The organism is Paenibacillus mesophilus (genome assembly GCF_005938385.1).
In the GTDB taxonomy this organism is placed as follows: domain Bacteria; phylum Bacillota; class Bacilli; order Paenibacillales; family NBRC-103111; genus Paenibacillus_AB; species Paenibacillus_AB mesophilus.
Genome location: NZ_VCRA01000012.1, coordinates 115,343 through 173,013, shown reverse-complemented (window position 1 = coordinate 173,013; position 57,671 = coordinate 115,343). Strand labels below are relative to the sequence as shown.

General features: G+C 56.2%; 44 protein-coding genes (2 of these 44 running past the window's edge). 13 read left to right on the top strand and 31 right to left on the bottom strand.

The genetic code is table 11. The features are described from left to right. The 8 genes from FE783_RS38370 to FE783_RS21620 form a co-directional block, all read right to left on the bottom strand. Window positions 1-2,212 carry the 5' portion of a fibronectin type III domain-containing protein gene (locus FE783_RS38370; RefSeq protein ID WP_238403187.1) on the bottom strand. 3,338 nt of this gene lie to the left of the window's left edge, so 2,212 of the gene's 5,550 nt are visible here — the first part of the coding sequence; the start codon lies at window positions 2,210-2,212; its stop codon lies beyond the left edge, outside the window. Window positions 2,213-2,534: 322 nt separating this feature from the next. Next, the gene (locus FE783_RS21650) at window positions 2,535-3,638 is read right to left on the bottom strand and encodes a response regulator (RefSeq protein ID WP_138881484.1); all 1,104 of its coding nucleotides are present in this window, start codon (window positions 3,636-3,638) and stop codon (window positions 2,535-2,537) included. 2 nt (window positions 3,639-3,640) lie between these two features. Further along, window positions 3,641-6,760 carry an ATP-binding protein gene (locus FE783_RS21645; RefSeq protein WP_158301961.1) on the bottom strand — a complete coding sequence of 1,040 codons (3,120 nt, stop codon included), beginning with the start codon at window positions 6,758-6,760 and terminating at the stop codon, window positions 3,641-3,643. 333 nt (window positions 6,761-7,093) lie between these two features. After that, window positions 7,094-8,488 carry an extracellular solute-binding protein gene (locus FE783_RS21640; protein ID WP_158301960.1) on the bottom strand — a complete coding sequence of 465 codons (1,395 nt, stop codon included), beginning with the start codon at window positions 8,486-8,488 and terminating at the stop codon, window positions 7,094-7,096. Between the two features lie 87 nt (window positions 8,489-8,575). After that, window positions 8,576-9,907 carry an ABC transporter substrate-binding protein gene (locus tag FE783_RS21635; protein WP_138881481.1) on the bottom strand — a complete coding sequence of 444 codons (1,332 nt, stop codon included), beginning with the start codon at window positions 9,905-9,907 and terminating at the stop codon, window positions 8,576-8,578. Window positions 9,908-9,947: 40 nt separating this feature from the next. Next, a complete protein-coding gene (locus FE783_RS21630; protein WP_138881480.1) occupies window positions 9,948-10,943 on the bottom strand; it encodes a hydroxyacid dehydrogenase in 996 nt (331 codons plus the stop codon). A 40-nt stretch (window positions 10,944-10,983) separates the two neighbouring features. Continuing rightward, complete coding sequence (locus FE783_RS21625; RefSeq protein WP_138881479.1) at window positions 10,984-12,996, bottom strand: right-handed parallel beta-helix repeat-containing protein; 2,013 nt, start codon at window positions 12,994-12,996, stop codon at window positions 10,984-10,986. Between the two features lie 344 nt (window positions 12,997-13,340). After that, window positions 13,341-14,009, bottom strand: a complete 669-nt coding sequence (locus FE783_RS21620) for an ABC transporter ATP-binding protein (protein WP_138881478.1) — start codon at window positions 14,007-14,009, stop codon at window positions 13,341-13,343. Window positions 14,010-14,297: 288 nt separating this feature from the next. Between FE783_RS21620 and FE783_RS21615 the strand changes: the two genes are divergently transcribed. The 3 genes from FE783_RS21615 to FE783_RS21605 all read left to right on the top strand — a co-directional run bounded on the left by FE783_RS21615 (window position 14,298) and on the right by FE783_RS21605 (window position 16,386). Beyond that, entirely contained in the window at window positions 14,298-14,849 is a 552-nt protein-coding gene (locus tag FE783_RS21615) for a GNAT family N-acetyltransferase (protein ID WP_138881477.1), read from the top strand. A gap of 171 nt (window positions 14,850-15,020) precedes the next feature. Next, window positions 15,021-15,791, top strand: a complete 771-nt coding sequence (locus tag FE783_RS21610; RefSeq protein WP_138881476.1) for a DeoR/GlpR family DNA-binding transcription regulator — start codon at window positions 15,021-15,023, stop codon at window positions 15,789-15,791. Window positions 15,792-15,825: 34 nt separating this feature from the next. Beyond that, the gene (locus tag FE783_RS21605) at window positions 15,826-16,386 is read left to right on the top strand and encodes a YdcF family protein (RefSeq protein ID WP_138881475.1); all 561 of its coding nucleotides are present in this window, start codon (window positions 15,826-15,828) and stop codon (window positions 16,384-16,386) included. 77 nt (window positions 16,387-16,463) lie between these two features. Here the strand turns inward: FE783_RS21605 and FE783_RS21600 are convergent, their stop codons facing one another. Continuing rightward, window positions 16,464-16,967 (bottom strand): Ldh family oxidoreductase, encoded by a 504-nt coding sequence (locus FE783_RS21600; protein WP_238403197.1) that lies wholly within the window; start codon window positions 16,965-16,967, stop codon window positions 16,464-16,466. 150 nt (window positions 16,968-17,117) lie between these two features. Between FE783_RS21600 and FE783_RS21595 the strand changes: the two genes are divergently transcribed. The 4 genes from FE783_RS21595 to FE783_RS21580 all read left to right on the top strand — a co-directional run bounded on the left by FE783_RS21595 (window position 17,118) and on the right by FE783_RS21580 (window position 23,065). Then, window positions 17,118-18,461 (top strand): ABC transporter substrate-binding protein, encoded by a 1,344-nt coding sequence (locus FE783_RS21595; RefSeq protein WP_138881473.1) that lies wholly within the window; start codon window positions 17,118-17,120, stop codon window positions 18,459-18,461. 87 nt (window positions 18,462-18,548) lie between these two features. After that, a complete protein-coding gene (locus FE783_RS21590) occupies window positions 18,549-19,898 on the top strand; it encodes a GH39 family glycosyl hydrolase (RefSeq protein WP_138881472.1) in 1,350 nt (449 codons plus the stop codon). After that, the gene (locus tag FE783_RS21585; RefSeq protein WP_138881471.1) at window positions 19,895-22,129 is read left to right on the top strand and encodes an extracellular solute-binding protein; all 2,235 of its coding nucleotides are present in this window, start codon (window positions 19,895-19,897) and stop codon (window positions 22,127-22,129) included. Before FE783_RS21590 ends, FE783_RS21585 begins: the two co-directional genes overlap by 4 nt. A gap of 111 nt (window positions 22,130-22,240) precedes the next feature. Continuing rightward, window positions 22,241-23,065 carry a protein-glutamine gamma-glutamyltransferase gene (locus tag FE783_RS21580; RefSeq protein ID WP_138881470.1) on the top strand — a complete coding sequence of 275 codons (825 nt, stop codon included), beginning with the start codon at window positions 22,241-22,243 and terminating at the stop codon, window positions 23,063-23,065. Window positions 23,066-23,112: 47 nt separating this feature from the next. Here the strand turns inward: FE783_RS21580 and FE783_RS21575 are convergent, their stop codons facing one another. From FE783_RS21575 to FE783_RS21565, 3 genes are all read right to left on the bottom strand, one after another. Next, window positions 23,113-23,625, bottom strand: a complete 513-nt coding sequence (locus FE783_RS21575; RefSeq protein WP_138881469.1) for a DUF6886 family protein — start codon at window positions 23,623-23,625, stop codon at window positions 23,113-23,115. A gap of 20 nt (window positions 23,626-23,645) precedes the next feature. Beyond that, a complete protein-coding gene (locus FE783_RS21570; RefSeq protein WP_138881468.1) occupies window positions 23,646-24,407 on the bottom strand; it encodes a class I SAM-dependent methyltransferase in 762 nt (253 codons plus the stop codon). A 99-nt stretch (window positions 24,408-24,506) separates the two neighbouring features. Continuing rightward, a complete protein-coding gene (locus tag FE783_RS21565; RefSeq protein WP_138881467.1) occupies window positions 24,507-25,400 on the bottom strand; it encodes a sugar phosphate isomerase/epimerase family protein in 894 nt (297 codons plus the stop codon). Between the two features lie 139 nt (window positions 25,401-25,539). Between FE783_RS21565 and FE783_RS21560 the strand changes: the two genes are divergently transcribed. From FE783_RS21560 to FE783_RS21550, 3 genes are all read left to right on the top strand, one after another. Then, complete coding sequence (locus FE783_RS21560) at window positions 25,540-26,124, top strand: TetR/AcrR family transcriptional regulator (RefSeq protein WP_138881466.1); 585 nt, start codon at window positions 25,540-25,542, stop codon at window positions 26,122-26,124. 43 nt (window positions 26,125-26,167) lie between these two features. After that, window positions 26,168-26,491, top strand: a complete 324-nt coding sequence (gene sugE / locus FE783_RS21555) for a quaternary ammonium compound efflux SMR transporter SugE (RefSeq protein WP_138881465.1) — start codon at window positions 26,168-26,170, stop codon at window positions 26,489-26,491. Between the two features lie 97 nt (window positions 26,492-26,588). Then, on the top strand, window positions 26,589-27,194 hold the full coding sequence (locus FE783_RS21550; protein WP_138881464.1) for a hypothetical protein: 606 nt from the start codon (window positions 26,589-26,591) through the stop codon (window positions 27,192-27,194). A 211-nt stretch (window positions 27,195-27,405) separates the two neighbouring features. Here the strand turns inward: FE783_RS21550 and FE783_RS21545 are convergent, their stop codons facing one another. Continuing rightward, entirely contained in the window at window positions 27,406-28,428 is a 1,023-nt protein-coding gene (locus tag FE783_RS21545) for a sialidase family protein (protein WP_420799759.1), read from the bottom strand. Window positions 28,429-28,627: 199 nt separating this feature from the next. Here FE783_RS21545 and FE783_RS21540 point away from each other — a divergent pair, with 199 nt between their 5' ends. Then, on the top strand, window positions 28,628-29,641 hold the full coding sequence (locus FE783_RS21540; RefSeq protein ID WP_138881462.1) for a LacI family DNA-binding transcriptional regulator: 1,014 nt from the start codon (window positions 28,628-28,630) through the stop codon (window positions 29,639-29,641). A gap of 216 nt (window positions 29,642-29,857) precedes the next feature. Here the strand turns inward: FE783_RS21540 and FE783_RS21535 are convergent, their stop codons facing one another. From FE783_RS21535 to FE783_RS21495, 9 genes are all read right to left on the bottom strand, one after another. After that, window positions 29,858-30,994 carry an SGNH/GDSL hydrolase family protein gene (locus FE783_RS21535; protein WP_138881461.1) on the bottom strand — a complete coding sequence of 379 codons (1,137 nt, stop codon included), beginning with the start codon at window positions 30,992-30,994 and terminating at the stop codon, window positions 29,858-29,860. Window positions 30,995-31,015: 21 nt separating this feature from the next. After that, window positions 31,016-32,140 (bottom strand): SGNH/GDSL hydrolase family protein, encoded by a 1,125-nt coding sequence (locus FE783_RS21530; protein ID WP_138881460.1) that lies wholly within the window; start codon window positions 32,138-32,140, stop codon window positions 31,016-31,018. A gap of 424 nt (window positions 32,141-32,564) precedes the next feature. Beyond that, window positions 32,565-35,864, bottom strand: a complete 3,300-nt coding sequence (locus FE783_RS21525) for a carbohydrate binding domain-containing protein (protein WP_138881459.1) — start codon at window positions 35,862-35,864, stop codon at window positions 32,565-32,567. Window positions 35,865-35,903: 39 nt separating this feature from the next. Next, on the bottom strand, window positions 35,904-37,274 hold the full coding sequence (locus tag FE783_RS21520) for an ABC transporter substrate-binding protein (RefSeq protein ID WP_138881458.1): 1,371 nt from the start codon (window positions 37,272-37,274) through the stop codon (window positions 35,904-35,906). A gap of 188 nt (window positions 37,275-37,462) precedes the next feature. Next, entirely contained in the window at window positions 37,463-38,440 is a 978-nt protein-coding gene (locus FE783_RS21515) for a LacI family DNA-binding transcriptional regulator (protein WP_138881457.1), read from the bottom strand. A 237-nt stretch (window positions 38,441-38,677) separates the two neighbouring features. Then, complete coding sequence (locus tag FE783_RS21510; protein WP_138881456.1) at window positions 38,678-40,636, bottom strand: glycosyl hydrolase family 28-related protein; 1,959 nt, start codon at window positions 40,634-40,636, stop codon at window positions 38,678-38,680. Next, window positions 40,626-41,666 carry an alpha/beta hydrolase family protein gene (locus FE783_RS21505; protein WP_138881455.1) on the bottom strand — a complete coding sequence of 347 codons (1,041 nt, stop codon included), beginning with the start codon at window positions 41,664-41,666 and terminating at the stop codon, window positions 40,626-40,628. Before FE783_RS21505 ends, FE783_RS21510 begins: the two co-directional genes overlap by 11 nt. A gap of 27 nt (window positions 41,667-41,693) precedes the next feature. Beyond that, complete coding sequence (locus FE783_RS21500; protein WP_138881454.1) at window positions 41,694-43,046, bottom strand: ABC transporter substrate-binding protein; 1,353 nt, start codon at window positions 43,044-43,046, stop codon at window positions 41,694-41,696. 12 nt (window positions 43,047-43,058) lie between these two features. Next, window positions 43,059-45,035 (bottom strand): FAD-dependent oxidoreductase, encoded by a 1,977-nt coding sequence (locus FE783_RS21495; RefSeq protein WP_158301959.1) that lies wholly within the window; start codon window positions 45,033-45,035, stop codon window positions 43,059-43,061. Between the two features lie 115 nt (window positions 45,036-45,150). On the opposite strand from FE783_RS21495, the gene FE783_RS21490 reads away from it, so the two are divergent. Further along, window positions 45,151-46,203 (top strand): LacI family DNA-binding transcriptional regulator, encoded by a 1,053-nt coding sequence (locus FE783_RS21490; protein WP_138881452.1) that lies wholly within the window; start codon window positions 45,151-45,153, stop codon window positions 46,201-46,203. Window positions 46,204-46,279: 76 nt separating this feature from the next. Here FE783_RS21490 and FE783_RS21485 read toward each other — a convergent pair whose 3' ends face one another. The 5 genes from FE783_RS21485 to FE783_RS21465 are packed head-to-tail and all read right to left on the bottom strand — an operon-like array spanning window position 46,280 to window position 52,701. Continuing rightward, window positions 46,280-47,851: a DUF4127 family protein gene (locus FE783_RS21485; protein WP_158301958.1), complete on the bottom strand. Its 1,572-nt coding sequence runs from the start codon at window positions 47,849-47,851 to the stop codon at window positions 46,280-46,282. A 19-nt stretch (window positions 47,852-47,870) separates the two neighbouring features. Further along, window positions 47,871-49,169: an ABC transporter substrate-binding protein gene (locus tag FE783_RS21480; protein WP_138881450.1), complete on the bottom strand. Its 1,299-nt coding sequence runs from the start codon at window positions 49,167-49,169 to the stop codon at window positions 47,871-47,873. A 17-nt stretch (window positions 49,170-49,186) separates the two neighbouring features. Next, window positions 49,187-50,026, bottom strand: a complete 840-nt coding sequence (locus FE783_RS21475; protein ID WP_138881449.1) for a sugar phosphate isomerase/epimerase family protein — start codon at window positions 50,024-50,026, stop codon at window positions 49,187-49,189. A gap of 13 nt (window positions 50,027-50,039) precedes the next feature. Continuing rightward, window positions 50,040-51,104 carry a Gfo/Idh/MocA family protein gene (locus tag FE783_RS21470; RefSeq protein WP_138881448.1) on the bottom strand — a complete coding sequence of 355 codons (1,065 nt, stop codon included), beginning with the start codon at window positions 51,102-51,104 and terminating at the stop codon, window positions 50,040-50,042. 22 nt (window positions 51,105-51,126) lie between these two features. Next, entirely contained in the window at window positions 51,127-52,701 is a 1,575-nt protein-coding gene (locus tag FE783_RS21465; protein ID WP_138881447.1) for an FAD-dependent oxidoreductase, read from the bottom strand. 223 nt (window positions 52,702-52,924) lie between these two features. On the opposite strand from FE783_RS21465, the gene FE783_RS21460 reads away from it, so the two are divergent. Next, window positions 52,925-53,809 carry an AraC family transcriptional regulator gene (locus tag FE783_RS21460; RefSeq protein WP_138881446.1) on the top strand — a complete coding sequence of 295 codons (885 nt, stop codon included), beginning with the start codon at window positions 52,925-52,927 and terminating at the stop codon, window positions 53,807-53,809. A 68-nt stretch (window positions 53,810-53,877) separates the two neighbouring features. On the opposite strand, the gene FE783_RS21455 is transcribed toward FE783_RS21460, so the two are convergent. From FE783_RS21455 to nagZ, 4 genes are all read right to left on the bottom strand, one after another. After that, window positions 53,878-54,084, bottom strand: coding sequence for a hypothetical protein (locus tag FE783_RS21455; RefSeq protein ID WP_138881445.1), 207 nt, complete (start codon window positions 54,082-54,084; stop codon window positions 53,878-53,880). Window positions 54,085-54,172: 88 nt separating this feature from the next. Continuing rightward, the gene (locus FE783_RS21450) at window positions 54,173-55,288 is read right to left on the bottom strand and encodes a serine hydrolase domain-containing protein (protein WP_138881444.1); all 1,116 of its coding nucleotides are present in this window, start codon (window positions 55,286-55,288) and stop codon (window positions 54,173-54,175) included. A gap of 108 nt (window positions 55,289-55,396) precedes the next feature. Next, window positions 55,397-56,587 carry an anhydro-N-acetylmuramic acid kinase gene (locus FE783_RS21445; RefSeq protein WP_138881443.1) on the bottom strand — a complete coding sequence of 397 codons (1,191 nt, stop codon included), beginning with the start codon at window positions 56,585-56,587 and terminating at the stop codon, window positions 55,397-55,399. Further along, window positions 56,584-57,671, bottom strand: the 3' portion of a protein-coding gene (nagZ, locus tag FE783_RS21440; RefSeq protein WP_338015886.1) for a beta-N-acetylhexosaminidase. 589 nt of this gene lie beyond the right edge of the window; 1,088 of the gene's 1,677 nt are visible here — the last part of the coding sequence; its start codon lies off the right edge, out of view — the gene reads right to left on this strand; it ends in the stop codon at window positions 56,584-56,586. The genes FE783_RS21445 and nagZ overlap by 4 nt, the downstream gene beginning before the upstream one ends.

Below are 57,671 nucleotides of genomic sequence, written 5' to 3'. Positions count from 1 at the left end.
TCCGGTTCTTCGCGACAGCCGTGAACGTATAGGACGTGCCGTACGTTAAGCCGGTGACCGTGATCGGACTGCCGCTTCCCGTTGCCGTCAAGCCTCCCGGGTTGGACGTTACCGTGTAACCCGTTATCGCGCTTCCTCCGTCGTCCGCCGGCGGCGTAAAGCTGATCGTCGCTTGGCGGCCGCTCGTCGTTGCCGTTACGCCAGTCGGAGCACCTGGTTCGGCGGCCGGCGTTACACTCGCGGATGGCCCGGAAGGCGTCGAGTCCCCTTGCGCATTCGTCGCGACAACCGTGAACGTATATGCCGTCAAATTCGTCAACCCTGTGACCGTGATCGGACCTGCCGTTCCGGTTCCCGTCAGCCCGTCGGGGCTGGACGTTACCGTGTAGCCCGTAATCGGGCTTCCTCCGTCGTCCGCCGGCGGCGTAAAGCTGACCGTCGCCTTGCCGTTTCCGGCTGTAGCCGTTACCCCGGTCGGAGCGTCCGGCGCGGTAACCGTTATAACCAGCTTCTGAATACGTTGGTTATTTTTATCGGCTACATAAATAATACCGTTGCTGTCTACCGCTATTCCGGTTGGATTATTGAACCGGCCCAGATCGGTTCCTTCCTGTGTAGTGTTGCTCCATACTTTCCACGAATTTGTAGCCAATGTCAGCTTCTGGATCCGATTATTGGCGAGGTCGGCCACATAAACGTTCCCGCTGCCGTCTACCGCCACTCCGTTTGGGTTTCTAAACTCTCCCGGCCCGCTGCCCGGGCCGCCGCCGCTCTTTTTCCACTCGCTCCATACACCCGTGGATACCGTCAGCTTCTGGATGCGATTGTTCTCATAGTCGGCTACGTATACGTTCCCTTCGCCGTCAACTGCCACCCCCTTCGGACTATTAAATTCGCCGAGGGCGCTTCCCGAAGCGTTGCCGCTCTTGCCCCATGAACTCCATGTGCTGCTGCCCGCAGGCAACTTCTGAATCCGATGGTTGTCCGTATCGGCCACATACAGATTTAAGTTCTTGTCTACCGCCACGCCGTTCGGATTCTTAAACTGGCCCAAAGCTGTTCCCGCAGTAGTTCCATTGCCCCATGCGGCTAAGAAACCGACCGTCGGTGACAGCTTCTGAATCCGATGATTGCTCATATCCGCTACATACATATTCCCGTTCTTGTCCACCGCCACTGCGGCTGCATTTTTAAACTGGCCGTCGCCCGTTCCGAAGGTGCCGGCGCCATAGGAGCTCCATGTGCTGCCACCTGCCGGCAGCTTCTGAACACGGAAGTTGTTCCCGTCGGCCACATACAAATTGCCGCTGCTGTCTACCGCTACTCCGCTAGGTGTCTTGAACTCGCCCAAGGCGCTGCCCGAAACAGGGCCTTCATCCCCACCGAACACGACCGGCGCCGCACTGGTCAGCTTCAGAACGCGATGTTTTGCCATATCGGACACATATACGGTTCCGCTGCTGTCAACCGCCACCCCCGACGGACTATTGAATTCGCCCAAGCCGGTTCCCGCGACAGCCCCGTTTTGGCCCACAGCGCTCCAGGTATCCGCACTCACGCTCAGCTTCTGAACCCGATCGTTGCCGGTATCGGCCACGTATACATTACCGTCGCTGCCTACCGTCACTTTGCTTGGACTCTTAAACTCGCCCAAGGCTGTTCCGGATGCATCGCCGCTTTTGCCCCAGGTTTTCAATACAGCACCGGCGGGCGACAGCTTGAGGAGCCGATGTTTGCCGGTATCGAGCACATACACGTTCCCGGCTCCGTCTGCCGCTACACTGCTTGGGTAGCTCAACGACAGTCCGCTCATCACGACCCATGTATCGCTGCCCGCCGGAAGCTTCTGAATACGGTTGTTATCTCTATCAGCTACATACACATTGCCGCTGGCGTCCACAGCTATCCCGATGGGAATATTGAACTTGCCCACGCTGCTGCCGGATGACCCGCCCCACGCCCTCCACGTATTGGTTGCTATGTCCAGCTTCTGAATGCGGTTGGAAGTAACTTCCGCTACATAGATATTCCCGCTACTGTCCAGCGCCACATCGGCGGGACCATTCAGCTGTGTTAATATGGGTCCTTGTATGCTGCTCCATGTGCCGCTTGCCACATCCAGCTTCTGAATGCGATTGTTCCTCGAATCGGCCACATACACATTGCCGCTGCCGTCTACCGCCAATCCTTGCGGAAAATTAAATTTCCCCAAGTCCGAGCTTCCCACCGGCCCTATTTTGCCATATTGCGTCCATGTTTCCGCCGCGTGCGCCGGGACGGGAAGCGAACATGCATATACAATAAGCAGTACCAATCCAATGCCATACCATTTTCTTAAGGCATCGGAAAATCTCCTTCGATTCATAACTGAAGTCCTCCCACAATGAGTATTCATTTGCGACAGCAAACGCCAAAATCTCAACTCCTTCGACAACAATCAAGCCTATTATACAAATCCGCAATAAACAGAGAATAAACAAAAAAAGAACCCTGGAATCCCGGCAGATTCCAGAGCTCTTCATTTCCGGTTGCTTCTAATTCGTATAGTTCACAATAAAATCTTTAATGCGGGGATCGGGCTTCGTTCCCAGCTCTTGCTGGAGCAATTCCTCCAGCATCCGGTAATGCCGCAGCGCCTCATTTTTCCTCCCGAGCTCGATATAGAGCCGGATCACCTCATGATTGACATCTTCCCTTATCGCATCCAATTTCAAAATTTCGCAGTAGTAATGCAGCGATTTGTCCGGCTTGTTCCGGACGGAGTACATGCGGGCGGCGGCTTCCAGCAGCTCTATGTATTGGCGTTCGAGCTGACGCCTTCTTGCGCTTGCCCATTCGTAAGCTTTTCCTTTCAGCAGTTCCCCCGTATACAGCGATTGCGCTTGTTTGAGCAGTTCGGCGTTTTGTTCAGGCGCGGTTTTCATTTGCTTCAGCAGCCGTTCGAATTCGTACAAATCGCAATACATGCCGCTTTCTTCGATGCGGATTTCGGTTCGGTCCGCCGTGAGTATAGGTTCATTCTTCGTGTCGCTGAACGCTTTGCGGATATAGTAAAGCGTCGAGTTCAAATTTTTCCATGCTTTGTCCGGCTCGAGATCGCTCCACAACGTATCGACAATTTCTTCCCGGCTGACGGTTCCGTTGCAGACGAGAAAGGCGAACAATTCTTCGGTTTTGGGGCTTCGCATCTTGAGTGGTTCTTTACCGCGATCCCCCCCGTATATTTTCAAGCCGTTAAACAGGTAGACCGCCATCGATGGCCCGGCAGCCGGGCTCCGGCGCTTTCTTCCGAGCTTGTCCAACGCCCGGGACAGCCGCTCCGGAGTGACCGGCTTCATCAAATAATCCAGCGCGTCCATATCGAACGCCTGAACCGCATAATGATCATGGCCGGTTACGAAGACCACATCGATGGAAGCATCGAGGTCGAGCAGCAGTCCGGAAAGCCTCATCCCGTTAATTTCCGGCATGGAAATGTCCAGGAACGCGACGTCAATCGGATTCGCTTCCGCATACTGATAAGCTTCCGTCGGACTCATAAACGTACCGCAAATTTCGACCTCGCCGCTCTCCGCTAGCAGCCTCCTCAACCGTTTCACCGATAATTCTTCATCGTCCACGATAATGGCTCGCAGCATGCTCAACCTCCCTTCTGCCCTACCGATGGTACCGGAATGTCGAACGAAACTTTCGTGCCCTTTCCTTCCGCGGTTTCGATCCGTATGCTCCTTCCGTACAGAAGCTTGATTCGCCGGCTTATATTCCAAAGCCCAACGCCTGCGTTCTCCGCATTCGGCCGCAGCACTTCCCCGAGCTTCCGTTCGCTCATCCCGCATCCGTCGTCCTCTACGGCAATGCGAATTCCGGCATTGGGCACTTCCTTAACGGATATGATTACGTTTCCGCCCGATATATTAGACATCAAGCCGTGCTTTATGGCATTTTCCACCAAAGGCTGCACAATGAGAGGCGGAATCCGGGTATCGAGATCCGCATCCACATCGTACTCCACCCGCAATCTGGCGCCAAAACGCGCCTGTTCGATATGAACGTACGCTTGCACGAGCCCCAGTTCATTTTGCAACGTCGTCAATGAATCCAACTGCTTGAAATCGAAGCTGCTCCTCAAATATTGCGAAAGCTGAAGCGTCAATTCCTCCGCCCTCCGAGGCTCGTCTACGCAAAGCTCGGCAATGGAATTCAGCGCGTTGTACAAAAAATGAGGGTTGATCTGGGAGCGCAAAAAGGCGAATTCCGCGTCCTTGGCGGTTTTCACGGAAGCTTTCAGCCGAGTCAAGCTTTGGACGCGAGCCATCAGCTCCTCGGCTTCAAACGGTTTACCGACGAAGTCGTTCGCCCCGTTTTCCATCGACACCGCCATATCGTCCGCCCTGTTCTTGGCTGTCAGCATGAGCACGGGCAGTTCGAAGGAACTAAACCGCTCCCTGACCCGGTTCAGCACCTCATAGCCGGACATGTCGGGCATCATGATATCCAGTACGATCAGGAAGAAATCCGGTTTATAAGCCAGCTCATCCAGCGCCATTTGCCCGCGGTTCACGGCAACGACCGGATATCCTTCCAGCCTGAACAAATTGATCATCGTCTGCAGATTGGCGAAATCGTCATCTACTACCAGAATGGTCTCTTCTTTTTCGCCTGCGATATAGATAGGGTATTGCGGATAAACGATAGTTGCTTCGTTTGGCAGCTTCGGCTGCGGCCGTTCACTCTCATCCGCTTGTCCTTGGCTTATTCCCGCAGCGGGGGATAACGGCATCGTGAAGCTGAAAACCGAGCCTTGGCCGGGGCTCGAGTCCACCCGTATGCGTCCGCCGTGAAGCTCCACAAGCTTCTTCGTAATGCTTAGCCCGAGACCTGTCCCGATGCCATATTCCGTTCCTGACGCTGCCGCCTGCTCGAATGCATCAAAGACGCGCTCCCGCATTTGCTCCGTAATCCCGATGCCCGTATCCGCTACGCGAACTTCGACTTTGTCGCGGATTACCTCGGCGCTGACGCAAATCTCGCCATGTTCGGTGAACTTGACCGCATTGCCGATCAGATTGTGCAAAATTTGGATCAGGCGGTTGCCGTCCGCATCGATTTCCGGGATATGATCCGGTACTTTGTTGACGAGCGCGACCCGCTTGCCTCCGAGCAGAAACAGATGAATGTGGATCACCGAATCGACGACCGCTTTCAGATCGATACGGCTCCGATACAACGCGATATCGCCATGCTTCATTTTGGAATAATCGAGCAATTCGTTGACCAGATACGTCAATCTTCTTCCGCTTTCCATGACGATGGCGAGATTGTGTGCTTGTTTGTCGGTAACCGGCCCTTCTACCCCCCTTATAATCGTATCGGTAATGTTCACGATCGCATTCAGAGGCGTCTTCAGCTCATGGGACGTATCGGACAAAAAATCGTCCTTGATCTTGTCCAACCGGAGAAGCTGATTTTTCATCCGATCGACCGTATGATACGCCTCGAAAAAACGAAGGACGATCCGAAAGAGGATGATCAGATTGAAGGCGATCATGTAAAACTGCCCGAGCCACAAATTTTCTTTGAGCGAGAAGGAGAACAGGATCAAGTCTACCGAATACAGCGCAAAGCATAGAATCGCCAAGTACAGCAGGAAAGAGTTCAAACGTTCGTTCCCGGCACTCTTGATATGATGGAAGGCCGTTCGGAACAGCAGCCAAAAGATCATCGACTCGTATACGAGGATCACAAACGGCTCGACTTTCTGGTAAACCGGGATGGGCAGTACCGCCACCATCGCCACGTAGATGCCCAGTACGACGATTACGAATTGCGTATATCTCAAGGAAATCATATTTTTCTTCAAATGGTAGAAATAGAGGGCCAGAACGATTAGGCCGGCCATCGAACAGACGTCCTTTATTTTAAACATCAGCTCGAATGAAATTTCCGGTATATACATCAATAAAACCCGTTCGCCGACCAACCCGTTATAAATCGCGTAAAATATGCAAAACAAGGCGAACAACAGCAAGGAATAGTCTTTGTTGCGATACAAGGCGGCCGTCGCAAAGCAGATGACGTATATAAGCGCAAGGGTGGCGAGAATGGCGAAGGTGCCTAATTCATGCGCCTTGCTTTTCTGCTGGTACGCAATCATCGCGGATTGCTCCCCGAAATAGAGGGAGGCCGGGATGCCCGAATTGGCATAATCGAAATTGGCGACTTGAACAATAAGTTCCACATCGCCCTTGCCGGAAGGGAAAAAGCCGATTTGGGGGACGTTCCCCGCTCGATAGCCCGCTTCCTTGTCGGAAGGCTTGCCGTCGTCGAAAAGCTTATACCCGTTTGCATATACCGTACTCGCGAAACGGATATTCGTCTTTTTCACAGCAAATACCCCGTCGAAGGGTACGTTTCTCAGCACCATCCGGTAAGTGGCGACACCGTGGGCCGGCAAAACGTTGCCGTCGATTCTTTTGCCGTTCCACTGGGAAGGCACTTTTATGAAGGCGGAAGGAGAAAGCTTGTCCGCGCCTGTTTGCTTGAAACGGTCGGAAGTCAGCAGCCGGTCCCAATAAAACTCCCATTCTCCGTCGAGTTTGATTCTCTTATTCTGTTCATAGTTCCATTCGGATAAATCCATGACGCCGTTTCGCACTTGCAGATCATTCATCCGTTTATCGTTATTCCAGACGATGGATAGCGGAATAAACGAGATTGCAATCAAGCCGATCAAACATACGGCCAATACCCTTTGAAGCACGGCATCCCCCTCTTTATTCTCCATAAGCCTAGGCGGCATAGCATCGCGGTCGGTTTGCCCTTATTATATTTCATAGTCTTGCATATTGAAATATATAGGAAAAAGCGGACGAGCCACTTTAATGTACAGATGTACCTTATCCTAACGCCAAGCAGCCTCTTCCCCGCCAATAAGGTTCATCCGTACCTTATTTCTCCAGCGCTGGCCCGCCCTGCCCGCTTTTTCCACTTCCACACGCCAAATAAGGTACAGATGTACCTTATCCCGACGCCAAACGAAGTTCTCGACGCCGATAAGGTTCATTTGTACCTTATTACTCTTTTGCCGCCCAATTCAGACGCTCCCCGTCCGCGACAACATCGTGCCAAGCCGCTCCAACAACGCCTCCTCCGTCTCCAGTCCGGACCAGTACAGCCTTGCTTCCCGCTGAAACAATTGCAGCTCCTCTATGCTCAGCTTCAGGGTGCTATGCACAGCGAAGGTAGGAATGATCTCGCGGTACAGGTGAAACCGCGAAGGCCGGTACATCTTCTCGACGCCCGCCCATTCCGCAGCCGGCTTCAGGCTCGGAATGCTGAGCGTGCTTTGCCGGATCATAAGCTGAGAGCGGTAGGACATCAGGAAGTCCAGCAGCAGCTTGGCGCTGTCCTTTCGTTCGGATCGGCTGCTTACGGCCAAGCCGATGGCGAGCAGCAGCGTTCGGTTATCGCCGCCGTACGGCAGCGGAGCGATGTCGTACTTGACTTGCGTCTGATGCCGGTACGCGTTGAGACTGAAGTAGGTCGTCATGATCATCGATACTTTTCCGGCAAAAAACAGCTTCTCGGCATCCGCCTCGTGTTCGGACAATAGAAGCGGGAACCGGTTCTGCCTCGCGATCAATTGCTGGCAAATCCGCAGGGCGCCCTGCAGCTTGTCCCCTCTCAGGTCTATGCGGCCTTCCTCGTCACGGTGAAACGCCATGCCGCTCTGCAGCAAAAACACCGGCCACCGGTTGTACGACGGGAAGTGAAAGTAGAACCCGATCCGCTCGTTATCCGCATTCAGCTTGGACGAATACTCGAACAGGTCGTCCCAGCTCCAGCCGCTGTCCGGCTCCGGCACGTCTATTTTGCGCAGATGGACTCGGTTGTAGCAAAGGATCAAGGGCGAGAATACGAACGGCTGCGCCTTCAATTCCCCGTTGCAGCTCATCGATTTCGTCAAAAATTTATAAACATGAGGCTCAGGCGCAAGCGTCTCGAGCTCCTCCGCCTCGCCGTTCTCCACGAAATCGGCGAACCCGGGTGCGCTTATCGTAAGCAGATCGACGTCGCCGGCGCGAAGCAGCGGCTTCAAAGCCTGTACCGTATGGGAGGAGGGCAGCGGAACGAGCTCCACCCGGATGTCCGGGTGCCGCTCATGAAACTGCTCGATCAGCGTATCGAGAGCGGCTTGTTCAAGCAGCGACGTATAGTAGCCGAGCTTGATCGTCGTACGGGCTTCGGCTGCCTGACGGACGATTTTGTTGCCGACGCGCGGAATTTTCTCCACGAGCCGTTCGGATACGAGAATGTCGAGCCCCTGCCGCACCGATTTATTGCTCAACTGATAAGCCTTGGCGTAAGCTTTTTCCGAAGGCAGGAAATCTCCGTCCTTCAGCTTCCCCGTCCGAATTTCGTCGCGTATCGTACGCACCATGCTCTCCATCCGCTCGCGGAAATGTTTACGGCCCGACTGCTCCTCCATCTTACCCCACCACTTCATTTGATTTGTTACAAACAAAATACACGATGATCGCAGGAATGACAAGGGAATATCCCCGCACGCAGGTCCTTATTTGCTTTTGCTTTTCTCCAGGGCGATTTCCTGCTTCAGCCTCTCGTCCGCCTGCCGCAGCGCCGTATTCATATCCTCCTGATTGCTTGCCACCTTCTGGAACGCCTCGAAAATGATCGCCTCCTGCGTACGGCCGAGCACGTCGGTCAATTCCGGCTTCCGCTTCGGTGTCGGCGCTGTAGGCGGGTACGTATGAACCGCCTTCATATTTTTTTGGCTGTATACCGGATGGGACTGGCCGAGCGCTTTCTTGATGTCCGAATTGAGGAGTGTAGTCGGAATGCCGTTCTTCGAATCGGCCAGTTGCACTTCGTCCGCCAGCATTTCCGCAATGACCTGGAACGCCTCCTCCTTGTGCTCGCTCTGCCGCGTGATCGCCCAGTAGGCGGGGCCCCGCTGCCCCATCAGCTTGGGTGCGCCTTCGAGTGTCGGGTAAGACACGATATCCCAGTTGATTTCCGGCGGGATCGTCAAGTAAATGTTGTGCTGGTTGCCCATCATCGCCACTTTTCCTTTGCCGAAGGCGTTGATTTCGTCGGTTGCGTTTTTCTCCATCGTGTTGTTCGGAATGTCATAGAACCGCTTCAAATTCGTGAACATCACTTTCCACTTCTCCGGATCGGCCAACCGGTCCTCCGCAGGATCGAGAATCGGCAGCGAGTACGGATTGTCGCGAAGCATCCCCGTTACGCTGGCGCTGAACCCGCGGTATTGCTGGCCGCCTTCATTGCGGGTCATTTTTTTGGCGAGCTCGTAAATGTCGTCCCAGCTCATGCCGTCTTTCGGATACGGCACGCCGAACTGGTCGAACAACGTTTTGTTGTAATACAGCACGAGCGGAAAATACGGCGGAACCGGCAGCCCGTATAGCTCGCCCGTACGTCCCGCAGCCACCATTTCCTGAATGAACACGGGATCGAACCGTTTCAAATCGTACTTGCTTGTTTTCACAAGCGAATCCAAACCGTACGAGAGCCCCAGATCCAAATATTTGGCCTTCATCCCGGGAACGTCGATACGCATAATATCCGGAATTTTTTTCTGCGCCACGAGATCGTTGATCGTAGCGCCCGTGCCCGACATTTGGTATTGAAACGTAATATGGGGGAACTTCTTCTCCAGCCGCTCCCTGAATCTGGCGTTAAATTCTTCCGGCCTAACCCCTTCGGTAAAAATCGTCAGCGTATACGGCTCCTTCTTCGGTTCGGCCGGCTTCGTTTCCGCCTTCTCCGCCGCCGGGCCGCTGGGCGTTTCGTTGCCGCCGCACGCCGTAAGTACAAGCCCGAGCAAACAAATGGGCGCCGCCGCGAATAAGCTTTTCTTGATCATAGGAAGACCCTCCCGCTTCTATATAATTGATCGAACCGGCTCAAGCCAGCATACCAAGCCGCTCCAGCTGAACCGTCCCTTGCAGGGGACGCCCTTCAGAGAACGCTTCCAATTCGTTTACCGTAAATTCCCCCAAGCTTCGCAAGCCGTTCGTCACCACCCCGGCGACATGCGGGATCAACGTTACGTTCGGCAAGCTGCGAAACGGATGGTCGAGGGCGGTCGGCTCCGGATTCGTCACATCCAGACATGCCCACAGCCGTCCTTTGCTCAGCTCCGCGACCAAAGCTTCTTCGTCGATAAGCGACCCGCGGGACGTATTGATCAAGATCGCGTCGTCCTTCATCTGCTTCAAGAGCGGAGCATTGATCATTTTGTCCGTAGCCGGAATCGCCGGAGCATGGACGGATACGACGTCGGACTCGCGCATCAGCTGCGCAAGCGTCGTCTTGACCGCCCCCATCTCCCGGATCTGCTCGTCAGTCAGTCCCGGATCGCAGACAAGAAGACGAACGCGGAAATGACGCAGCAGCTCCAAATAGTGTCTGCCCGATTGGCCTGCGCCGATGACGCCTACCGTAATATCGTACATTTCCTTCACCCGGTGCCGGTTCCGGCCGAATTCGCCTTCGCGGGAATCCCGGGCAAGCTGCCAAATGTTTTTCAGCGAAACAATCGTCAGACCGAGCGCCGTCTCCGCAACTCTTCTGCCGAGCTCGGTGTTCGCGCTGCTTACTTGAATGCCCCTGTCGATTACATCGGAGGTCACGATCCGCTTCACCGTCCCGGCCGCGTGCATAATAAGCCGCAAGCCAGGCGCCTGCTCCAATATCGCCGCGCTTAGCGGCGGACATCCCCACGAGGTGACGGCGATGTCGGCATCCTTGATCAGCTCCGCGCTACGTTCCGGAGTAAGCGCTCCCGGTTCTGTCACCGTCACGACGCTGCCTAGCCGGGCAAGCCGTTCCCTATGTGTCGCATCAAAAATCGAGTCCAAATTTTCCCGGTCCATCAGTAACGCTATTTTTCTCTCCACGGTTTCCCCTCCGCAATGCTTCACTTCGTAAAAGGCGCTCTTATGCTTCAATCGTGCCGAATGCTTTCCATGTTCCGGGCGATCCCGCCGCCGTACATACCCAACCGATGCTGCCTCCAGGCGCGGGCGCTGTATGATACATCAAATCTCCCCGCGCATACGTTCCGGTCGTCGGCGCGGCGGCACCATACTTAGCGGCTCCGTTCCAGCTGTTCCCGGCTTCTTGAAGCGTCGTAACGCCCGCCCCCGTATACGTGACCGCTCCGCTTGCGACAGGGCCGCTCACGACATTGTTCTTGATGCTCGCCGTCTCCACCGCGGACGTTCCTCCGATACGGAACGCTCTCTGCGTACCGTTGACGCTGACTACGTTTTTCACGATATTGCCGTGGAGAAGCAGCTCGCCGATATTTTCGGCGGCGATCCCTTGACTCGAGGGCGAGTCGAGCATGTTGCCTTCAATCGATAAGCATAAGCTCTTCTGCGCTCCGACGTATCCGATCCCCGTGCTTCCGGAAGCCCGGATCAGGTTGCCGGCGATTTTGCCGTTTCCTTCGCACAGCGTATACGTAATGCCGCTTCCGCCGGTATCGGAAATCATATTGTTCGCGATCGTGAAATGCTTGACGTTCCCTATATAAATTCCGATATCGGCGGCGGTGTCGATAATATTGCCCGACACTTCCACGAACGACGGCTTATTGTCCGCCGTCCCGGTAATCTCGATCCCTCTGAAGCCGCTGCCTTTGACGATGTTGTCGGCGATCACGTATCGTCCCGCAACCGGTCCGACTGTGGCCGGCACGAGACTGATTCCGGAACCGCTCGCCAGAATGTGCTGGGTAACTCCATGGATCACGTTGCCGGAGATGATCATGTTGTCGGCGTTCACCTTGCCCCGGATAGGCACTACATGACTGTTCTCCAGCCGATTGCCGGTCACGACGACATTGCGGGACCAAATATACATATCGATTGCGCCGATGCCGCTGCCGTTCGTAAAACGTCCATATCCGCTTATGTAATTGTCGGTAATGGAAAGCTTCGAATATTCCGCCGACGATACGTTCGTTCCGGCGATCGAGATGGCCGGAATGCCTTCTCCCGATGCCGAAGGAATATGCTCGAAGTGACATCCGTCGATCGCAGCCGTGGCCGCGTCGGCAATATAGATCGTGAATGTGTTGTAGGCCGGATTCGATCTGCTTTCCGAGCCGTTCGTGAACCGGCAGCGGATGACGCGAAGCATCTCCCTGTTCGCTTCCGTCCTGTCGCCGAGAAAACGAATCGCCCCTTCGCACGTATTCGTCATATGGACGCGTTCGACATGCAGAATGGCCGGATGCGACACGCCGTTGCCGGCTGCGGTGCAGTTTAGCGCAAACTTGCCTTGTCCGTACGTTTGATTGCCGCTGTTCTGGTCGATCGTCATGTCGAAGAAGGAAACCTGCGTCCCGCTCCCGCTAACCTGAATAAAATTCCGGTTCGACAGCGCTTTCTGCCTGATAACCGATTCCGGACCTTCCCCGCAGCATTCGATCGAGGCCGAGATCGCAATCGAGGACGCCACATATTCGCCTTTCGGGAAAAACAATCTTTTGCCGCTTAGAGCATGGACCGCAGCCTGGATTGAAGCTCCGTCGTCCGAAACGCCGTTGCCGGTTGCTCCGAATTGCTTGACGGAAACGATGCCCGCCTCGGACAATTTCCATCGCCCGCCGTCAGCAGCTGCGATAACGGTTCCTCCGTTGTCTGGAGTTGTCGTGTCCGCAGCATCCAAGGCGTAGAAGCCGCCGCCTCCGTCCCCTGGCGCGTAATATCCCGCCACAGTAACCCCGATCGTTTTCGTACGGTCGATCTCTCGCAAAGCCTGTATCGAAGCTGCCACAATTCCCTTCTTCGAGCCTTCGCCGCTTTCCCCGCCGTATACCGCTTGAACCACCCCGCTTCCACCCCCGACGCCTTGGAGCGCATTGTACAGAAACGCTCCGCTTCCTGCCGTTCCGATTGCCGCAAGCAATTTCCTCCGGTTGATGTGCCGTTCGTCGTTCATCGCTTCGCCCTCCGTAATCGTATTGAAAAGGGAACCTGCAACCCATTGGCGCGCAAACCATTCAACAGGCAAGCATCTTGACGCTTAGTATTGGTTTATAATTTATTATAATTTACTGGTTTACATTAATTCCCTTTTCAACTTAAATATTAGGGTCATAACTCGATTTTGTCAATTGAATATTAGGATTTAGTTTCTATATCGTGAATTTCAATAGAGAAAATACAATTTGTGATTTATATTTTTATTATTGTTTTTATAAACCAATGAGTTTATATAAAAATCCCGATCCACCCTAAGGCAGATCGGGATGATCTACAGCTATATGGACTCGTTAACAGCCGTCAATGAACGATTTTCCCATCCAAAATATGAATAATGCGCTGCGCCTGCTGCGCGACCGACAAATCGTGGGTGATGAGGACGATCGTCCGGCCTTCGCCGTTCAGCCGCTTCAGCAAATTTAATATTTCGATGCCGGTATTCGTATCCAGCGAGCCGGTCGGCTCATCGGCCAATAGAATCGGCGGATCGCCCGCCAGCGCTCTCGCGATGGCCACGCGCTGCTGCTGTCCGCCCGACAGCTGCGCGGGCCGGTGCTTTTTCCGGTTCAGCAGGTCGACCGCAGCCAAAGCTTTGTCCGCCAAAGCTTCTCTTTCCTTTCTCCTGATCCCCCGGTAGATGAGCGGCAGCTCCACGTTCTCGTAAGCGCTTAATCGCGGCAGCAGATTGAAGCTTTGAAAGACGAAACCGATTTTCCGGTTGCGGATTTCCGCCAGCTCGTTTTCACGCGTGCTCCGAATCTCTTGACCGTCCAAGGCGTATACCCCGATGTCCGAGACGTCCAGACAGCCGAGCACATTCATGAGCGTCGATTTCCCCGAGCCGGACGGCCCCATGATCGCCACGAATTCCCCTTGCTCGATATCGAGCGAAACATCGTCCAGCGCTTTAACGGCTTCGCCGCCCACCGAATACAGCTTGCCGACGCTTTCCATATGGATCAAGCTCATCGCGATCCCCCCCGTACAGCATATTCGCGGCTGCTCGTCTTGTTCACCGCAGGGTACAGCGCGAAACGCAGTCTAGATCGGATATTGCCGCGCCTTCATGTAATGAGCTCCCCGCTCCTCAAATAGTTGCCGCCCTTCCGTGCGAGTCCGATTCCGAGTCCGATAGGACCCGATCCCGCCGCGACGCAATGTGACAACCGATGGTGCGAAACAGGCTTTGCGGGGACGGGTTCGGGTTGTGCTTTCTCCCGTTTCGTTTGGTATGATGAAGCCGGAGGTAGCTGCTATATGGAATATATTGCGACTGACGAGTGGGACGAGACGCTTTGGCGGGAAGCCGAGCGCATTTACAATAAGGCATTTCCGGAGCATGGCCGAAAAAGCGCCGAGATCATCCGACGAATGTTCGACAAGGGCATGTGCACCTTGCACACGGCCGCCGATCGGCGCGAAATGGTCGCCATGGCACTAACCGGAATAGACAAACAAGCCGAAGCGCTGCTGATCGATTATATCGCCGTCAAGGAAGAGGCCAGAGGCAAAGGCTATGGCCGTACGTTCCTTTCGCATATCCGCGATTGGGCAGAGACCGAGGCGCACTGCCGGGGCATCATCGTCGAGGTCGAAGCCGAGCCGTCCGAGGCCAACAGACGCCGGATCCGTTTCTGGGAGCGGTGCGGGTTCCGCCTTACCGACTACGTGCATCACTACATATGGGTTCCCGAGCCGTACCGGGCCATGTATTTGAACTTCCATGCGGACAATCCTTTGCCGGGTGACGGTGAAGCTTTGTTTCGCAGCATTACCCGTTTTCACCGAAAAGCTTACCGGAAGCCGTAACGCCGGTAACGTTCGGGAATGACCGTTCGACCGTGCACTCGACTACTAAAACGGCAAAATCATGCATATAACATCAAAATGTCAGGTTCATATCATGGAAAAACAGCATATAACGGAATAAACTGAAATCAATCTACCACACAAATACGGCACTTCGGGGAGGAATAGCCGATGTTTGCAGAAGAACGGCGTACGCTGATGCTCGAGCTGCTCGCGCAGGACGGGCGGATCGAGGTCAAGGATATGGCGCAGCGCTTCGGCGTATCGCTCGATTCGATACGGAGGGATTTGGCCGTCATGGAGGAGCAAGGGCTGCTTATCAAGACGCATGGCGGGGCGGTCCCCCATCAGCAGGTACGCCAAGGGCCCCAGCCGCCCGAGCTGCGATACGGCCGGCCTCGAAGCCACGAGGACGCCATCGCGGTACGTGCCGCTGCCTGCCTGAAAGCGAACGATACGGTTTATATCGGAGGAGCCGGCATCCAATACGGAGTGCTGCAACGCATTCCGGATCATTTGCCGCTGACAATCGTGACGAACTCGATCAAGATCGCGGAGACGGCCCAGCAGCGGAAAGAATGCGACGTCATTCTGATCGGCGGCAAAGTCAGGCAATCGGGCACGATTGCCGATCCGATCTCTGCGGAATGGATCAAGCAGTTTGCGATCGATATCGGCTTTTTTACCGGCGGCGGCATTACCGAACGGGGGATCAGTACCGGCACGTCCGAGACGGCCCTATTCATCCGTTCCGCCTTCGAAGCTTGCCGCTCCAGAATCGTGCTGGCCCCGCACCAGAAAGTCGGCCGCGATGCTTTCATGCTGGCCGTGCCTATCGAGCGCGCCCATTTGCTCATTACCGATTCTGAGGCGGACCCGGAAGTGCTTGACCTTATAAGAGCACGCGGAGTCAAGATCGAGACGGTGGACGCGTCGGGCTAGAATAAGCCCATCCCAAGAAGAAAGGTTGGATCACATGCCGCACCCGTTCGACTGTATCACCGAATTCATCTTTGCCGAAACGCCGATTGAGCCCGCCGATATCATTCTCGTACCGGGAGGCAGCGTACCGGAGCTGATGGAGCATGCCTCCGCTCTGTACCATCAAGGGCTGGCGCCTTACATCCTCCCTTCCGGCGGAGCAAATGCGAAGCTGGAAACGACGGAATGGGAGTTTCTTCGGCGCATCGGCATCGGGCTGGGCGTTCCGGAGCAAGCGATTCTTCTCGAAGACCGGGCGAGGCATACGTTTCAAAACGCGGAATTTTCCTGGCAGACGCTCTGGCACAACGGGATTCGCCCGAACAAAGTAATCCTGTCCTGCAAAGCGTTCCATGCCCGCCGCGCTCTGCTGACGTATCAAACGGTATTTCCGCCCGACGTGAAGTTTCTCGTCTCGCCCGTCGTCGACAAGCGGAACATATCCAAAGAAACGTGGTTCCAAGACAGCAAGGGTATCGAGCTGGTCATGAGGGAAGTCGAGAAAATCGGCACTTATTTCAACCGGCACATCGCGAACTGGGCAGCCGTTGTTTGAACATAAGGCGGTACCGCGCAAGCGTGCGGCCCCCCGTCCCTTTCGGGCGGGGGGCCAGAAACCGTCCCGTCCCGAGTCTAGCGATACTCGACGTATGACTTCGCGCCGGCCCGCTTCAACGACTCGAACGACTCGGCCGGATATGCAAGCTCCCCCCGTTCCATCGCCGCCTTGCGTATCGCAAAGCTATGCTGCCCCGGATAACCGTCGAATCGCCGCAAATAGCTCCGAGCCCGCTCCACCATGCCGGCGGCGCCGAACAGCTTCGGCGAGAAAGCCATCAGGACGGCGCCTTCCCCCCATGGCTTGCCGGGCGCATCTCCGAAAAAACCACCGGTCAAAGCGCCCGCGATCATTTCCATGCCCATCGCCATGCCCAGCCCTTTCATGCCGCCCAGCGGAGCGAACGATCCGTTAGATCGGTCCTCCGACAATATCCCGTACAATATGTCCGCATCCCGCGCCGGAATCCCCTGCTTGTCCAGCACGATACCCGGAGCAAGCTCCCCCTCGCGGTCCGCCTGCTCCTTTAAGCTGACGAAAGAATGGCGGCTGTAAGCGCCGAACGAGCCGTCGAACAGAAACGCCTTTCCGCCTGTAATCCTTATAAGCTCCCCCTCACGAATATTTACAAAATGTTTAATGTAGTATTGTAGACAATACTACATTATCGCTTTATACTAAACATATGCCACACAGCACACCATTATTAGCATTGGGGGAATTTGCGTATGTCGGGTAAGATGAAGATGCTCAGCGTTATGTTATTGGCCGCCATGACCGCCGCTTGCAGCGGACAGGGAACGACGGGAAACAGCGGAGCGAAGGCCTCGGACGACTTGCAGGCGAAACCGCCGGAAGTGACGAAAGAACCTGTGGAATTAACATTTTACTACATGTATGCGGATTCAAATTATGATGAATTTATGAAGGAACAAGGCAGTCAAATCCAGAAGAAGTATCCGAACTTCAAATTCAAATTCGTACAGAACACGAAAGGAACGACGCCGGAAGATATCGTAGCTTCCAAAATGGATGTCGACGTCTTCATCGCCATCAACTCCAGCATGATGACGATCAAAGATTTGAAGCTCGACAGCGATATTTCCGACCTCGTGACGAAGCACAAGTTCGACTTGAACCGGCTGGATCCGACTGCCTTGAGCGTATTGCGCGGCATCGGCGACGGGAAGCTGCCGGGACTGCCGTTCAAGACGAACGCGCTCGGCTTGTTCTACAACAAGGACCTGTTCGACAAGTTCGGCGTTCCTTATCCGAAGGACGGCTGGACGTGGGATGACGCGTACGAAACCGCCAAGAAGCTGACGCGCAACGAAGGCGGCGTGCAGTACCGCGGATTCGGCATTCGTCCGCTCGGCAATACGATGCTTTTGAACCAGCATTCGATCAACATGATCCAGAAAGATACGTTCAAGGCGACGATCAACAACGATCAATGGAAGCAATATTTATCGAAGCTGATCCCGATGTTCCAAATTCCCGGCTACGATCCTACAGCCGCCAACATGGCCGACGCGAAGCAGGCCGACATGTTCTTCAAGGAGCAGACGACGGCGATGCTCGTCTCGATGAACTCGGACTTCCCGAAAGCCCACCAAAATTTGAACATCAACTGGGACGCCGCCACCTTCCCCGTCTTCAAGGAGAAACCCGGCGTAGGCTCCGGACCGGACATCGTCTATTACGCCCTATCGGCGACGAGCAAGCATCGGGACGAAGCGTTCCTCGCGATGGCCGAAATGTTGTCGGACGATGTGCAAATGGCGCGAAGCAAGATCGGCAATCCGACGGTTCTGAAAAGCCAGTCGATCCGCGACGCGTTCGGCACAGAAAACCCCGACCTGAAGGGCAAAAACGTCAAAGCGCTCATTCCGCCGAAGTACGCCGAACCTACCGTCTACACGAAACATAACACGAAGGTGGTCGTACCGCTTGTCGGGGCGTACCGGAGCGTTATTCTCGGACAGAAAGACTTGAACACCGCGCTCCGCGAAGCCGAAGAGAAAGCGAACAAAGACATCGAGGCGGCAATCGGCGCGGCAGCCCAAAAATAAATCATCCCCGCGCATGCAGCGGGTGGAAGACCGGAAGCTTATACAGCTTTCGGTCTTTCCAGACTATATACGGAGGGTTCTCAACCAATGGCGGACATTCAAATTTATGCAAACCGCGAGATCGGCGCAATCAAACCTTTGCACGGGGTCAACAACGGCCCTGTCTGCTACGGCTCCCTGCTCGACGTGACCCATTACTACAAAAGGGCGGGCATTCCGCTGGTCAGACTGCACGATCCGAACTGGCCCAATGCGCGCGAAGTGGACATTTACACGATTTTCCCCGACTTCAGCAAAGACCCTTCGGACCCGGCGAGCTACGACTTCGCCACTACGGACGAATATATCCGGACCGTCCTGGCAACCGGCGCGAAGATCATATACCGGCTGGGCGTCAGCATCGAGCATACGAAAGAGAAATATTACGTCGACCCTCCCGAAGATTTCGCGAAATGGGCGCAAATATGCATCGGCATCATTCGTCATTACAATCACGGCTGGGCGAACGGCTTCCACTACAATATCGAATACTGGGAAATATGGAACGAGCCCGATAAACCGGTCGGCAAAACGAACCTGATGTGGGGCGGCACATGGGAGCAATTCTACGAGCTGTACGGCGTCGCCGCGAAGGCGATCAAGCAGTTCGATCCGAGTCTGAAGGTCGGCGGCTACGGCGCCACGTCCGTGAAGGTCAAGAAGTTCATGGACGAATTTCTGGCGTACTGTCGAGATCATGCCGTGCCGTTGGACTTTTTCTCGTGGCACATCTACGGAGCCGACCTTCAGCGGTTCGTCAACGAATCGCGCTATGCGCGGGAAGAGCTAGACCGGTACGGCTTCCCGCATGCGGAGAGCCATCTGAACGAATGGAACTATTTCGACGGCGACTTCAAGACGCTCTGGCTGCCGGAGAACGAATTCGTCCGCCGCGGCGTGTTCGAGCGGATGAAGAGCCATATCGGCGCATCGTTCGTCGCCGCCGTTCTGACGCTGCTGCAGGATCTCCCCGTCGACGTCGCCAACTATTACGACGGTCAGCCTACGGCGCTGTTCTGCGGTCTGTTCGATTATTACGGCGTTCCGCAGAAAGCGTATTACGCCCTCGATGCGTTCCAGCAGTTATGTCAGCATCCGGTTCGGGTAGAGGCAAGCGCCGACCCTTCCCTGAGCGGAGTATATGCCTTGGCGGGGACGAACGACAAGGGAGAGACAGCCGCACTGATCACCAACGTGAACGGCCCGTCCCGGCATTACACGATAGGAATAAGCGGTCTCGACGGCCGGCGGGAATGGCTGTGCGAGCAATACCGGCTGGACGACCAGCACAGCCTGCAATTGGTGGACAGCCGCCGAATCGCCTCCGGCGAGCATGAATTCAGATTATTTCTGCCTCATCATTCGATCCTGTTCGCGAAGCTGTCCCCGATTTCATGATTAAGCTCCCTGGGGGAAAAGCGGTCCGTATCGCTATCGTGGCGCTGCTGACCGTTCTTATAGCCGGAGCGGCTGCGGCATGTACGCGGACCTCAGTGAAGGAGGCGGGGAAAATGCCGGATCAGACCGTTTCCGGACCGAAGGGGCCGGAAGATCCGTTCGACAAGGAAGCGTACCCGGGACAGCTGACGATACGCTACTTGTCTACGAACGGCGACATTCATACCGGTGACGCGATCGTCATCCAGTCTCCCGACGGGAAGACGATGCTGATCGATGCGGGAGTGCCGGAAGCGGGCAAGCAGGTCGTCGCCGGCCTCGACCGGCTCGGCATCGATACGATCGACATCGCGGTGAACACGCATCCGCACATCGACCATATCGGCGGCTTCGCTTCCGTACTCGCCGCGAAAACCGTCAAGCAGTTTTATATGATCCATACGAACAGCAGCCTCTGGGGAAGCTATTACAAAGACGTCATCCGGCTGCTCGCCCAGCGGGGAGTCGAGTTTACCTATGTCGAGGAAGGCGCCGGCTTCCGGCTCGGGAAGGACGTGTCGGTCGAAGTGCTCAGCCCGGCCAAAGGAGTTCTTCCAGGCGCGGTGCAAGGTCCCGATCTCCATGTGCCCGTCAATATGAATTCGATGGTGCTGAAGGTGACTTACCGGGACCAGTCTTTTTTGTTTCCGGCGGATATTTATGTAGAGCGGGAACGCGAGCTCGTCAAGTCGGCGGGAGACAAGCTGAAATCGGTCATGCTGCACGCCGCCCACCACGGGCTCACCACCTCCTCCTCGCCGGAATTTATCGACGCGGTGTCGCCGCAGTTCGTCGTGATGAGCTCGAACGTTTATTCCAACCTGAAGCTTGCAAGCGATCTCGCGAAGCGGGGAATCGCCGTCTACTCGACGATGGAGAACGGCACGATCTGCATCGTCTCCGACGGCAAGAAGACGAGGGTCGTTACGGAGAAGCGGAACGGCGAGCCGCTTGCGCCACAACAGCAACAGCAGCTGCAGCGGCCTCCGGTCCGGCTGACGTTCTATTACGTAGGCTCCGGCTCGAGCTACGAAATCTTTATGGATAGTCACGGAAAATTCATTCAACGGAAATACCCAAACGTCTCGTTCCGCTTCCTGCAGAACGAGAAAGGGACGACGCCGGGCGATGCGGCCGCCGCGGGAGCCGATATCGACGTATTCATTACGACGAACTCCGGGATGACGCTGCTCAAGGAGCGGAAATGGGACAGCGATATTTCCGATCTGGTCCGGAAATACAACGTCGATTTGGACCGGTTCGATTCAGGCGCACTGGAAGCGGTACGCCGGATGGGCGAAGGAAAGCTTACGGGACTGCCGTTCCGCGTGAATTCGCTCGCCCTGTTCTACAACAAAAGCTTGTTCGACAAGTTCGGCGTACCGTATCCGCAAGCAGGCTGGAGTTGGGACGATACCTATGCCGCTGCCAAACGGCTTACGGTCCAAGACGGCGGCACGATGTACCGGGGGTTCGGCACGCGGACGCTCGGAAGCTTGATGCAGCTGAACCCGTACTCCTACAACATGATCGACACCGGGTCCGGCCTGCCTAAAGCAGCCATCGCCAACGAGCCGTGGAAACGGTACTTGAATACATTCATTCCGTTGTTTCGGCTGCCGGGATACAACGCGACACCGGCCCTTATGGACGGCACCGCCCAGAATAATCTATTCGTCAAAGACCGGACGCTGGCGATGCTCGTCTCGATGAATTCCGACTACCCCAGGTCGCAATTTGTGCCGAAGTTCGATTGGGATGTCACCCCATTGCCGGAATTTCCCGATCGGCCGGGCGTCGGCTCGCAGCCCGACGTCGTCTATTACGCGCTGTCGGCTACGAGCAAGCATAGAGACGAGGCGTTTCAGGCGATGATGCAGATGACCTCCGACGAGGTGCAGACCGAGCTGTCCAAGCAAGGCATACCGTCGGTGCTGAAGCTGCCGTCGATCCGGGCCGCCTTCGGTTCGGCCAATGCGGATATGAAGGGCAAACAGGCGGAGCTGCTGCTCCCGGCCGCTTATGCGGAGCCGGTCGCGTATACATCCTATCATCCGAAAGTCGCCGCGCCGCTCTCCAAGGCGTTTACCGACATCGTGACCGGCACCAAGGATGCCGACACCGCGCTGCGGGATGCGGAGAACCAAGCGAACAAAGATATCGCCTCGATGACCGGCGCGAACCGGCGCTGATGCTCGCGGGTCAGACCCGTTAGATGGTCTACCGCTCTCTTCCTTCCGCATATATTGATACGAAAGCCGCTGTCGGCAGCCGTTCTCGCGAAACGTAAGGAGTGTGCAGCGATGATTATCATTCGGGAAGGCATCAATCCGATCAATCCGGCCAACATGTCCGGGACGGAGAAAGAAGTATACGACCAGAAAATGTCCGCTTCTACACCATATTATTATGACTCGGCCGACGAGCTGCTGTTCGAGCTGAAGGTAAGGGCCGCTATCGTGGAGGCGGCCGCCGCTCTGGAGAAGAGCAATGCCTCCTTCGCTTCGTTCAGCAAATCGCGAGGCAACGACAAGTATTGGACCCGGACGGACAACGGAGGGTTCCGGCTGAAGCAGAACGCCCGCCCTTCGGCCGCGATCCGGGATATTTACGCGAACGGCAGAGCGTACGCTTTCGAGTGCGCCATGGCTATCGTCGTCGTGCTGTATAAGGCCGTATTGGATACGATCGGTACGGAGGCGTTCGACCGGCTGTTCGGCAATCTGTACTTGTACTCGTGGGAGCATGATTCCGACTTGCCGCTCATTACGGTCAAAAGCAGGCAGCCGACGTTCGCCGGGGACGTCTTGTATTACAAAAACCCGGACTACGATCCGAAAACGCCGCAGTGGCAAGGCGAAAATGTGGTCAAAATGCCGGGCAACCTGCTGTTCGGACACGGCATCGGCATCAAGAACGAGGCGGGAATCATCCGGGAGCTGAACTATCATCGGAAGCGCGGCAGCAAAGTTTCGGCGTATTTGCTCGATCAGGTGACGTATCCGAACTTCCAAGAGCTTATGGGCGAAGCGCGTACGGACTACAGAACGCACCCTTCGGTTCCGTGCCTTCCTCCCGGCTGGATAGGCGGTCGAATCGGTTCGCGCCTGCAGATTTACTCATCATGACCAACAAGCCTTCAACACCACCAACCGGTGGAATTGAAGGCTTGTTTCTACTTCGGTAAAGCGTTGCGAAACCGGATAATCGAGAAATCCATCGTAGAGGCGATGACGCTGTCGCGGATCGGATGAAGCGACGGCGTGAACCGGAGCTCCAGATTTTCCGCCAGCAGCTTTCCTATCAAATCCCCGACCGGCTCCACCTTGAGCGGCTCTACCGTTTCCTTGGAAATATAATATCCCGCCGAGTTGTCCATCTGCTCGAACGACTCGCCCGGAAACGTATAAACGTACAGCTTCGCATTCCGGATGCGCTCCAGCCAGCCGCTCTCCACGACGACGATTTTCCCGACTGTCGTATTGGCGAGAAACGTTCGCGCGTCTTCGTCCGTCGTCCAGTCGGCTTTCCAGTAAATCACTCTCGGGCAATCCCGCGGAAAAAAATAATGCGGACTCCTTTCGCGGTCGATCGCGAACACGACGGGCGCAAGCTCCGGAAAGGCGCCCGCCGGCCTCGGCTTGAAGATGCAGATATCCGGCTCTTCGCTGAAATGGTACAGCTCCATACGTTCTCCCCCGGCCATGGTTACCGCACCGCCTCGAACACGAAGCTCCGGCTTCCCCGCTCCGGCCCTTTGCCGTACTGAAAGTCGGCATGGACGGTTACGTCTGTGAACCCGACTTTCTCCAATATCGCCCTGAACTCCTCGATCCCGTACCAGCGCAGCGCCATCCGCTGCAGCTCCGTGTCCACCAGACGGCCTTCCCGCCACTTCTCGTATTTCAAGTACGACACCCGGATCTGTTCGATGAAGTCCACCTCGACGAGCTTTCCTTCCAGCGTAATCGTATCTCCGACTACGTTCGTAAACGTGGAAGTCGTCGTTTTCCCGACTTCCAGGGGCGGTCCGGGCAGGAACAAGTCCAGCATAAGCCGTCCGCCGGGAATCAAATGCTCGTAAAGTCTCTCCAGCGCCTGAATCGACTCTTCCCGGCTCGCGATCAGCAGAAACGAGCCTGCCGGAATCACGATCGCTTCATACCGGTCCGGCAAATCCATATGCTGCAGACGGCCCTCGTACAGCTCGGCGATCAATCCGCGGTCTTCGATTCTGCTGCGGCACGAAGCCAGCATCACCGGAGATTCGTCGATCCCGTCCACGGCAATTCCCGCTTCCAGAAGCGGAATAAGAACGCGGCCGGAGCCGACCATCGCTTCGAGAACGCGGCCTTGGCAACCGCGAAGCCGTTCAAGGTAATATTCGATGTCCCCGCCGAGCGAATGTCCGACAGGCTTCGTCAAATCGTATACTTCCGTGCATAATGTACCGTAATGGCTGAAAGACATGCCCACTCCCCCAATGCTTCGTAATCTTGCGGCATCCATACGTTAACAGTACCGCGGAAGACGGCCGGGGACAAACGAAAAAATGAGTTTAACGAAAGCTTACGGCTTCACCGGTATTCCGCACACGGCCGCCGCCCTCCGGTATAGGGCCGCCAGCTCGTCCGGCTCGACCAGATCGGGATTGTGCTCGAAGGTAAGATGGAACGACGAGCTGCGCTCGGCCAAATAACGCAAATACGAATAGGCATCACCATGACTATCGTCGCCGTCATGCGCTTCCCGCACAGGCAAATGATGAATGTACGTGTCCTCGGTGTAGTGCACGTTGCTGTAATGAACCAAATAAACGCAGGAGGCGAGCCGATCGATCCATTCGTACGGATCGAAGCCGTGAAACGCCCTCTTCGCAATATCCAGCCTCGCCGTATCGGCGACAAGCCGGATCTCGGGATGCTTCAGGAACATCTCGATAAAAATATCCTCATAATCGCCGAAGAAGTCGTGCTCCAGCAATATACGCTGCTTGTACCGGTGCTGCAGCTCGGCAAGCTCGTGGAACAACCGTTCAGACACGTCGCGGAATTCGGCTCGCGGCAAACGGTCATACCCGTATCTTGCAGACGGGTCCGGCAATCTCGGAAACTGCTTCCGGATCGGCGGTTGAAACACCGGATAGAACGGATAGTGGAACAAAATATAATCGGCGCCGAACCGGGAAGCGAGCTCGGTTTCCTCCTCAACCTGCTTCATCGCTTCGACCCGCTCCGATGCATCGGGCGAATTCAGAAGCGGCAGCTTATAGCCGCGGTTGCCGAGAATCGGGCCGTGGACGCCGAACTCGCCGCCCTTTCGGTCGCAAAACGTACGCACCGCCTCCAAGCCGGCCGTATCCGGATAATGGCATATTTCCAGCCCGTTCAATGTATCCAGACTATACCGCTCCCATCTGTCCGCGTCGAACTGATACCACATGCCCAACTGCAATCGTCTCATGCCGGCAGCCCCCTATGTAGGAATGGAAAATAATAGCTCAGTTCAATTTGACGACAAGCGGGTATGGAAAGTTGCAAGCTCGTCCAAGATTTGATATGATTGCGATTGCCTAATTATCGTTAGTTAGGAAAGAAGGTGGATGGAATTGACTGCCAATGCGATCAAATCCGCCGCGCTGCGCCTCTTCTCCGCACACGGCTACGAAGGAACGCCGCTATCCGCGATCGCGGGGGAGGTCGGCATCAAGACGCCTTCGCTGTATGCGCACTTCGAGAGCAAGGAGCGGCTGTTTTTCGCCGTGTACGAGGAAGTGCTGAACGAGCATGCGCGGCGGCTGGAGGCGCTGATCGAGTCGGTTCGTTCGGAGCCGCTGGAGGCGAAGCTGTACCGGATCTTATCGGAGACGTGCCGCAACTATTTACTCGACGAGGAGAAGGCCGCGTTTATCAAGCGGTCCATGCTGTTCCCGCCCGCCCAGCTGGAGGAAGAGCTGCAGCGGCGCTTCGTGCAGGCGGAGAGCAAGCAATCGGCGTTTTTGCGCGATATATTCGAAGCCGGCGTCCGCGACGGGACGTTCAAGAACCGGGATACGGAAGATTTGCTGGCCGCTTACTACTGCCTGCTGGACGGAGCGTTCGTACAAATGTTTTATTACGGGCCGCAGCTGTTCCACGACCGGCTGCAGTCGGTATGGACGATATTTTGGGAAGGAATCACCCGCTGAATACGGATGGACTTTAGACTTCATGAGAAAAGGGGTGCGAGAGATGGCTTGGGTTTATTTGGTCGTCGCTGGATTGTTTGAAATGGTGTGGGCGCTCGGACTGAAATATTCCAACGGATTTACGCGGCTTGTGCCGAGCGCGATCACGGTAGCGGGGATGATCGTCAGTTTTTTCCTGCTGTCGTTGTCTTTGAAAACTTTGCCGATCGGGACCGCCTACGCGATCTGGACCGGCATCGGGGCGCTCGGTACCGTCGTGGTCGGGATGATTTTTTTCGGAGAGCCCCGGGATTGGGCGCGCATGCTGTTCCTGCTGCTGCTCTTGTCGGGCATCGTAGGTTTGAAAGTAACGTCCGGCCCGCAATAATAGTCCGGTGATGATGAACGGAGCTTAGTTAATTACCCGCACTTTTAGCGTTGTCGTTTGAAGAAGCGTTCCGTGAATCATACTAGGATAGATAAGCATGGATATAGCTTCCAAGGGAGGAATCGGATTGGACCGCAGCTCGACGCAAGTTCCATACGGCTATGAGCCGCCGGAGGAAACGTCCAAAGGGACGCTGTTCATGTACGACAGCTTCGACATCGGAGAAGAAGAGGAGGAGGGCGCAGCATCCCCGGACGGCGGTCTCGGCATCGACGGCATCCGCCAGCTGACCGAGTGGGCGGAACGGAGATTCATCTCCCGCATCGTCCTGTACGTCCCGCATGAAGAAACGTTAAAACGGATGGGAGTCCGCTTCCCCGCCCCGCTGTACAAGCGGGAAGACGCGCTGCGGGACCGCGTGGAACGCCTTAACGGTTCCGTCCCTCTACATATCGACGTCTGGGAGCGCAAGCGCAAAAAGTATACGCCGATGGACACCGCGCTCCGGTACATGGGCGAGCATTACAAAGCCCCGTTCTTCCTTGGCCTGTCCGGGTCGTATGCGAACCGGTTCGCCTCGTATCAAGGGTTCGAGGAGTGGATTCGCAAAATCCGGCTCGTCATCGCCGAGCCTGCGCCCTTCCACCCCCACCCGCTGCTGCTGAAGCACGAGAACCGCTGGAACCGGGTCGGAGAGTCCTGATCAGATAGGGTCAAGCGAACGCCGCACCGGCATTTGCTCGACCCTGCTTTTTTTACACCGGCACGATAGCCGCTCGATATATTTTGCTGAAGGAAAGATTCGTCAAATCGACATCGAACAGTTGCAGCGATTTCGGATTCGCCACAGTCAAATCTATCGTTCTGGTCGTGAGCGGCTTAGCGGACGTGCCGACCACGTGCGATGCCGATTATCAACCCGTAACGGACAGCTTCCAGTACTTGATTCGTTTTCTTAGCCACGTATAAGTGACGTATACGTCTTCGCCGACCGATACGATCGCCGGGTAAGAATATTCGCCCGGAGCATCCTCCAGTACGAGCGTTTCCCCCCATGTCGAGCCGTTGTCGCGGGAGATGCTGATGACGATGGGCGTCCGTTTGCCCCAATTTTCCCCGACCGGGTTATATACAAGCGCCAGTACTCCGTTGTCCAGCCGGGCGAGGTCGATTCCGCTGTTGTTGTTGGGCAGCTCGGTGGCATAGGCGGCGGACCATGTTTTCCCGCCGTCTTCCGAATCGCTGCGGTAGATCGAACCGGAGGTGCTGCGAAGCAGCATGTGCACCTTGCCCGGCTCGGACTCCCACAAGGTCGGCTGGATGACGCCCTTTCCTTGCAAGGAAGCTTCGGGCACCGGAGGCACTTGACCGCCCGGAGCAATCTCTCCCGAATGCTGCAGCGGAACAAGACCGCTCGCAGTCCACGTTTTCCCGTTATCGTACGATAAATCCGCGAACGCATCCCAAGTGTCCAGCTCGATCGAAGCAGGAGCAACCCACGTCCCGTCCTCGAGGACGATCGGCTTGTTCTTGACAGGACCTCTTCCGCCGGAGTCTCCTTCCACCAAAATCAAGGGATCGCTCCAGGTCAGGCCGTCGTCTTCCGAGACGATGTACATCGTTCTCCAGCTTCTGATCTTTTTGCCGACTTTATAGAACAGCCATATTTTCCCGCCGCCGTCCCGGAACAATACCGGATTCCAATGCGGCTCCGACTCCTCGTCCGCTATTTTGACGGGCGCCGTCCAGCTCTCTTCCCCGCGCCGGGACAGCCAGATCGCCACATCGTCGGCCCCTTCGCGGGTGCCGCCGAACCAAGCGGCTATGACATGTCCGTTCGGAAGCACGACCAACGTTGACGCGTGACAGCTTTCAAACGGCACATCGTCCGCAAATACGTACTCCTGCAGCTTTACATCGAATCCCAAACGTACCACCCCGGTTTGATGAATTGTTTTGCTAAAACGTTATGCTAAAACGTTTTTTCAAGATTATTAAAACATATCCGCCATCCATAATCAATCCTAATTGTGGCGGGTTCGTTCGAAATATTTCCGATTCCGCCCGTTTGCAAGGTCAGCTGCAATCTGTCACTATATAAGATATTAGGATATATCAATCAACCGAGGTGCACGAATGGCCAGCATTAAAGAAATCGCCGCGCTCGCAAAAGTATCGCAAGGGACCGCCTCCCTTGTGCTGAACGGCAAAGGGGACCAGTTCCGGATATCCGCGCCCACTCAGGAACGGATATTCGCGGCCGCCCGCGAGCTGGATTACCGGCCTAACATATCGGCCAAACGATTGCGCAGCAGCGGGGAAACGGTAGCTCCGATCATCGCCCTGTTCTGGACGATGGACCCGCGCTCGCAGCTGATCGGACGTTATTTGAACGGCATACAAAAAGCGATCCATCGTCTGGACCGCGAATACGAAATATTGATTCAGCCTTACGTCGGATCGCAGCTTCAAGCCGAGAAAAGTCTCGTAACGGGAACGAGATTTAACGGGGCGATTATCGCGCTTCCGACAGAGGAGGACGAACGGTATTTGGAGCAGGCCGATATTAAAGTTCCCCTCGTCCTGTATCAGCGCAGCTCCGACAAATACTGCTCCGTCAACGTAGACAACTACTTGAGCGGGCAAAAGGTCGCAAACTTATTCGCCAAGCGCGGACATCGGAAAGTAGGGCTGCTTGTCCCGGATATTTCCTCGACGGCCATTCGCCTGAGGATGAGCGGCTTTGTGGACACGTGCCGGGAGCGCGGGCTTCTGTTGAAGGAAGAGTACATCCAATACGGGAGCTTCTCGGAGCTCGGGGGCTACCAGACCGCTTCGGCCATTTTCAGCCGAGCCGACCGGCCAAGCGCTCTGTTCTGCATCAGCGACCAGATGGCGGTGGGCGCCTTGTACGCGCTTCACGAGATGAACTTGTCCGTGCCGGAGCAGGTCGAAGTTGTCGGACATGATGACGACGCCGTATCCGAATTCAGCATTCCTCCATTGTCCACCGTGCATTTGCCGGTCGAGGAGATGGCTCACGCTTGCGTCAATATGGTCGTCGACCTGATGTCGCACAAAATCGCCGCCCCCGTCTCACGGCTGTTCGAGTCGACCTTGATTACCCGCAAATCCTGCGAGGGGGAATAATCCGAATTTCTCAGGTTAGCTTACCTCACGCCCGTGCTTCAACACAGCAATCTAGTATACAAATGTCTCGGCATCGGTTGCCTGGACTTCCTTGCTCAGGTGTAATGTGCTGCACGATGGCGGCAAGGTAGCTTGCCATTGCCTCATACGCAGCAGCTTGCCTCCGCCATCGCACAGCAGCTCTGGGCCCCTGGACTGAGTCCCGGGCTCCCCGTACTACTCCAGCTCGCTCTTCAGCAATTCCCGGAACACCGGGGTGAGCGCATCAGCCATCCGCAAAAAGCCGAGGTCGGTCGGATGCGCCCCATCCACCGTGCATTCGTTATAATTGTCCGTGCCGAGAAGCGCCTCTCCGTCCAAGAAATGAATGTTGGGGTCTCCTTGCCGCCGGTACAAGTCCACCGTCTCCTGCTCAACCTGCTTCATGTGGAGCCGTCTTCGCGACAATGCCGGTTCGAAACGCTCGCGAGCGTATTTGAATCTGGAAATGACCAATATCGGCGTCTCGGGATGTGCTTCCCGGTAAATCCGGATAAATTCAGGCAGTGTCCGCCGCATTTGATCGACGGTCCCCACATTCCCCTCATATTCGAGCACGAGAAGCGCGGGATCGGCAATTTCGCTCACGACGCGGGCCACTTCCGGTTCTCCCTTGCCGTTCCCGGAGAAGCCCATATTCATAAATTCCAGCGGAATGCGGCGGCTCAAAATATTCGAACAAGCCATGCCGGGCCGGCTCGCACAGCCTCCTTGCGTAACGGACGTGCCGTACACGATCACCTTCTTGCCGCTGTGGTACGGCAGGGGCGCCATTACCGAACTGCCCGGCTCAATCCCGATCGACACTTCGTTCACACCTTGGTACAAAGGGAAGTTCATTGTCACATGGCGAAGCTCCGCTTGCGGAATTTCGTATAGTACGAATTCATAGGACGACTTGGAATCGTCGGGTGTTGTCACCGTACAGTAGTACTGCTGATCTCCGGGCTCGCCCAAATATACATCAAAGCCGCATTGTCCGGTTGCCGGCATATGATACATATTCGGCTTCCCGGCCAGCTCCACGCGGATCGCGAGCCGGCGCGAATCGGTCGCGAAGGCGATCTGGCCGCCCGCCGTCGAATTGGCCAGCTGGTTCACCGCCGGCGGCAGCTCGTGCTTGGGCTGCACGGGCATTCTCCGGTACACTCCGTCCTGATGAAACCAAGGGAAGCCGGACAAGCGGAAAGGCGGCTGCTTCGGGGACAGCCAATTCAGTCCCGACTGTCCGCTTTGCGCAAGCTTCATGTTCGGATCCAGCTTAATCGCATTTACCCGATTGTTCGATTGAGACCGCGCCGTTTGCTCTGCCATCGAATTCGGCCTCCTTTGTGCCTACGCCAGCTCGCCCTTCAGCAAGTCCCGGAACACCGGAGTGAGCGTGTCCGCCATCCGCAGAAAGCCGAGGTCGGTCGGATGCACCCCGTCGACCGTGCATTCATTATAACTGTCCGTACCGAGCAGCGCGGTGCCGTCGAAGAAATGAATGTTCGCGTCGCCTTGGCTGCGGTACATCTCTACCGTGTCCATCTCCACCTTCTTCATATCGAGCCGCAGCTGCAGCAGCGCCGGTTCGAACCGTTCGCGGGCATATTGGATTTTGGAGACGACCAATATCGGCACCTCGGGACGCGCCTCGCGGTAAATCCGGATAAATTCGGGCAGCGTCCGTTTCATAAGCTCCACACCGACGGCGTTTGCCTCGTAATCGAGCACGAGCAGAGCGGGATCTTCGATCTCGGTCAGCACGCGCGCAACTTCGGGTTCTCCCCTGCCGTTTCCGGAGAAGCCGAGATTCACGAATTCCAGCGGAATGCGGCGGCTCAAAATGTTCGTATAAGCCATCCCCGGCCGGGTCGCACAGCCCCCTTGCGTAATCGACGTCCCGTACACGATCACTTTCTTGTCAGTGCGGTACGGAAGCGGCTCCTCGATCCGCGAGCCTGCCGCGATCCCGATCGATACTTCCTTCACGCCTTGATACAAAGGAAAGTTGAGCGTAACATGCCGCAGCTCCGTATTCGGGAACTCGTATAGAACGACTTCATAGGACAATTGCGTATGGTCGTAGCGCGTCGTGCCAAAATATTGCTGGTCGCCGGGCTCTCCCAAATAAATGTCGAAGCCGCATTGTCCGGTTGCGGGCATATGATACATGTTCGCTTTGCCCGTTAGCTCCACGCGAATGGCAAGACGGGGCGAATCCGTCCGGAACGCGATCTGTCCGCCCGCCGTCGAATTGGCCAGCTGGTTCACCGCCGGTGGCAGCTCGTGCTTGGGCTGCACGGGCATTCTCCGGTACACTCCGTCCTGATGAAACCACGGGAAGCCGGACAAGCGGAAAGGCTGCTCCTTCGGCGACAGCCATTTCAATCCCAATTCTCCCGTCTGCTCCAGCTTCATATTCGGGTCCAGCTTCTGCGCGTCCACCCGATTCGATTGAGTCGTTTGCTCCGCCATCGTTCGCGGCCTCCTTGGAATGATTGATCCGAGTAAGTTCAAAGGTTGCTTCGGTTAACGTTGTTACCATCCCGATTTTACCATATCCTTTTGTTAGAAATCGATTACAATTTAAAATTCAACGTCACAGAACCCCAGGAAAAACGAAAAGAGCCGGAAACCGGCTCTTAGTTCGTTAAGAAAGTGTGCAAAAAGAGGAGGTTGTGAAGGCAAGGGATTGGGGAATGCGCTCCACTTCCGTTAAAATCGAGTTGTTTTTTTAAATTTTTTAGCGGTTACAACTAAATTTTAAAGTCAGACGCTTCGCTTTACGCACATCTCCCCAACCCCTTTTAGACTGTTCGATTCTCTTTTTGACTTCCTCAACAGCCTCAGCGCCGGAAACCAGCTCTTCTCGCTTGTTTGATTATACTCTATATTGCGCCTAAGGAGTCAGGCTTTCCACCAGCGACACGTCGTCAAGCCACGCCGGCCCACTCGCGGCCTGATTCATCCGGAAGTAGACATAAACTTGCGCCGTCCCGGCCGGGATCGCGAGCGGCAATTCGCGGTAAGTCCAATCCGCGCTTGCCGGAACAACCGGAAGCTGATACGAGATCGTAGCCCCCGCGGCGTTCACATACCGTACCCCGAACAAAATTTGTCCGGACGTTGCTTCATGCTTCAGCCATCCCGACAATTTGTAGCTTTTGCCCGCAACGAGGGGAATCGCGGACGAGGCGATGAAATTGTTGGCATTCGCGCTGTCCGGAATAAGCTTAACCGAACGGACTCCCCCGTGAGCGGAGGCATCGTCCCAGTAGCCTTTGCCCATATTCCAGCCGGCAGGCGAGCTGCCGTTAGCCGCAGCGATTTCGAAGCCCGGATTGTTCACCATGTTTCGTTTGACGTTAACGGTCAACAGCTGCGTATCGAACGAGTATCCGCCCACGCTCGGCCGTATTGCCGCCGTATAGGTGCCATCCGCCGCGTTAGCCGAATTCAAGTATACGGAGCCTTGTACGGTAACGGACCCGCCGGCCTGAAGCGGGACGGCGGCAGGCAGGCTCAAGCCGATTTCCGCCGGCGCGTCTGCGCGCAGTTCGGCCGTAACGGCACTGCCCGACCGGTTCGTAAGACGTACGCCGAACGGTACATTTCCGGGCCCGGTCACCGTTACGTCAGCCGGTACGAGTGCCGTTTCGAGCATCGGCGACGTGCCGAATCCTTTGGCCGCACCGACATGCAGCAGCACGCTCCGATATTCGAAAGAAACATCTCCCGCAACGCTGTAAACCGCTTGGCTTACCCCCGGCGGAATGGCGAACGTCAGCTCCTTCTCGTAAGTTTGACCGCCCGGAAGCGTACCGATCGCCCCGGAAGCCGAAGGGAGCTGGAATGACTCAGGGAACCGGACTGTCCACGCAACATCATTTACGTCCGTTTGCCCCCTGTTGACCGCCCGAACGATCACCTTGGCCTCATTGCCGCCGATCGCCTCTTCCGGCACAATATCGAGCCGCAGCCCGACTTGAGCAGCCGCAAGGGGCGACATTTTCCCGATCGCTTGATTCAGTAAGCTGGTCATCGCGTCCCGATTACCGCCGAGCGCGGAATCGGATTGTCCTTCTATCCACGATTTCAGCTGCTCCATCGTTTTGAACGCTTTCGCCGCATCCGCTGCGATGCCGTTCTGATCGGGCGCCGTCCCGGCCAGTTGTTCCGCTATCGTCTCCATATCCGCGGCCAGCCGCGAAACTTTATTCCGCCAATGCGGGTGCGAGGACAGCTCTTCCGCTTGCCCGAGCAGCGAAAAGGTCTGATCGGCCATTGTCCTGAAAGGCGTAAGTTTGTACACCGACGTTTGCCGGGCATCGAGCGTAACGTTCAATTGCCCTGTCGAATCGTCGTATGATGCCGGATAATCGCCGTACAGCAGCTCGGCATGGTAGCCGGTTTCGGGTAAAGCGACGGAAACGGCTTTCGTCTGATCGGTCTTGTTGATTGCAACGACATACAGCTCTCCCGCCTTGTCCCAGACCGCCCATTCCACGCCGTCCTCATTCCGGTGATCGGCAGGCGTCAGCCGCGACAAGTCCGCCATCAGCCCGAGCTCGGTCGCAAACCGCTTCAGCCCCGGCCACAGCGCCGAGTCCGCAAGGCTCCAGCCCGGATCGTTAAGCGCGTAATAGCCCAAGCCGGTCGCACCGGCCAACAGCGATTGATACGCCATGTTGCGCACTTCCGCGATCGTCGGCAAATACGTCCACGCCGACGGAGGCGGATAGGCGAACGTTTGCAGAATAGACCATACCGGCCTTCCCGCCTTCGCCGCTTCTGCCGCCCGCCGCACATCGTCGCCTACGTTCGCGATCGGCCTGTTCGGCAAAGGGTACGAATCGACGGTCAGCACATCCGGCACGCGGCCGTAGTTGGCGTATTCGTTTCGATCGCCTTCCACCGTATAGACCGGGTGCGTCGGATCGAGCGCGCGCACGATTGCATAGGCGGCCGCCGTCTGCTCCACGGTTACGCCGTTTCCGCTCGGCTCATCGATCGTCATCCAGGCGAGAAGCGCAGGGTGGTCTTTGAACTCCGCGACGTATTGCGCCATTTTCGCGAAATCTTGGGTAATGTTCATGTAATAGTAGAGCGGGAACAATACTTTCAAGCCATTCGCATGGGCCGAATCCATCGCCTGGCGGATCGCGGCGGTCGTCCCGGCGTTCACGCCTTGGACCGTATTGACGCCGATTTCATGCAGCAGCGGATACTGCTCCACATTCGCATGATAAGCGATGACCGGAAAGAACGGCTCGCCGTCCACCCTTATAAGTCCGCCAGCCGGCACCGACGTCGGTCGGTTATACCGGTAAATGCGCGCCGAAGCGCGATCAATGACGGTCTGATCCGATGCCGACAGCACCGTCTCCACCTCGTACGGCGTATTCAGGCTCATGCCGCGCGGATCGAAGGTCAGCGTCATGTCCGGCTGCGCTGCCAGACCGTACACCGAATGGATCACCGTCCCATTGACGGCATCCGTTATCCGGATTCCGATCGTTTTGCCCGTATATACATCGTCCGTGAACCGGTTGCGGATCGCCACCTTGCCTTCCGTAACGTCCGAGTAGTAGACGATCTGGTCGGTCGTCATCGTCAAGTTGACCAGCTTCACGGCGGCATCGTCGAACAGCACCGTCCCGGTCCCCCATAGCCGCAAGTACACGACAGCGACGACCGCCCCTTCCGGAGCTTGCAGGCGGAACTTGTACGGCTGCCAATCGCCGGTCGTTTCGCGGATGTACGGACCGAATTTCTCGAATACCCAATTGGCGGAGCCGCCGGCCTCGCTGCTGTAAAACTCCACCTTCAGCACGACTCCTTTGCCCTGTACGCCCGACGTTTTGAACCAAGTCGAGAACTCGTACGTGCTCCCCGCTTCCACCGGCACCTTCTGCAGCACCCAAGGATTCGTCAAAGTCCCTGAGCTGACGGATGCCGACCGGGAACCGGAATGAGCTTGGGAAGAGAGTGCGACGCCGGAGACGCCCCAGCCTCCCATCGCCTGCCAATGCTCCGGAACGTTACCCGAAGCTTGCTCGAAGCCCGGATTTTGCATCAGGTTCGGATTCGTGTTCTCCGCCCCGGCCCGTTCCGGCCAGCCGAACGATACTAGTAATGATTGCGCAAGCAAACAGACGATAAGGATGAGATTCGGCAGCCTTTTCCTCGGATAAGCCATGCTTTTCGCCCTCCTTCGACTTGTGAAGCCTTCATTCGTTTATTTGCGCTGCTTGTATTCGGCTATTTTCTTCTTTGCGTCTTCCTCCGCCTGGCGAAGCGCCGTGTTCAGATCAACCGTGCCGATCTGGGCCTTGGTCGCATACGTAGTATATATCCCGGCCAGCTCGGCTTCGATCGGAGACAATGCCGGAATCGGAGCGAATTTGTTGTGGAACACCGACTTCCAGTTTTTATCCTTGAAAGGAGACTCCTTGCCGAGCTGCTGGAGAACCGCCTGGTCCTTCAGCACCGGGATGAGGCCTTTGCGCGCAAGCTCCGTCTGGAATTCGTCGGACGCCATATATTTGAGCACTTCCATGGCGGCTTCCTTGTTCTTCGCCATCTTCGTAATGCCGAAGTAGCTCGGGTAGGATTGCGAGCCTACGCCGGGCAGCTCCTTGAAGGTCGGAAACGAGACGAAATCCCAATCGATTCCTTTGAACTGCTCCTCCCATGTTTGAACGAGATGGGACATGTAGCCGAACATCGCTACGTTTTTCGTTTTCACGAAATCGTTCGCATCGGGGATTTTGTTCGTTTTCTTCAAAGACTCTTGGGCGCTCGGCTCTTGTACCGGATCGAGAAACGTGGTCTGGAACAACTTCTTCCAACGCTCATCCGTATTGATCGTCGGTGTATCCGTTTTCAAATCCGTCGTTCCAAGCGACAGCTGGTTCATCCGGATCGAATGGTTGGGAGAATGGGTATAGCCGATATACTGGGTACCCCCGTCGTTACGCGACAGCTTTTTGGCCAGCTCGTTCACTTCGTCCCAAGTCATGCCGTCCTTCGGGTACGCAACGCCGAACTTGTCGAAAATCGTCTTGTTGTAATACAGCACCATGTTTGTCGTCGTAATCGGCAAAGCGTACAGCTTGCCTCCGGATGCCTGCTTGACCGCATCGATGATAGTCGGCTCGAAGCGGGATAAATTGACGCCGCGTGTTGCAATCAACTCGGTCATATCGTACTGGATGTCGCTTGTGAATGCATAATTCTCGAAATTGCCGATCGTCTGGAAAAAAATATCGAACCGGGTGCCGGCGGCAAGCAGGTCCGGCAAGTTCGTCCCTTGTCCTTTCATAATGTACTTGATCGTATAATTCGGAAATTTTTTGCGCAGCGAATTGCCGAACTTGTAATCGAAGCTTTCTACCGGGTCCCCGTTGTTGGAGTAGAATACGATCTCCGCAGGCTCTGAAGCGACGTCCGGTTTCTTCTCCGAGACATTGCCGTCCGCCTTCTTCCCTTCCGATTGCGGCTGCGCTCCTTTGCTCCCACCGCCCGTTCCCTCTCCCGAGCAGGACGCGAGTAGCGCGCCGATCAGAGTGAACGTCAGCAATGCGCTCCAGCTTTGCTTCTTTTTCATCGAATAGCCTCCTTGATTTCATGTGAACTTTCGCTTTTTCATGCTTCCCCTTGTATGCTGCATCCGCCGCTTTCGCGTTCCTATACGGATCGAATCGTTGCTCACCCCCTTCGCGAAAACGGGCGGATCCAAACCGGAGTTCAAATAAAAATAATAGAAATCGATTTCTTTCAAATCAAGAAGAGGGGTTATTTCCCCTCCCAAGGAATCGTCGAGCTTCTCGCCGTCAATCGGCAGCGTATTTCTTCATCCAGCCACCGTTCGCCGTCATCCGTCGTCTCCCTTGTCAATATGTCAAGTGTGCGTTTCGCCATTTGCTCGATCGAAGGCCCTATCGTCGTAAGCGGTACATCGAAAAAATCCAGCTCCGGAATGTCGTCATACACGACGAGCGACAATTGCTCCGGGATGCGGATGTCCAGTTGACGGAGCAGCCGGTTCGTCCGGAACAACGTTCCTTGCGAGTCGATCACCATAGCGCTTGGGCGGTCGGGGGCGCTCATCATCCGTTTAAATCTCGTTTCAAAGGCCGGATCGTATGTGTCGACGACAAGCTCCTGCCTGTAATCCAGCTTGCCCTCCGCCATTCCCTGCATATAACCGTTATATTTGTCGAGATCCCGCTGCTGCCCGACGAAGGCGATGCTGCTGTGTCCGAGCTCTGCCAAATGACGTACCGCATCGAGGAACGCTCCGGTTCTGTCGATCGTGATACTGTGCGCCCTATCGGTTTTCCAGCCGCCGAGCAGAAGCATCTCGCCGCGAAACTTCTCCTTCTCCTGCAAAAACTCCAGCGTCGGATTCCAGACCGGACGCCAATAAACGATGTAATCGACGAAATACCGGTTGAACGTGCGCAGCGCCTCCTCCGCGCTCACCATCGACATGATGACCTGCAAGCCGCGGCGCGACGCTTCCTGCTGAATCTCGAAGCCGAGGTCGTAGAAGAACAAACCTTTTATTCTCGGCCAAATCATGCCGATCGTGTCCGGCTGGCGCTGAGCCAGCTTCTTCGCCGCCAGGCTCGGCACATAATCCATCTGCTCGGCTAGCGCCTTTATAGCCTGCCTCGTCTGCTCGCTCACTCCCGGCTCGTCGTTAAGCGCCCGGGAAACGGTTACATAAGTGACGCCCGCCGCTTTGGCGATATCTTTGATCGTGACCATGCCGCACGCTTCCTTCTCTCTTGTATATACGAGCAATTATAGATCCCGTTTACGTTTTTTGCAATATATAAAGTTAAATTTATTATTTTAACTTTAATAACTTAAACGTTTATTACACAGAAAAAGAGCCGGGTTTCCCCGACTCCATTAATCCTCGCTAAATTGGCCCTCCGCTACCGTAGGTAAGCAGCCGACGATTCCCTACCCCAAGCACGCAAAGCCCGCGGTTGCTACGCATCACCCGAAGAGCGTCGTATCGCAGCAGGCAAACCCGACGGTAAAGCGGTCTCCGGCATATCCGAGCTGTACGCTTACGGTGACGGCGGAGTTTCCCGTTGCCTTTATCGCTTGGCCGGATGAGCCATAAAGGGCCGAATGCGTGTTTTGCGTCGATAACGAACAATAATGCCGTACATCCGAAGCCCCGGTATTGAAAAGATCCGCATCGAGCGCCCACGAACTCGTTCCGGCCGGTACCGAGAACTCGCGGATTACGCTGCTTCCGATTTTGACGCGCAGGACGGCATCTTGGCTCAGCTCGCAAGGTCCGCGCAGCTTCAAGCGCACCGTATCCCCGTAAATCGGATATCCGCCCTTGTAGCTGACCGGCGTCCAGAGCGTTTTTTCCGATGTGCTCCCGGTGACCGCCGGAACATCCTTCGTGGAGTACTGCCGGAGTGACCGCGCATCGTCATTGTCGAGCGAGCCTTGGTCGGAAGCGTTCCCCCATGCCTGAATCGGAATCGCACAAGCGTTCACGGTCCCGACGCCGAAGTCTATGCCGTTGTTGAACCAAGGTGTGTAGGCCTTCACGCCGACGCCGCACCGGTAAATCTGCATGCGAAGCGTGTTAGGAGCGCCGCACCCGCGCGTAAACTCGATGCCGACGCCGCAGTCATGAATCCGGGTATAGTCGAAATGGCCGGCAGTCGCTCCCGCCGCGACTATTCCCCGCTGATAGTTTTGGATAAGGGCGGCTCGCGACAAGCTGGTATGGGACAAAGTCAAGAACGAGTTGAGCCCCCCGAAAAACGCCCGGCAATTCGGGATGACGGTGCCGGCATCGTTCGTTCCGTCAAAAAGGCCTCCGCTTGCGGTCAACCTGCCCACACCGTTCGCGACACCCGCCTGCAAGCAGTTTTTCGTATGGCAGTTTTGCATGGAAAGCGTTCCGCCGTTAGCGTAAAAAGCCGTACCCGAGGGAGCGTTTATGACTTTAACATTGCTTACAATCAAGTACGTATAAACACCTGCCGCGAACGCCTCTTCGCTCGGGGTCGAGGCCATATCCACAATGGCGGTCGGAACGTTAGGATGTCCGCCGACGTTCGGTCCGTCGATATAGATCGGCCTGTCGCCCATGACCAGCGATTGCAGCGTCCCGAAGCCTTTCGAATAGATTCCCGGAGCCAGCACGATCCGGTGGAAGCCGACGTTTCGTCCCGTCTCCGCTTCGATCAGATCGCGGGCGGCACTCAAGGATCCTAGCGGCTGGGCCGCCGAAAGCCCGTCATTAGCGTCGCTGCCTGCCGGATCGACGTATAGGCGCCTCGTCTCGGCCGTCTTCGGCTGCACCGGCCAGTTGTCGGCTCCGCGGACAATCTTGCCGGAGCCCGCATGACGGACCGCATGCAGCCCGGTAAGGCTTGCCGTCGTTACATATTTCCCGGACGGCCACAACAGTGTCGCCTCGGCGCTTATGCAGTAACCGATCGCCGCCCGGACGGCTGCGGTATCATCCGAGAGGCCGTCGCCCTTGGCGCCGAACCATTTGACATTTACCGCTTCCTCGAACACGATGCGCTTGAATCTGGCCCCGCTTACGGACACGACGGTCATCCCGTTATCGTCGGCGGTTTGGTCGTCCGCCGGATCGAAGATGAAACAGCCCTCCTGCCCTTTATCCCGCACAAAATAGACGGCGGCTTCCGCGGGATCGGAGTTTGTCCGCAATTCCTGAAGGGCCGTTGCAACTACCGTCTCCCCGTTCAGTAAGGTATGGATCGGACCGCTGCTGCCTTGTCCCCCGCCGTATACGTGTCCCACTACCGAAGCTCCGCCCGAAGCGGGAGCGGAAAGCACCGTTCTGTGCATTCCGCCCATGGCGACGGCCGCTCCGGCCACGCCCAAGGAAGCGAGCAGCTTCCGTCTGCTGATCTTCTTATCCGGATTCCGTGCGGTCTTCTCATTCGGCATGGCTCGGGCCTCCTAGCCATTGATCGAAAAACTCGTAGGCCATTTTCCTGATTTCAGGAGGGAAATCGTGTTCTTTCGCCCCTAGAATCGAGATGAAACGATCGCCGACTCCCAGCCATTTGTACACCCTGTATAAATCCTTCATCGACTCGCCGATGGATTCCCAATGCGGAAAAATCGTATCGCTCTGACCGCTGAAATTCATAAAGGGCACCGGCGCGGCAAGCGCGGCGATTTCGTTGAAATCAAAGGGAACGACGCCGCGGCCCAAATCGTCCGTCACTCTAGGCAAATGCGTATAGCGGTCCCTTCGTCCCCAGTGCGTCGGCCTGTCGTCCCGCGCGAAAGGACTGAATCCGCAGCTCGAAACGACGGCTTTGATTCGGGGATCCATTCCGGCAAGAAAATACGTATTATATCCCCCGAACGAATGGCCGATCGTCCCGATCCGGTCGGCTGCGACGAAATCCACGCTGCACAGCAGATCCACCCCTTGCATATGGTCGACGATATTTTTCGCGACCGTCGTCCATTGCGGGAACTTTTCATAGAAGGGGGCGCTTTCGAAATGGCCGCGCCCTTCGAATATTCTTTCGCCCGAGGTCATGGCGTCCGGAGCCAAAACCACATACCCGCGCTGTACAAGCTCCAACGCGTACATTCGGTTTACCTTGCCGCTCGGAAGCGTAATGTCGCTCTTTCCCTTCACGTTCGTCGGATGAAGCGCAAGGATCGCCGGACGCGGCTTTCGAATCGGCTCTCCGCTCTCATCGAACGGAACCAGCAAATGGGCGGTAATTTTATCCTCGTATACGGAATCGTAGACTAAATGCCATCGTTCGTGATCGGGCTGTCTCTCCTTGGAAAGCACCTCATAGCGTACGGGCACCCGCTCCGGGATCCCCCCGATGTAATCCAGCCATACCTCGCGGATGGTTTTCATCTTCTCCTCGTACTGCTCTTTTGTCTCGATACCTGCGAGCAGCTTCGGGATTCCTTCCCGGTGCAGACTAAATACGTTGTATGCCATTGCTTATCCACCCTTTCCTGGTCGATTTCACTGCTGCTTCTTTTGTGCTTCTATATCCTTTTCCGTCAATTCGGCCGCCTCTCGAAGAGCGGTATTCACATCCTTTTGGCCGGTAACGATGCTTTCGAAGGCGGCAATAAATCTTCTCTCGCCGAACAGGTTGTAGTTGCTTACATTCATAGGCGGCGCATATTTTTTCGGCAGCAAAGCGCCGATATTTTTACCCGCCAGCCCGGGAACGTCCCGGGCCAAGACCTTGTGAACCTCCGGATTGACCAAAACGGTTCCGGTCCCCTGCTTCGAGCGCAGCGTTTGCACTTCGTCGGACGTCATATATTCGATGATTTCAAAAGCCTGATCCCGATGCTTGCTGATTGTGGGAATGTAAAAATATAACGGCGTGGCCTGCGGCCCGACATTCGGAGCCTCCTTGAATGAAGGCATGGCGGCCATATCCCAGTCGAAATTCCAGTTGACCAGGTTCGGATTGCCCGGAGCATTGTAAATCGCTACCGTTTGGTCTTTTTCCCACATTTTGATTTGGGCGGCCGCCGCTTTCGTCGTGCTGTCCACTTCGTTGCCGGGAATTTTGTAGAAGCCGGACATAAATTCCGTCCAACCTTTCCACCTCTCATCCGTAAAAGCCTTGTTCGTCTTGGGATCGATGAAGGACAGCGACAGCTGGTTCTTCAGGACGTTGAGCTGCGTATTCAGCACCATTCCCCGGTATTGCGTTCCCCCTTCGTTGCGCGTGAGCTTGCGGGCCGCTTCGTAAACTTCGTCCCATATCATCCCGTCACGCAAATACGGTACGCCGAATTTATCGAAAATAGCTTTGTTATAAAATAACGGAGCGAATGTCATGGAAACCGGAAGGCCGTAAATGGCGCTGCTGCCGGACAGCTGACGCTGCACTTCGATGGAGGTCGGCTCGATTCGCGACAGGTCGTATTGATTTTTCTTGATCAAATCGGAAATGTCCGATTGCAGCTCGTATTGCATAAACATGCTGTACGTATGGGACAGCGGAACGATCATCATATCGATCGTTTTGCCGGCCGCCAGCAAATCGGGGAGCTTGGAGCCTTCGGCGAGCGGAATATATTCGAGCGTAAGGTGCGGAAACCTTTTCTTGAGCAGATTGCCGTAGGTTTCGTCAAACCATGCCTGATCCCTGTTGTTAAGCGTCTGGAAAAACGTGATGGTTGCACGCTCCGGCGCTATTGAAGCTTCCTGGGTCTTCGTCGGTTCTTTGGTCCCCGGATTCCGATTCGGACTGCCATCCGCACCGCTGCCGCTCCCGGGATTGCCGCTGGAGCAAGCGGAACCCAGTACGAGCAGGGAGGATAAGACTATCGCTCTGAATGTTGGCTTCCACATGAAGCACTCCTCCTAATTCCTGATTTGCGCGACCGATTGCCTGTTTCGCCTCGTTTCCTTTAATGCCTCATATAGCGCCGACAACCAATCGCCTCGCGTTACGAAACCGTCGTTTCCTTCGGCCGCATCCGTCCCCCGCCATGTTTGCCCGGGCGTCCGGCATGCCGCCTTGCGCCAGCGGGTCGCCATTTGGGCGGGAAGGTAAGGATGCTCCTTCCAATAGGCCTCCGGATCCGCCTGCGGCTCCTTACGCGGATGCCGCGGGCCCATGTCCTCCCCGGCAGGCAAAATTCGATCGGACGCCGGGAGCGCCGGCAGCCTGCGACCGCCGGTCAAGGAACGGGCGCGGGCCAGCCATAGGGAGGCATCCCGCACCGTTACCGGCTCCTCCAGACGGGCTTCGTAGCCCTTCAGCACTCCCTTGGCGGCAAAATATTCGGCGGCGGCGCGTGACGGGTGGCTCCATTCCACATCGTTCAGCATCGAAATCCGCTGGTCGTCGGCCAGCAGCTCTTCCTGCAGACGATCGATGCACAGCGTCCGGAATTCGGAGCCCGGCGTTTGCGCGACCAGCTCCGCCGCGACGCCTGCCGCATAGCCGAGCTGCATCCAGCACGGCTCCATTCGGATCGTGCCGAAGCCGATATGGGTAGCCGAAACGGCCACGGGGACGATCAAGCCGTCGATTCGAAGAGGAACCATAACCCCGAAAGGAATTTGGTAGGCAGAGGTCAACCAGCGAAGGCCGAGAAAGCCCTCCAGTGTTCGGTTCTGTCCTTCCTGCTCCCGCTTGCGGACGGCGTGCGAATCGATTTGATAGGCGCCTACGGCTATGCTGTCGGCGTGAATCGGTGCCCGTCCAAGCCCTGGAGACAACCGGGCGTCATTTTCCGAGAAGACGTACTCTCCTTGAATTCGGCGAGCCTCCCTGACGTACAGCTGGTAAGGAAAATAGCCGTTGTCCGCGAATTCATCCGCCGCATAGCCCCATGAGGCCGTTTCCTGCCTGAAGGATTCCGGCAGCCGCTCGTCGGTCTGCAAAAACCAAAGCAGGCCTTCCATGTAGTTGCGGTGACGCTGCGCAATAAGCGCTCTTTCTTCCGGAGCCCCTTCCGGATATCCTCCGTTCTCGCCGGGCAAGTCGCTGGAGCATAAACAATAATGATGGTTGTTGGCGTCAAATTTATCGTTCGGAACCACGGTAATGCTGAGCACATCTCGAATGGAGCCGATCCGGCCGCTGCGCACATCATCGACCAAGCTCTCGTATTCGTCCCTCCGGTAATCCGGCGGATGTCGGAACGGAACCCGATTCAGCGGATTTTGCGTCAGGCATAATCGGAAATTGTACGCTTGTATGCGTTCGTCCCCCTCACCGGTGCTGCCCTTCAGCACTTCCTTGTCCGGATGATAATCCATATACAACGTCCCCGCGAACTCCTCGTTCCAATCGTCGCGCGACTCGCGCCCCAGCCAATACGGAGCTCCGGCGGCAGCCGCCAAATCCCCCTCATAACCGGCGTCGACGAAGGCGTTCGCGGTCCATTCCTGAAGCCCGCCCTCCGGCAAGGCCGTCACAATGGACCTGAGCCGGCCGTCCGGCGCGGCGGCCGAAACGAGCCGCTGCTCCATATGCAGGGATACGTCTTGCTCCGCGGCCAGCATTTCCCGAAAAATTCGGGCCGCGACGGATGGCTCAAAGTAAAGACCGTTATTGCAATCCTTTACCGGCTTCGAGTCTTCGCCGTACTTGCCGCAATAATACCGAAGGATGCGTCCGGCAAACTCCCTGAATATAGACCCCGATGCTTCCAAGGACGGGATGTCGGTACGGCCCAAGCCGCTCGTCATCATCCCTCCGATCTGCCGGGTTGGCTCCAGCAGCGCCACCTTGGAGCCTCGGCGTGCGGCGGCGATCGCCGCACCGATCCCGCCTGGAGTAGCCCCGTAAACGACCACGTCGTATTTCCGCGTTTTTTTATATCCCAATATCGCTTCTCCTCTCGCTATCGGCTTTCTCACGATTATTGTATAATGTAACCGTATTCATTCGAAGTTTCGTTTTAGTTGCGAAAATGTTTGGCCGAATGGAGGAGGGGGAAGCGTGGCGAAGAAAAAAACGGTCACACTCCAAGTTTTGGCGGAGCACTTGAATCTGAGCGCTTACACCGTATCGAAAGCGCTTCGCGGGCTGCCGGGCATGTCGGAGGATACCCGGCTTACGGTTATCGAAGCCGCCGAGAAGCTCGGCTACCGGACTCGCGATCAGCAATTGAACCGGGTTTGGGAGGGCGTGGACCGGTTGAGGGTGAAGCCGCGCCGATTTCTGTTCGTGACCCGCGCGAATGCTGTGCGCAACACCTCCATGAACCGGATTATGGAGGAAAGCTTGCGCGATCGGCTGGAGCAAATGGGCAATGTGCTGCAATTGACCGAGATCCCCATTCGGCCGGAACGGTCCGAGACGTCCGTCAGCCGGATGCTGGAGCAGATGGAGCTCTCTTATGCCGACGGGCTGTTTATCTCCTTCGGTTTACCCGATGTTTGGGAGCGCTGTATTCTCCGGCTGCCGGTTCCGAAAATGTTTATCAACTTCCCTCCGATCGGGGCGGAAGCCGACAGTATCATTTGGGACGTATACGACGCCGTCCAGCAGTCGTTGCTTCATCTCCTGGCCCGGGGCCACCGCCGCATCCTGTATTTGGGCGACAACGCTACGCATCGCGGTTATCGGTTAAGGTGGACGGCTTTTCAAGAAATCGCTTCGCAGTATAGGCTTGACGTAAGCGAAGAAGCGCATCTGACCAAGCGGTACGCAGGGAAGGAGGCGTTCTTTGAAGCGTTTAGGGAGAAGTGGACCGCGTTTCGGCCGACCGCCCTGCTTTGCTCGATTCACGACGATCTGAACCGGGTGCTCGACTGCTGCGAGAAGCTCGGAATCCGGATCCCGGACGAGTGCTCGCTCGTCTGTTTGGACCAAACCGAGGATAGTCGATTTCACAGCATCGCCAGTCCCGGGATTCTGGTCAGGGAAACCGGACATCGTGCCGCCGACCGTATGCTGTGGCGAATCGCCAACCTGCATATGCCCTACGAGCATATTCGAGTCCGGGGCAAATTCCGGATCGGTACAAGCGTTAATTTCATCACTCCCTAGGAACGGAGAAAAGACGGCCTGCAACGCAACGCCAGACCGTCTTTTCTTCTGCTATATTTATTTCATCATTCATCATTCACAGACTCGTCGTCTCTTCGCTTTCCGAGCTTACGACGATCGTAAGATCCGGAAACACTTCCATTTCCGCCGTACGATTCCACGGTAAAAGCAGCTGCCAGCCGTTCAAACGGTCGACCATCCCGTGGACGGTCTTTGTCCCCTCGTTTCCTAGGACGATCTCCTTCCCCGCAAAATGCGTTTGGTACCACTTGTTCCCGAAGGCTTCCGTATGGGCTATGACGTAAGCGTTGATCTCCTCGTAGCGGGTCTGCAGCCGCTGCGGATCGTCGCCCAGCGATCTTGCATAAGCGACGGCCCCGCTGCGGACATGGTTGCGGTATCCTTCCTCGTGCGCCAAAGCTTCGAGCAGCAGCTCGAGGTGCGACTTCGCCGATTGCAGCAAACGATCCCGCATCATTTCTCGGGCGGTATGCAGCAGCGCCCATCTGGCAAACGCCTGCGCGATCGACACCCCGATGTTCCAGCCCGAGTATCCCGTCAAGTCGGAAAAACGGATCCGCTTCTGCAGCGCTTCGATCAATACCGGATCGGCGGTTCCGGCATGCGCGTCATCCCCGACCGTAACCGCGCGGCCTTCGTCGATGAACGCCTGAACCCGGTCTGCGAACGAGTCGATCGTCTCGCTTCCCGCCGTATTCGCCATAAGCAACAGATCGGCCTGCTCCGCGCCGGCAACCGTTTCTCCGCCCAGGACGGATACATAATTTCCAATGACTTCGCTGTAGGGAATGTCCTGATAAGGGGCAATCCACCGGTCCCCGTGCGTGCGCGAATATTCCACATACACCTTGGGGGACACTCCGAGAGAATCGGCGGCCAGCTTTGCGATCAGCAGCGAAGCGATTACGTCGGCTCCGGGAAATACTTTGATCTTGCCGCTTAGGCCATGAGCGTTAATATATTCAATCAGCCTATTGCGCTCGCTTCTGTGTAGTCCGTACGGCTCCGCATCGTCCTGACCGATGATGAGAAAATCGATATATCCTTCCCGAACCCAGTCGATCATCCTTTTATTAACGGCTAAGTTTCGCTCGCGGGTATACAAATAATCATCGATCAACTCTTGGGGAAGTACGGCTCCGACGGCCTCGTATTCGGGCCGCAGATGATCCATCCCCATCCGCTCCACCTTATCCTTCAATATCGACCATTCGCGGAGTTTACCGCTCCAATTTCCCGGGTAGTCTCTTGTCGGCGAGATCGTGAGCCGCATAATCGAGTCGAACGCATAAATCTTGTGCAGCGGATATCGGTCTTTCACTCGTTTGATCACTTCAAGGCTCTCGTGCGCCTGCTCCAACGTAATGCCGCCGCTGTATCGCGAGTTGATCAAGCCGCCGAAGGCCAGCATGGGCACCGCGACGACCGACGCCTCCGTTGCGGCCGCATCCTTCTCCCACCAATCCGCGACCGCCGCGCGGTCGCCGGGAGTGAAATAGGCCCCCAGCAGCCTCGGATCCGGAGTTCGAATCCGACAGCCTCCAATCCGTGCGATCTGCGTCGGCGTGTAATACGTGAACGGCCGGTAGTCAAGCGGAACGAGAGAAATCGCGTCTATGGGCTTCATCGGGACATCCTCCATACGGCTACTTTGTTTTCGCCTTAGTTTCGGCGATCGATTTGTTGACCTCTTCCTCCAGCATTCGGAGTGCCGTATTGACATCGGTATTGCTCTCTATCATTTTGGCAAAAGAATTCGTAAAGTTAACGCTTACATTGGTTAGATGGTTTGCCCGAGGCGGAGAGGTAGGCGCGAAAGGATAGTAATACAGCGCTTTTGCATTCTTGCCTTTTAAAACCGGGACGTCCTGTCCGGCCTGAGATCTGACTTTGTCGCTGGCCAGCGTGGTCCCGCCCCCGTTTCTTGCCAGGATGGTCTGGAACTCCTCGGAAGTCAAATAGCCGACAACCCGAAACGCCTCGTCCTTATGCTTCGACGTTTGGGAAATGAACAGCGACAAGCCGGCCGGCTTAAACCCTGTATCCCGTTTGTCCGCAAACACCGGAACCGAAACCATATCCCAATTCAACTGCGTCGCCTGCGCGAATTGAGTCAATTGCCCCGTGCTCACCGCTCCTACCATCATGGCGAGCTTTCCGCCGACGAAGCTGTTGTTGGCGACGTTTGCGTTCGGAAGCTCGTAGAATCGCTTTAAATTTTCGTAAAGCTTCTTGAAGCCGTCGGTATTGACGGCCGCTTTATCTTCCTTGGGATCCAGCGGGTCCAGGGACAGCTGGTTGTTCAGCATGTAGTTGGCCGGCGTATTCATCGAGAAGCCTTGATACAATTCCGATCCTTCCACCCGGTTTACTTTTTGCGCCAAACTATAAACTTCATCCCATGTCATGCCATCCTTCGGATAAGGCACGCCGTACTTATCGAAAATGTCTTTGTTATACACCAGCGCATACCGGTTCACCGAATACGGGAGTCCGTACAGTTTCCCCTCGCTGTTGGAATATTTGGCCTGGGACAGTACGTTCGGCTCAAAACGGTTCAAATCGAATTTATGCTTCTTCGCCAGTTCATCGAGATCATAGTTAAGGCCGTAGGCAATGATCGTATCCTTCATGAGGCTGTTGGCCTCGTAAATGATGTCGGGCGTCTTGCCGGCGGCGATCAAATCCGGATAGCCCTGTCCGGCTTGGTTGTTGATCACTTCAAACGTAATATGAGGAAACTTGGCTTTCAGCAAATCAAGCGCCCCGAATTGCTCCAATACTTTGCCCTGGGCGCTGTAAAACGTCAATGTAATCGGGACCGGAGGCGGCAATCCCGTTCCCGATTGCGCCTGTTCCGCGCTCTTGCCGCCGCATCCGCCAGCCAATACGAGCAATAAACAAATCAAACCGTGCATGACCAGCCGAGACCTTTTCCGCATCATTCAGCATCCTCCTCTCTTTAAATCCGGCTAGTTATATTGCGGACCATCTCTTGAAACCGAATGTAGCTTTGACGAATGCCGTCCGCTTCGCTCCCGGTTCCTTCGTACTCCAAGACGTAGGCTCCCTTATATCCCGACTCCTCCAGAAGGTCCAATATTTGCGGCAAGCCCGCATCGCCTTCTCCGGCCGGAACGCCTTCGTAGGTGCGCATCCCGATCGACTTATACCGTCCGTTCGGCTGCTCTTTGAAATCCTTAAAGTGGACATGACCGATATACCTCTTCAAGTCGGCGAAAGCTTGAAGCGGCTGCTCGTCAACGAGCAAAAAGTTTCCGGTATCGAACGTGGACCCGAGCGCCGGGGAGCCGACCTCATCGATCAGCTCCTTCACCTGAACGCCCTTGCCGGCCAATTTGCCGTGGTTTTCCAGGCAAAGCGTCATTCCGGCTCCCTCCGCTTCGCGGCATGCTTCCTTGAGGCCGTCGATAATCCAGCTCTTCGCCTCCTCATAGCGAATCCCTTCGGCCAGGTTCCCGGAGAAAACCCGGATCACTTTCGTCCCGAGCTCGGCCGCGATCGGGATGCCGTCGGTAATCTTCAGCAAGGCCTGCTTTCTTAGGGAAGGATCCTCGCTCACAAAATTGTTCGATACCGCGTAGCTGGTCACGCCGATTCCCAAACTTTTCGCGGCGGATACGACGGCCTCAAGCTCGGTGCGAACGTCCTTCCAAAAATGCGCCAGCAGCTCGACGAGCCCGTAGTTTTCAGAGTGGCAAAACTGCAGGAAATCGACCGTGCTCCAACCCTGCGCCTTAACGGTCCTGTGCATGCTGTACATGCTGAGCGAAAGCTCCACCCTACTGCACCCCTTATCGAATCGTAATTTCGGCACCCTTTGCAGCAGACTCATAAATGCCGCAAAGCATTTTCATTATTTCCAATCCGTCCTCGACCGGACTTAACGTCTCTTTGCGCCCTTGGCAGGCCTCTATGAAATGGTTGATTTCATTTTGAAAGCCCTTTGCAAAATCAAAAGTCAATTTGTTCACCTGGGGCTGCAGATTGAAAATCGTATCGTACTTTTCGCTGACAACGGCGAACTCCGGCTCGATCTCGGCGCCGCCCTTTTCTCCGTAAAGCTTGACGGAGATTTCATTTTGCTTGGCATGGAGGGTGAAGCTGACGTCCACGACCAGAGATGCGCCGTTCTCGAAGCGGATGATGGCGTTCGCCAAATCCTCGACCGTATTGAGGTTCGGATCATAATCCGAAGCCTTGTAGAAAGCGTGGTTCTTCACATTGGCCCGATTGCCGAGTCTGGCGTACGTGTTGCCGCTGACCGATTTTACCTTGGGCTTTCCCATCAGGTACCAGCACAAATCGATGACATGAACGCCCAAATCGATCAAGGGTCCTCCCCCGGAACGATCCTTGTCGGCGAACCAGCCGCCCGGGTTGCCGAGCCGCCTGATGCAGGACGCTTTGGCGTAATAAATGTCCCCCAAGTCCCCGTTGTCGATAAACTGCTTCAAAATTTGCGTATTGTCGCCGTACCTGCGGACGAAGCCGACCTGAAGCACCTTGCCGGACCGCCGGACCGCTTCCTCGACCCGCAGCGCCTCCTCCACCGTCATGCAGAGCGGCTTCTCCACCAGCACGTGCTTGCCCGCGCGAAGCGCGTCGATACTGATCGGGGCGTGCGAATTGTTCCAAGTGCAGATGCTGACCGCTTCGACTTCCGGATTGTTCAGCAGATCCAGATGGTTGAAGTATACGTTATTCACCTGATGCTTCGCCGCTTTTGCCTTCGCCCGCTCCTCATTCTGATCGCAGATGGCGTAAAGCTCTACGTTCGGATTGCTTAAATAGGCCTTGATGTGCTGCTCGGAAATGTTGCCCGCTCCGATCACGCCAACCTTCGTTTTCCCTGACATCGGACTTCTCTCCCCTTTACGGTTACATGGATTTGATTTCGGGCCAACTCAATTCGACGCCTTCGTTCGTCAGCAATTGTTGAAACTGCTTCAATACGGAACGATCGTTTCGAACCTCGGTCGGCCTCCGGTTTTGATCGATGCAGAAGCTGGCCATATATCCCGCGGCTTCGCCGATATTCCACTCGACGGGATGCAGACGGTAGCAGCCGTTCGTAATATGAGTAACCCCGATATTTTTGCAGGCCGGCAGCAAATTGCGCATGCGGACCGGAATCAGGCTGCCGAGCGGAATCTGAAACGGCAAACACGAGATATCGATGTAGTGGCGGTTGCCGGTGCTTGGATGAAGGTCGATCCGATAACAGCCGACCCCCACGGAGTCATCGAACGATTCGGCTTTTCCGTCCGGTCTCGCTTCCGCGCTGACATGCTGCTCCAGTACGGTAAATTCGGCCTTGATTCTTCTGGACTCCCGGACATATGGATACATGGCCATTCCATCCTCCGTGCCGACGACGTCCTTTCGCAGCCGCAGGCCCGGATAACCTTTATTCCCGTCCGGGCGGGGAGCTTCCGTTTGCAGCCAATACAGCAACGATAAGCTGAGCTGCTTCGCGCTTTCCAAGTGGCGGTCTCTCTCTTCTTCGCTTACATCGATAATGGGTCCGAGCCAGTAATCGTTTTGCTGCCAGTTCACGATTGTGATATCGCTTGAAAAGGTCCCTTCGATAAAATTCGTTTTATCTAGGATTCGACGGTAGCGCCATAGAGAGGACGTTTCCGTAAACAATCCGAATTCCCGGGGCTCGAGCGTCGACGGCCGGCAGCCGACCCAGCTGAGCAGCTTGCCTGGCCAAAAGTCCGCCTTATACGAAGCCCAAAAATCATACTCCCTCGGCCGCTCGATCGTATGGTCCTCCCCCTCCCGATAGTCGAGAGCGAAGCAGTACGTATACGCCTGCATATCCATAGGCAGCGGATCGCCGTCAACGGCATGGGGTTCGCCCGTTTGGCTCTTCGATTCCGATCCCGTTACATACTCCGTTCCCGTCATCGGCAGGAGATCTCCGCATTCGGTTGCGTCCAGAAAGTAGGAGGCATGGATCGTTTCCTCCAGCCCGGTCCCCATATTACGTACGGTAACCCGGTTGATCACGTCCCCTTGAACTTCCGCGCGTACCGGCTTGCGTCCCGTGAGAAGACTCAATTGGCCGCTGTGTATGTAGGGGGCCAGCATCTCGTGCAGTACGGCGAGCGCCGTGCGAGGCTCGTGGCATAGTCGGCTAACGAGACCGTTGCCGGGATTCAAATTCCATTTTCGGCGGGCGGCCTCCGTCAAGGGGAACCGTCTCCGATAATAATCGCGGATCCCCTCGCGAAGCTCCCGATACGTTCGGGTGCAGCCGAATTTCTCAATCCACGGATGTTCGTCCGGAGGGACGGCCTGGCTCGTTAGCTGACCTCCGATCCAGCTCGTCTCTTCGGTCATCACGACTGTTTTGCCCGCTTTGGCCGCCGCGAGCGCGGCTGCACAGCCGCCGAGTCCTCCCCCTATTACGGCAACGTCGGAGCGTATTTCCAAATTGGTATCCATTTCGTTCCATTCCCCTCGTTTCTTCAGGTGTGCGTAGGTATACAGAAGAACATGGCTTAAGTATAATTTCAGCTCCTTCCGGCTGTCTTTCGGATAATTGATCGGTTTTCCCGCAAAAATTGATATGGAGAGTTTAACCGTTTTCATTTCCAATCGTTTGAATTATAATGAACCCGAAGACTAGGGCTCAGCCCGTATCATTCGCTACGATGGGAGCGTTTTCATGAAACTGGATCGCGAGCTGCTTAACGCACCTCCAATTGTCAACCCCTTTGTTGAGAACGGTTTCAAGTTATATCCCGTTTATGCGCGGCAGGAGCTTCTTCGCGAGCATAGGCAGCGGCTTCATGTTCAGCCCGGCATCGAGATTAATTTGACCCTTGAAGGCAAGGCCGCCTACGTGATCGGGGATACCGTGTATATGCAGTCCCCCGGGCAATTGATCGTGTTCTCGGGCCGTGTGCCCCATCAGTTTTATATCGATACTTCATGCCAGTATAAGAGAGCGGTCATCTGCTTCGATGAGAACGGGGTTCAGAAGGAAGCCGAATTTCATTTGATGCCAACCTTGCAATTTGGCTCCCTGTCCGGCGCGGCCTTTCGGCAAATCTCCTTATCCCCGGAAATGTTCGCCAATGTCCGTTGGATCGTCTCCCGGATTACTGAAGAAATCGAGGAACGAAATTCGGGATGGAAGCAAGTCGTGGGCTCCCAGCTCGTCAGCCTGGCCGTTTTTATAAATCGCAGCGTGGAAGCGGAAGACCGTAAATCGGACTTCGATCCGATCCGACTTTGCTGCGATTATATCGACAAGCATTTGCATGAAGAGCTTTCGCTTCAAAGTGCGGCCAGAATGTTCCACGTCAGCCCGGAGCATTTGACTCGGCAGTTCAAACGCGAGAAAGGCTTGTCGTTTTATCAATACGTTCTTCAGCAGCGTGTCGCGGAAACGAAGCGAATACTTCGGAATTGTCCTGAAATGTCCCTGACGGAAATCGCTTACGCCGCCGGCTTCTCATCCGCCGCACAATTTTCCCGGGTGTTTAAAAGCGCGGCCGGGCTGCTTCCCAGTCAGTATCGAAATCAGTCGCGCGGCGGGAAGATTTAACGGAAAATATCCAATAAAAAACGAGCAAATGGCCGCGGCCGTCTGCTCGTTATTCACACCAATTTGGTTTATTCGCCCGGCCGAAGCGTATCCTTCAAGGTTTGGCTGATCCGATCGTTGTCGTTTACCCAAGACCCGAACGATTCGTCAAGCTCCTTCTCGCGATTGCCGTCATCGTTCACATCGGAATCTACTTCCATCACTCCGAAAAAGTTCGCATCCTTACCGTTTTCTCCGCCCTTCAGTTCCACGTCGATGTCGTCAAATGCGTCCATACGGGATTATTCTCCTCCTTATACTCGGTATAAGGTTTAATTTGGATAATTTTGGTCTTATTTATTCTCCGGGCAATCGCCATTCCGATCAAGACAAGCAAGCGGCGGCAACGGCGTTATGCAGACAGTTCCGCAGACGAACGACCGATTTGTCCCGGCCGTAATGGACGCGATTCGTCAGCACGACAGCGAAGCAATCCAGCGCCGGATCCATCCAGATGCTCGTGCCGGTAAAGCCGGTATGGCCGTAACTCGAAGGCGACAGCAAATCGCCGGAGGCGTCCCACTGGTCGCCCTTCAGCACCCAGCCCAAGCCGCGGTTCGCGGGCAGATCAGACGTATGGCTCCGGATGGCCGCCGAGACCGACGCCTCGCTGAGCAGCCGGCCGCCATCGCCGAAACGCCCTTTGGCGAGCCACATGATGGCGTATTTGGCCAAATCCTCCGCCGTGGAGAACAAACCGGCATGGCCGCTCGCTCCCCCGAGCGCGAAGCAGTTCTCGTCGTGCACCTCGCCCCATTTGTGCCGGCCGAGCTTCTCGTAATATTCGGTTGCGGCGATGCGCGGCCGCAACCTTTCCGGCGGGAGGTAGCGCGTGTCGTTCATGCCGAGCGGCGCGAACACGTACTTGTTGGCCATGACGGCGAGTGGCTCGCCGAACAAGCGGGAGACGATTTCCCCGAGCGTAATAAAGCCCGGATCGCTGTACACCATCTTCGTACCGGGCTCATAGTCGAGCGGATGGGCGAAAATGTGCGCCTTGATCTCGTCGGGCGACCAGCCGTGCGAGTACATGTTTTTATGCGACAGCAGCCCGGACGTATGTGTCAGCAGCTGTTTGACGGTGACTGCCGATTTCCCTTCCGCCGCGAACTCCGGAATGTATTCGGCCACCCGATCGCCAAGCCGCAGACGTCCCCGCTCGACCAGCTGCAGGACAAGCGGCAGCGTCCCGACTACTTTGCTCAAGGAGGCAACGTCGAATATCGTATCCTTCGTCACTGCAATTTGTCCGCCGTCCGGAGCCCTCGTATGGGCGACTCCGACCGCGTGAATACCGGCTATGCGTCCGTGACGCCCGATCAGCGCCACTCCCCCCGGCGTATCTCCCCGTTCCACCGCTTCGTCGAGCAGTCGGAACGCATCCTCGATCCGTTCGGCCTCCATATTCACGCCCGCGGCGCTGGAGTATAATTCCTTCATCGTTCAACAGCTCCTCCTTGAAAAATGGGGGCTAATCGATTGCCGCAGCCGGATACAACGAATATTGCCTGCCTTTTCATGCTTTCATGTGGCCATAAGACGCCGGTCTCATCCCGGCAGCGCAAGCTTGCCCATGATCGTCGCAACGGGAGCGCCCGTAGCCGAAGGCAAATTGTTAGGCGTTCCGAACAAGAAGTTATTCGCGAATACCGCGAACGCTACCGCTTCCTTCGCGTCGCTCGAGATGCCGAGCGCATCCGAAGTCGTCACCGTCTGTCCCGGCAGCAGCTCGGCGAGCATAGCCAGCAGCGTTCCGTTATGGGCGCCGCCGCCGGATACGACCACTTCTTCGGCGGGCGTTGCGGGCAGTACGAAATCCCGGTAGCTTTGCGCGATCGAATGCGCCGTAAAAGCGGTAAACGTCGCTACAATATCGTCGGCGGACAACCCTTTTTCCTGCATGCGCCCTATCCACTGCTGCGCGTACGCTTTGCCGAATACTTCGCGGCCCGTCGTCTTAGGCGGCTGCATCGCGAAGTACGGATGGCTCATCATTTCCGCTACGACAGCTTCATCCGCCTTACCTTGCGCGGCCCATTTCCCGCCGTCGTCATAGCTCTTCTCGCCGCCCGACAGCGTATGGACGGCCTGGTCGATCAGCATGTTGCCCGGACCGGTGTCGAAAGCGACGATTTGCTCCGGCAATCCGCCTGCCGGAATCGCCGCACAGTTGCCGATACCGCCGATGTTTTGCAAAATCCGGCCCTTTTTCCCGTCACGGAACAAAATGAAATCGGCATACGGTACGAGAGGCGCGCCTTGTCCGCCCACGGCCATATCGGCCGTCCGGTAGTCGCCTACGACCGGCTTCCCGGTCCGCTTGGCGATAACGGACAAATCCCCGATCTGAAGCGTCGAACGGACGAGCGACCAATCTTGCTCGTCGGCGACCGGGATATGCCAGATCGTTTGTCCGTGCGAGCTGATCAGATCAATGTCGTTCATCGTCAATCCGGCTTCCTTCGCCGCCCGCTCCGCCGCATCCGCGAACACTTCCGCGATGTAGAAATTCATGCCGCACACTTTGGCGACGTCCGAATGCTCGACGCTGCACAGCTCCTTCAGCTTCTCGCGCAGCTTATCGTCGTAGGGCACCGTCGTAAATCCGACCAGCTCCGCCTTCGTCTCGAGCCCTTTCCCTTCCACTCTTACGACAGCCGCATCGACGCCGTCGAGCGAGGTGCCGGACATGAGGCCGATAATGAGCCGGCTCGGCTTGCTTACTAATTGTGCAATCATTGGATCGACCCTCCCGTGCCTGCCGGATAATCCGGATTGATTGTAACCGGCGTGCGGCCTTTGGCCTCAATTGCGCCGGTCAGCACTTTCGCAGCCGACTGCAGCGCGAGCGGCCGCGACTCATAAGCCGCCACATAGGCGGGAACGTCCGGAAACGCCTTGATGTCGTACGGATTGCGCAATGCTACGACGACAGGCTTGACGCCTGCATCGAGAATGGAACGAACCAGCGCCGCTTGATCCGGACGAAACGATGCGTTGTAAGTGCCGACGACGACTTGCGAATAGCCGCCCGCCACAGCTAAACGGACAAGTTCCTCCGCCTTCTCGCTCACTTGGTCCATCGTGACGGTCCGCTCCTCCACCTCGACGCCTTGCGCGGCGATCGCCTGCCCGAGCGTGACCGGCAGGTCGACCGACTCGTCGACCTCCGACACCGCGACCGCCTGGACGCCGATCACGAGCGTCCGCTCGCGGCGCAGCGGCAGCGCCCCCGCATCGGCCTTGACGAGCGTGACGCTCGCTTCGCTGATACGGCGCGCCGTCTCGCGATGCGCGCTGCTGCCGACGCTGCGGAACGCCTCGCTCGCATAGTACGCGTCGTCCGCGACCGTTAACACGGCGTCCGCCGTTACGCCCCGCTTGCGCTTCATCGCCAGAAGCCGGCCCACCGACTCGTCGATGCGCGCCTCGCTCAGCCGGCCCGACTCGACTGCCGCGACAAGCGCCTCGATCGCTTCCGCCTGCAAATCGTGGCGGTGGCTGATCAGCACGCAATCCGCCCCCGCTTCCACCGCAAGGACGGCTGCCGCAACCGTGCCGTAATGGTCGGCGATCGCCTTCATCTCCATGCAGTCGGTCATAATAACGCCGTCAAAGCCGAGCTCCTCGCGGAGCAGGCCGGTCAGCACGCTGTGCGACAGCGTAACCGGAAGCTTCTCCGTCTCGAAGGACGGGAAATAAATGTGCGACGACATAATCGCATCGGTTCCCGCTTCGATCGCCCGCACGAACGGTGCAAGCTCGATCCCGTAAATCCGCTCGCGGCCATGCGTAATGGTCGGCAAGTCCAGATGCGAATCCA

Coding starts and splice junctions, on each gene's coding strand:
- FE783_RS21480 (WP_138881450.1), bottom strand. CDS start 49,169: ATGATGCGGAAAAGGTCTCGGCTGGTCATGCACGGTTTGATTTGTTTA.
- FE783_RS21595 (WP_138881473.1), top strand. CDS start 17,118: ATGTCGGGTAAGATGAAGATGCTCAGCGTTATGTTATTGGCCGCCATG.
- FE783_RS21580 (WP_138881470.1), top strand. CDS start 22,241: ATGATTATCATTCGGGAAGGCATCAATCCGATCAATCCGGCCAACATG.
- FE783_RS21460 (WP_138881446.1), top strand. CDS start 52,925: ATGAAACTGGATCGCGAGCTGCTTAACGCACCTCCAATTGTCAACCCC.
- FE783_RS21520 (WP_138881458.1), bottom strand. CDS start 37,274: ATGAAAAAGAAGCAAAGCTGGAGCGCATTGCTGACGTTCACTCTGATC.
- FE783_RS21610 (WP_138881476.1), top strand. CDS start 15,021: ATGTTTGCAGAAGAACGGCGTACGCTGATGCTCGAGCTGCTCGCGCAG.
- FE783_RS21625 (WP_138881479.1), bottom strand. CDS start 12,996: ATGAACGACGAACGGCACATCAACCGGAGGAAATTGCTTGCGGCAATC.
- FE783_RS21470 (WP_138881448.1), bottom strand. CDS start 51,104: ATGTCAGGGAAAACGAAGGTTGGCGTGATCGGAGCGGGCAACATTTCC.
- FE783_RS21515 (WP_138881457.1), bottom strand. CDS start 38,440: ATGGTCACGATCAAAGATATCGCCAAAGCGGCGGGCGTCACTTATGTA.
- FE783_RS21550 (WP_138881464.1), top strand. CDS start 26,589: ATGGATATAGCTTCCAAGGGAGGAATCGGATTGGACCGCAGCTCGACG.
- FE783_RS21445 (WP_138881443.1), bottom strand. CDS start 56,587: ATGATTGCACAATTAGTAAGCAAGCCGAGCCGGCTCATTATCGGCCTC.
- FE783_RS21620 (WP_138881478.1), bottom strand. CDS start 14,009: ATGAGCTTGATCCATATGGAAAGCGTCGGCAAGCTGTATTCGGTGGGC.
- FE783_RS21650 (WP_138881484.1), bottom strand. CDS start 3,638: ATGCTGCGAGCCATTATCGTGGACGATGAAGAATTATCGGTGAAACGG.
- FE783_RS21505 (WP_138881455.1), bottom strand. CDS start 41,666: ATGGCATACAACGTATTTAGTCTGCACCGGGAAGGAATCCCGAAGCTG.
- FE783_RS21570 (WP_138881468.1), bottom strand. CDS start 24,407: ATGTCTTTCAGCCATTACGGTACATTATGCACGGAAGTATACGATTTG.
- FE783_RS21585 (WP_138881471.1), top strand. CDS start 19,895: ATGATTAAGCTCCCTGGGGGAAAAGCGGTCCGTATCGCTATCGTGGCG.
- FE783_RS21575 (WP_138881469.1), bottom strand. CDS start 23,625: ATGGAGCTGTACCATTTCAGCGAAGAGCCGGATATCTGCATCTTCAAG.
- FE783_RS21525 (WP_138881459.1), bottom strand. CDS start 35,864: ATGGCTTATCCGAGGAAAAGGCTGCCGAATCTCATCCTTATCGTCTGT.
- FE783_RS21615 (WP_138881477.1), top strand. CDS start 14,298: ATGGAATATATTGCGACTGACGAGTGGGACGAGACGCTTTGGCGGGAA.
- FE783_RS21535 (WP_138881461.1), bottom strand. CDS start 30,994: ATGGCAGAGCAAACGGCGCGGTCTCAATCGAACAATCGGGTAAATGCG.
- FE783_RS21485 (WP_158301958.1), bottom strand. CDS start 47,851: ATGAAGCCCATAGACGCGATTTCTCTCGTTCCGCTTGACTACCGGCCG.
- sugE (WP_138881465.1), top strand. CDS start 26,168: ATGGCTTGGGTTTATTTGGTCGTCGCTGGATTGTTTGAAATGGTGTGG.
- FE783_RS21500 (WP_138881454.1), bottom strand. CDS start 43,046: ATGTGGAAGCCAACATTCAGAGCGATAGTCTTATCCTCCCTGCTCGTA.
- FE783_RS21455 (WP_138881445.1), bottom strand. CDS start 54,084: ATGGACGCATTTGACGACATCGACGTGGAACTGAAGGGCGGAGAAAAC.
- FE783_RS21605 (WP_138881475.1), top strand. CDS start 15,826: ATGCCGCACCCGTTCGACTGTATCACCGAATTCATCTTTGCCGAAACG.
- FE783_RS21565 (WP_138881467.1), bottom strand. CDS start 25,400: ATGAGACGATTGCAGTTGGGCATGTGGTATCAGTTCGACGCGGACAGA.
- FE783_RS21450 (WP_138881444.1), bottom strand. CDS start 55,288: ATGAAGGAATTATACTCCAGCGCCGCGGGCGTGAATATGGAGGCCGAA.
- FE783_RS21510 (WP_138881456.1), bottom strand. CDS start 40,636: ATGCCGAATGAGAAGACCGCACGGAATCCGGATAAGAAGATCAGCAGA.
- FE783_RS21560 (WP_138881466.1), top strand. CDS start 25,540: ATGGAATTGACTGCCAATGCGATCAAATCCGCCGCGCTGCGCCTCTTC.
- FE783_RS21465 (WP_138881447.1), bottom strand. CDS start 52,701: ATGGATACCAATTTGGAAATACGCTCCGACGTTGCCGTAATAGGGGGA.
- FE783_RS21635 (WP_138881481.1), bottom strand. CDS start 9,907: ATGATCAAGAAAAGCTTATTCGCGGCGGCGCCCATTTGTTTGCTCGGG.
- FE783_RS21590 (WP_138881472.1), top strand. CDS start 18,549: ATGGCGGACATTCAAATTTATGCAAACCGCGAGATCGGCGCAATCAAA.
- FE783_RS21640 (WP_158301960.1), bottom strand. CDS start 8,488: ATGGAGGAGCAGTCGGGCCGTAAACATTTCCGCGAGCGGATGGAGAGC.
- FE783_RS21540 (WP_138881462.1), top strand. CDS start 28,628: ATGGCCAGCATTAAAGAAATCGCCGCGCTCGCAAAAGTATCGCAAGGG.
- FE783_RS21530 (WP_138881460.1), bottom strand. CDS start 32,140: ATGGCGGAGCAAACGACTCAATCGAATCGGGTGGACGCGCAGAAGCTG.